This window comes from Thermoleptolyngbya sp. C42_A2020_037 (genome assembly GCF_015272455.1).
Taxonomy (GTDB): Bacteria; Cyanobacteriota; Cyanobacteriia; order Elainellales; family Elainellaceae; genus Thermoleptolyngbya.
Genome location: NZ_JACYLP010000013.1, coordinates 1 through 57671 on the forward strand (window position 1 = coordinate 1; position 57671 = coordinate 57671).

The 57671-nt window shown below is 56.3% G+C and carries 50 protein-coding genes, 1 pseudogene and 1 riboswitch (1 of these 52 running past the window's edge); of the genes and pseudogenes, 23 read left to right on the forward strand and 28 right to left on the reverse strand.

Features of this window, described 5'->3' with window-relative positions; genetic code table 11:
• Positions 1-168 precede the first annotated feature (168 nt).
• Together IGS16_RS03525 and IGS16_RS03530 are read left to right on the forward strand one after the other, a co-directional pair.
• Positions 169-1233 carry a M42 family peptidase gene (locus IGS16_RS03525; protein WP_297083373.1) on the forward strand — a complete coding sequence of 355 codons (1065 nt, stop codon included), beginning with the start codon at positions 169-171 and terminating at the stop codon, positions 1231-1233.
• Between the two features lie 159 nt (positions 1234-1392).
• Positions 1393-1902, forward strand: coding sequence for a hypothetical protein (locus IGS16_RS03530; RefSeq protein WP_297083374.1), 510 nt, complete (start codon positions 1393-1395; stop codon positions 1900-1902).
• Between the two features lie 8 nt (positions 1903-1910).
• Here the strand turns inward: IGS16_RS03530 and IGS16_RS03535 are convergent, their stop codons facing one another.
• On the reverse strand, positions 1911-2042 hold the full coding sequence (locus tag IGS16_RS03535; RefSeq protein ID WP_297083376.1) for a hypothetical protein: 132 nt from the start codon (positions 2040-2042) through the stop codon (positions 1911-1913).
• A 63-nt stretch (positions 2043-2105) separates the two neighbouring features.
• Between IGS16_RS03535 and IGS16_RS03540 the strand changes: the two genes are divergently transcribed.
• Positions 2106-2549, forward strand: a complete 444-nt coding sequence (locus IGS16_RS03540) for a pentapeptide repeat-containing protein (RefSeq protein WP_297083377.1) — start codon at positions 2106-2108, stop codon at positions 2547-2549.
• Between the two features lie 78 nt (positions 2550-2627).
• On the opposite strand, the gene IGS16_RS03545 is transcribed toward IGS16_RS03540, so the two are convergent.
• A complete protein-coding gene (locus IGS16_RS03545; RefSeq protein ID WP_297083378.1) occupies positions 2628-3056 on the reverse strand; it encodes a hypothetical protein in 429 nt (142 codons plus the stop codon).
• A 187-nt stretch (positions 3057-3243) separates the two neighbouring features.
• On the opposite strand from IGS16_RS03545, the gene dcd reads away from it, so the two are divergent.
• Together dcd and IGS16_RS03555 are read left to right on the forward strand one after the other, a co-directional pair.
• Complete coding sequence (gene dcd, locus IGS16_RS03550; protein WP_068508153.1) at positions 3244-3825, forward strand: dCTP deaminase; 582 nt, start codon at positions 3244-3246, stop codon at positions 3823-3825.
• A gap of 280 nt (positions 3826-4105) precedes the next feature.
• Positions 4106-4765, forward strand: coding sequence for a pre-peptidase C-terminal domain-containing protein (locus IGS16_RS03555; RefSeq protein ID WP_297083380.1), 660 nt, complete (start codon positions 4106-4108; stop codon positions 4763-4765).
• A 143-nt stretch (positions 4766-4908) separates the two neighbouring features.
• Here IGS16_RS03555 and IGS16_RS03560 read toward each other — a convergent pair whose 3' ends face one another.
• Together IGS16_RS03560 and IGS16_RS03565 are read right to left on the reverse strand one after the other, a co-directional pair.
• Positions 4909-5856 (reverse strand): NAD-dependent epimerase/dehydratase family protein, encoded by a 948-nt coding sequence (locus IGS16_RS03560; RefSeq protein WP_297083381.1) that lies wholly within the window; start codon positions 5854-5856, stop codon positions 4909-4911.
• A 192-nt stretch (positions 5857-6048) separates the two neighbouring features.
• Positions 6049-6393 carry a hypothetical protein gene (locus IGS16_RS03565; protein WP_068508157.1) on the reverse strand — a complete coding sequence of 115 codons (345 nt, stop codon included), beginning with the start codon at positions 6391-6393 and terminating at the stop codon, positions 6049-6051.
• A gap of 756 nt (positions 6394-7149) precedes the next feature.
• Here IGS16_RS03565 and typA point away from each other — a divergent pair.
• Complete coding sequence (typA, locus tag IGS16_RS03570) at positions 7150-8940, forward strand: translational GTPase TypA (protein ID WP_297083382.1); 1791 nt, start codon at positions 7150-7152, stop codon at positions 8938-8940.
• Between the two features lie 199 nt (positions 8941-9139).
• Here typA and IGS16_RS03575 read toward each other — a convergent pair whose 3' ends face one another.
• Positions 9140-9628: a DUF2721 domain-containing protein gene (locus IGS16_RS03575; protein ID WP_297083384.1), complete on the reverse strand. Its 489-nt coding sequence runs from the start codon at positions 9626-9628 to the stop codon at positions 9140-9142.
• 37 nt (positions 9629-9665) lie between these two features.
• On the reverse strand, positions 9666-10508 hold the full coding sequence (locus IGS16_RS03580; protein WP_297083385.1) for a cold shock domain-containing protein: 843 nt from the start codon (positions 10506-10508) through the stop codon (positions 9666-9668).
• A gap of 171 nt (positions 10509-10679) precedes the next feature.
• Between IGS16_RS03580 and IGS16_RS03585 the strand changes: the two genes are divergently transcribed.
• On the forward strand, positions 10680-11105 hold the full coding sequence (locus IGS16_RS03585) for a GNAT family N-acetyltransferase (RefSeq protein WP_297083386.1): 426 nt from the start codon (positions 10680-10682) through the stop codon (positions 11103-11105).
• Positions 11106-11162: 57 nt separating this feature from the next.
• Here the strand turns inward: IGS16_RS03585 and IGS16_RS03590 are convergent, their stop codons facing one another.
• Positions 11163-13130 (reverse strand): DNA polymerase III subunit gamma/tau, encoded by a 1968-nt coding sequence (locus IGS16_RS03590; RefSeq protein ID WP_297083387.1) that lies wholly within the window; start codon positions 13128-13130, stop codon positions 11163-11165.
• Between the two features lie 217 nt (positions 13131-13347).
• Here IGS16_RS03590 and tsaE point away from each other — a divergent pair, with 217 nt between their 5' ends.
• The 5 genes from tsaE to IGS16_RS03615 all read left to right on the forward strand — a co-directional run bounded on the left by tsaE (position 13348) and on the right by IGS16_RS03615 (position 20828).
• Positions 13348-13821 (forward strand): tRNA (adenosine(37)-N6)-threonylcarbamoyltransferase complex ATPase subunit type 1 TsaE, encoded by a 474-nt coding sequence (gene tsaE / locus IGS16_RS03595; protein ID WP_367185720.1) that lies wholly within the window; start codon positions 13348-13350, stop codon positions 13819-13821.
• A gap of 1549 nt (positions 13822-15370) precedes the next feature.
• Positions 15371-16777 carry a glycoside hydrolase 100 family protein gene (locus tag IGS16_RS03600; protein ID WP_068508170.1) on the forward strand — a complete coding sequence of 469 codons (1407 nt, stop codon included), beginning with the start codon at positions 15371-15373 and terminating at the stop codon, positions 16775-16777.
• 53 nt (positions 16778-16830) lie between these two features.
• A complete protein-coding gene (locus IGS16_RS03605; protein ID WP_297083389.1) occupies positions 16831-17304 on the forward strand; it encodes a nitrate reductase associated protein in 474 nt (157 codons plus the stop codon).
• A 564-nt stretch (positions 17305-17868) separates the two neighbouring features.
• Positions 17869-20478 carry a transglycosylase domain-containing protein gene (locus tag IGS16_RS03610; protein WP_297083391.1) on the forward strand — a complete coding sequence of 870 codons (2610 nt, stop codon included), beginning with the start codon at positions 17869-17871 and terminating at the stop codon, positions 20476-20478.
• A 161-nt stretch (positions 20479-20639) separates the two neighbouring features.
• Positions 20640-20828 carry a hypothetical protein gene (locus IGS16_RS03615; RefSeq protein WP_068508175.1) on the forward strand — a complete coding sequence of 63 codons (189 nt, stop codon included), beginning with the start codon at positions 20640-20642 and terminating at the stop codon, positions 20826-20828.
• Between the two features lie 124 nt (positions 20829-20952).
• Here the strand turns inward: IGS16_RS03615 and IGS16_RS03620 are convergent, their stop codons facing one another.
• A complete protein-coding gene (locus IGS16_RS03620; RefSeq protein ID WP_297083393.1) occupies positions 20953-21690 on the reverse strand; it encodes a phycobilisome rod-core linker polypeptide in 738 nt (245 codons plus the stop codon).
• Between the two features lie 31 nt (positions 21691-21721).
• Positions 21722-22195, reverse strand: coding sequence for a phycobilisome protein (locus tag IGS16_RS03625; RefSeq protein WP_068508180.1), 474 nt, complete (start codon positions 22193-22195; stop codon positions 21722-21724).
• 305 nt (positions 22196-22500) lie between these two features.
• Here IGS16_RS03625 and IGS16_RS03630 point away from each other — a divergent pair, with 305 nt between their 5' ends.
• Positions 22501-23406, forward strand: a complete 906-nt coding sequence (locus IGS16_RS03630) for a formylglycine-generating enzyme family protein (RefSeq protein ID WP_297083394.1) — start codon at positions 22501-22503, stop codon at positions 23404-23406.
• Between the two features lie 49 nt (positions 23407-23455).
• Here the strand turns inward: IGS16_RS03630 and IGS16_RS03635 are convergent, their stop codons facing one another.
• Complete coding sequence (locus tag IGS16_RS03635; RefSeq protein ID WP_297083395.1) at positions 23456-24367, reverse strand: alpha/beta hydrolase; 912 nt, start codon at positions 24365-24367, stop codon at positions 23456-23458.
• A gap of 115 nt (positions 24368-24482) precedes the next feature.
• Positions 24483-24734, reverse strand: a complete 252-nt coding sequence (locus IGS16_RS03640) for a hypothetical protein (protein WP_297083396.1) — start codon at positions 24732-24734, stop codon at positions 24483-24485.
• A gap of 12 nt (positions 24735-24746) precedes the next feature.
• Here IGS16_RS03640 and IGS16_RS03645 point away from each other — a divergent pair, with 12 nt between their 5' ends.
• The 4 genes from IGS16_RS03645 (at position 24747) to IGS16_RS03660 (ending at position 29538) form a co-directional block, all read left to right on the forward strand.
• Positions 24747-26045 carry a hypothetical protein gene (locus IGS16_RS03645; protein WP_297083397.1) on the forward strand — a complete coding sequence of 433 codons (1299 nt, stop codon included), beginning with the start codon at positions 24747-24749 and terminating at the stop codon, positions 26043-26045.
• 237 nt (positions 26046-26282) lie between these two features.
• Positions 26283-26867, forward strand: coding sequence for a TIGR04376 family protein (locus tag IGS16_RS03650; protein WP_297083398.1), 585 nt, complete (start codon positions 26283-26285; stop codon positions 26865-26867).
• 98 nt (positions 26868-26965) lie between these two features.
• Complete coding sequence (locus IGS16_RS03655) at positions 26966-28783, forward strand: cache domain-containing protein (protein WP_297083400.1); 1818 nt, start codon at positions 26966-26968, stop codon at positions 28781-28783.
• Between the two features lie 71 nt (positions 28784-28854).
• Entirely contained in the window at positions 28855-29538 is a 684-nt protein-coding gene (locus IGS16_RS03660; RefSeq protein WP_297083402.1) for a hypothetical protein, read from the forward strand.
• Here IGS16_RS03660 and IGS16_RS03665 read toward each other — a convergent pair.
• Together IGS16_RS03665 and IGS16_RS22285 are read right to left on the reverse strand one after the other, a co-directional pair.
• Complete coding sequence (locus tag IGS16_RS03665) at positions 29535-31331, reverse strand: ATP-binding protein (RefSeq protein WP_297083404.1); 1797 nt, start codon at positions 31329-31331, stop codon at positions 29535-29537. The two genes, IGS16_RS03660 and IGS16_RS03665, sit on opposite strands and share 4 nt — an antisense overlap.
• Positions 31309-32078: pseudogene (locus tag IGS16_RS22285) on the reverse strand (alpha/beta fold hydrolase). Before IGS16_RS22285 ends, IGS16_RS03665 begins: the two are co-directional and overlap by 23 nt.
• 440 nt (positions 32079-32518) lie before the next feature.
• On the opposite strand from IGS16_RS22285, the gene IGS16_RS03680 reads away from it, so the two are divergent.
• Entirely contained in the window at positions 32519-34141 is a 1623-nt protein-coding gene (locus IGS16_RS03680; RefSeq protein ID WP_297083409.1) for a TIGR04222 domain-containing membrane protein, read from the forward strand.
• 171 nt (positions 34142-34312) lie between these two features.
• Here IGS16_RS03680 and argS read toward each other — a convergent pair whose 3' ends face one another.
• Positions 34313-36073, reverse strand: a complete 1761-nt coding sequence (argS, locus tag IGS16_RS03685; RefSeq protein WP_297083411.1) for an arginine--tRNA ligase — start codon at positions 36071-36073, stop codon at positions 34313-34315.
• 146 nt (positions 36074-36219) lie between these two features.
• Between argS and IGS16_RS03690 the strand changes: the two genes are divergently transcribed.
• Entirely contained in the window at positions 36220-36963 is a 744-nt protein-coding gene (locus tag IGS16_RS03690) for a Uma2 family endonuclease (RefSeq protein ID WP_297083413.1), read from the forward strand.
• A 54-nt stretch (positions 36964-37017) separates the two neighbouring features.
• Here the strand turns inward: IGS16_RS03690 and IGS16_RS03695 are convergent, their stop codons facing one another.
• From IGS16_RS03695 to IGS16_RS03710, 4 genes are all read right to left on the reverse strand, one after another.
• On the reverse strand, positions 37018-37710 hold the full coding sequence (locus IGS16_RS03695) for a L,D-transpeptidase (protein WP_297083414.1): 693 nt from the start codon (positions 37708-37710) through the stop codon (positions 37018-37020).
• Between the two features lie 89 nt (positions 37711-37799).
• Positions 37800-39173, reverse strand: a complete 1374-nt coding sequence (gene thiC, locus IGS16_RS03700) for a phosphomethylpyrimidine synthase (RefSeq protein WP_297083416.1) — start codon at positions 39171-39173, stop codon at positions 37800-37802.
• A 7-nt stretch (positions 39174-39180) separates the two neighbouring features.
• Positions 39181-39278, reverse strand: a riboswitch (TPP riboswitch).
• A gap of 126 nt (positions 39279-39404) precedes the next feature.
• Positions 39405-40295: a hypothetical protein gene (locus tag IGS16_RS03705; protein WP_297083419.1), complete on the reverse strand. Its 891-nt coding sequence runs from the start codon at positions 40293-40295 to the stop codon at positions 39405-39407.
• A gap of 150 nt (positions 40296-40445) precedes the next feature.
• The gene (locus IGS16_RS03710) at positions 40446-41009 is read right to left on the reverse strand and encodes a DinB family protein (RefSeq protein WP_297083421.1); all 564 of its coding nucleotides are present in this window, start codon (positions 41007-41009) and stop codon (positions 40446-40448) included.
• Positions 41010-41181: 172 nt separating this feature from the next.
• Here IGS16_RS03710 and IGS16_RS03715 point away from each other — a divergent pair, with 172 nt between their 5' ends.
• Positions 41182-41388 (forward strand): chlorophyll a/b-binding protein, encoded by a 207-nt coding sequence (locus tag IGS16_RS03715; protein WP_297083424.1) that lies wholly within the window; start codon positions 41182-41184, stop codon positions 41386-41388.
• Positions 41389-41528: 140 nt separating this feature from the next.
• Here the strand turns inward: IGS16_RS03715 and IGS16_RS03720 are convergent, their stop codons facing one another.
• Complete coding sequence (locus IGS16_RS03720) at positions 41529-43289, reverse strand: ATP-binding protein (RefSeq protein ID WP_297083426.1); 1761 nt, start codon at positions 43287-43289, stop codon at positions 41529-41531.
• Positions 43290-43451: 162 nt separating this feature from the next.
• On the opposite strand from IGS16_RS03720, the gene cobN reads away from it, so the two are divergent.
• From cobN to IGS16_RS03735, 3 genes are all read left to right on the forward strand, one after another.
• Positions 43452-47246, forward strand: a complete 3795-nt coding sequence (cobN, locus tag IGS16_RS03725; protein ID WP_297083428.1) for a cobaltochelatase subunit CobN — start codon at positions 43452-43454, stop codon at positions 47244-47246.
• A gap of 186 nt (positions 47247-47432) precedes the next feature.
• Positions 47433-48497: a TrkA family potassium uptake protein gene (locus IGS16_RS03730; RefSeq protein WP_297083430.1), complete on the forward strand. Its 1065-nt coding sequence runs from the start codon at positions 47433-47435 to the stop codon at positions 48495-48497.
• A 581-nt stretch (positions 48498-49078) separates the two neighbouring features.
• Complete coding sequence (locus IGS16_RS03735; protein ID WP_297083431.1) at positions 49079-49906, forward strand: hypothetical protein; 828 nt, start codon at positions 49079-49081, stop codon at positions 49904-49906.
• A 125-nt stretch (positions 49907-50031) separates the two neighbouring features.
• On the opposite strand, the gene IGS16_RS03740 is transcribed toward IGS16_RS03735, so the two are convergent.
• The 9 genes from IGS16_RS03740 to IGS16_RS03780 all read right to left on the reverse strand — a co-directional run.
• Positions 50032-50982, reverse strand: a complete 951-nt coding sequence (locus IGS16_RS03740) for a F0F1 ATP synthase subunit gamma (protein WP_297083432.1) — start codon at positions 50980-50982, stop codon at positions 50032-50034.
• A gap of 114 nt (positions 50983-51096) precedes the next feature.
• A complete protein-coding gene (gene atpA, locus IGS16_RS03745; protein WP_297083433.1) occupies positions 51097-52617 on the reverse strand; it encodes a F0F1 ATP synthase subunit alpha in 1521 nt (506 codons plus the stop codon).
• Between the two features lie 146 nt (positions 52618-52763).
• Complete coding sequence (gene atpH / locus IGS16_RS03750; protein WP_297083435.1) at positions 52764-53321, reverse strand: ATP synthase F1 subunit delta; 558 nt, start codon at positions 53319-53321, stop codon at positions 52764-52766.
• A gap of 4 nt (positions 53322-53325) precedes the next feature.
• Positions 53326-53880, reverse strand: coding sequence for a F0F1 ATP synthase subunit B (locus IGS16_RS03755; protein WP_297083437.1), 555 nt, complete (start codon positions 53878-53880; stop codon positions 53326-53328).
• A gap of 134 nt (positions 53881-54014) precedes the next feature.
• Positions 54015-54491, reverse strand: coding sequence for a F0F1 ATP synthase subunit B' (locus IGS16_RS03760; protein WP_297083439.1), 477 nt, complete (start codon positions 54489-54491; stop codon positions 54015-54017).
• A gap of 191 nt (positions 54492-54682) precedes the next feature.
• Positions 54683-54928: an ATP synthase F0 subunit C gene (gene atpE, locus IGS16_RS03765; RefSeq protein ID WP_172354853.1), complete on the reverse strand. Its 246-nt coding sequence runs from the start codon at positions 54926-54928 to the stop codon at positions 54683-54685.
• A 181-nt stretch (positions 54929-55109) separates the two neighbouring features.
• On the reverse strand, positions 55110-55862 hold the full coding sequence (atpB, locus tag IGS16_RS03770; protein WP_068515974.1) for a F0F1 ATP synthase subunit A: 753 nt from the start codon (positions 55860-55862) through the stop codon (positions 55110-55112).
• Positions 55863-55919: 57 nt separating this feature from the next.
• A complete protein-coding gene (locus tag IGS16_RS03775) occupies positions 55920-56384 on the reverse strand; it encodes an ATP synthase subunit I (protein ID WP_297083464.1) in 465 nt (154 codons plus the stop codon).
• A 224-nt stretch (positions 56385-56608) separates the two neighbouring features.
• A protein-coding gene (locus IGS16_RS03780; protein ID WP_297083441.1) for a bifunctional 2-polyprenyl-6-hydroxyphenol methylase/3-demethylubiquinol 3-O-methyltransferase UbiG crosses the window boundary here: on the reverse strand, positions 56609-57671 show its 3' portion. The gene runs 131 nt beyond the window's last position; only the last 1063 of its 1194 coding nucleotides appear in the window; its start codon lies off the right edge, out of view; the stop codon is at positions 56609-56611.

Consider the following 57671-nt stretch of genomic DNA (forward strand, 5'->3'; position numbering starts at 1 on the left):
AACGAAAAACGAAGAACGAAAAACGAAGAACGAAAAACGAAGAACGAAAAACGAAAAACGAAAAACGAAAAACGAAAAACGAAAAACGAAACTTCTTCTCTCTTCGTTCTTCTGTTTTCGTTCTTCCCTCTTCCCTCTCCCCCTTCGCACACCGATTGCTCCCAAACCATGCCCTACGACGACCTGTTCCAACAAATTTCGGATCTCGTCATGTGCCACTCGCCGAGTGGGGTAGAGGGCGAGGTGGATGCGTATTTGCTGGAGCGGTTTCGGGCGCTGGGGCTGGAGGCGTGGCTGGACGAGGCGGGCAATGCGATCGCCAAGATTCCAGGACGCAACTCTGAAAAACGACCGAACGATGCAGCGCGTTCTGGGATTGCGATTACTAGCCACAAGGACGAAATTGGCGGCATCGTGAAATCAATCGGCGAGGCGGGGCGGGTGCAGGTGCGAAAGCTGGGCGGCGCGTTTCCCTGGGTCTATGGCGAGGGCGTGGTGGACTTGCTGGGCGATCGCACGACGCTGAGCGGTATCCTCAGCTTTGGGTCGCGCCACGTCTCGCACGAGTCGCCCCAAAAGGCTCAGCAAGAAGATCAGCCTGTGCGCTGGGAAGATGCCTGGGTCGAAACCAAGTGCAGTTTGCAGGATTTGGAGGCGGCGGGTATTCGTCCGGGTACGCGCATGGTGGTGGGCAAGCACCGCAAGCGCCCGTTTCGGCTGGGCGACTATATCGCCAGCTATACGCTGGATAACAAAGCCTCGGTCGCCATTTTGCTAGAGCTGGCCAGGGTGCTGAAGGAACCCGCCCTAGACACCTACTTGGTCGCCTCTGCCAAAGAAGAAGTGGGCGCGGTCGGGGCGCTCTATTTCAGCCGGAATCGCTCGCTCGCCGCGCTGATCGCCCTGGAGATTTGCCCCTTGTCTGCGGAATACCCAATCGTCGATAGTGAAGCGCCGGTGCTGTTGTCGCAAGACGGCTACGGCCTCTACGACGAAGGGTTGAACCAGGAATTGCGCCAGGCCGCAGAGCAAACGGGCATTCCGCTCCAGCTTGCTGCCATCAGCGGATTTGGCAGCGATGCCTCGATCGCCATGAAAATGGGTCATGCTGCCCGTGCCGCCTGCCTCAGCTTTCCTACCCAAAACACGCACGGCTACGAGATTGCTCACCTGGGGGCGATCGCCAATTGCGTTCCCGTTTTGCAAGCCTACTGCGAGACAGACTGGCCCTAGGGCGCTGCAAATGGAGCTTTGGATTAAAGGAACTCAAGCATATCGCTCATCAGTAATAGACCAATGTGATAGACCCAATCGGGCGCAATTTAACGTAACTTGGACATCACTTGACATCAGTCGGTTTTCCACAGTTCTTCCACTGCTTTCCCAAAGCCCATGACGCAACCTCCTGCCCCCCAAGCTGCAATAGCTTCTCCTTCCTCAGGCTCAGATATCCCCCCCTCACCATCGCCAGGATTTCCGCTTCGGCGCTGGCTCAAAAAGCTGCGCGGCGGGCTGGTGTTTGGGATTGGCTATATGCTGTCGCCGCTCTCCTGGTGGAACGATTTGGTGTTTAACCTGCCCGTGGCCTATGGGTTTGGGTATGTGGTCAGCCGCTTTGCGCCAGAGACGCTAATCCCCTGCACCATCGCTGGATACTGGCTCTCTAACGTGCTGGGCATTTTGATGATGCAGTGGGGCGTGGTGGATGTGGTGCAAAATCAGCCCCAGCCGCGACATCTCAAACGGGAACTGCTGACCAGCCTGGCAACTTCCACAGTCTATACCGTGGTGATTTTGGCGCTGGTGCAGTTCAACGTGCTGCAACTGCCGGAGCTAGTTGCCGAAGATGGCTCGATTAACCTGCGGCCGCTGCTGAGCTGGTTGGATTCGGTGTGGAGTTAGCAAACACTTCAGGATTGCGTGGGACTGCCTTGCTGCGATCGCCGTTTTTGTGCAGCCAGGTCGGTTCTACCCATCGAAAGAGCAAACCCCCTGATCGCATCATCCACCCGCATGAGGGCAGTTTCGGTTGCCAGTGACATCGTAGAAGTAGGGGTGTATGGACTCGACTTTTACGTATTGTCTATCGTCTTGGGAGGTCACTTATGACCCGCAACAAGCGCAATCGATGGCTGGCGATCGCCCTCGTCTCCACGCCATTCTTCCTCGCAACCCCTGCACAGGCCGAAAACCCGGATCACGTCTGGCAATTGCTGTCTACCGGAGCCTGTGCCCGCTGCGACCTACAGGGGGCTGATTTGCAAGGGGCCCACCTCATTGGAGCCGACCTGCGCGGAGCCAACTTGCAGGGCGCAAACCTGCAAAGTGCCAATTTGGAAGGGGCAGACCTGGAAGGCGCAAACCTGACCTCGGCAAACCTGACGGATGCCTATGCCACCAACGCCAGCTTTATCGAGGCCAACCTGACCAATGCCAACCTGACCAATGCGACGGTCTTTCACGCCCAAACGACGGGTGCAACGCTGCGAGGCATTAACCTGGCGGGTGCGGAAACTGCGGGCAGCAATCTGAGCGTCGGTGGTGACTAAACCCCTGTGCTCGCAACAAAGCGCAGCCCAGCACCAAACGCGCTGAATCAAACGCGCTGAATCGTAAATAACCAAACCCTATCGCCTCAGCACCGACGTGACAATCACCGTCAGCGTGGCTGAGGCGATCAGCGTAAAGGCAAGCTGCACGACCCACTGGGTCGCCCGCTGATAGTCATTAAAGCGATCGTTAAAGCGCTCTTGCTCGTTATCCAGTTTTGTAAAGCCCTTGGATAACTGTTCAACATCCGTCGAGAACGTATCGACTCGCGTTGAGAGGGTATCCACCCGCGTCGAGAGCGTATCCACTCGCGTTGAGAGGGTATCGACCTGTGTAGACAGCGTATCCACCTGCGTCGAGAGCGTATCCACCCGATCGGTCAGTGAGTTGAACTGGGTTGACATCCCAATTACCCCGGTCGAAAGCTGCTCTAGCCGGGTCAAGACCTGCTGCTCAAAATTGCTGCTGTTTTCGGATTTGTCTGGATGATCTGGATTAGTCGTCATGCCATTATCCTAACAAGCGCCTTGACTGGGTGAAGAAGATTCGAGTCGTCTCAATGGTTCCCAAAAACTCCCAAAATTATCCTGAAGCGAGGGCAGACACGACGCTAGATATGGGATGATCTTGATTTACTTACGCTACGGGTTGTTTTATCAGGAGTTATCCTCCAAAAGGACTGGGCAAGTGGCAATGATTAAGAATGACACCTGGATCAAAGAACAGGCAGCCGCCGGGATGATTAAACCCTTCGAGCCAAAACTCGTGCGATCGCTCGATGGATTTCCGGTCATCTCTTACGGACTCAGCAGCTTCGGCTACGACGTGCGGCTCTCGCCCGTCGAGTTTCGTATTTTCCGTCATGTACCGGGCACGGTGGTCGATCCCAAGCATTTCAACCCCGCCAATCTGGAAAGTACCGAGCTACACGAAGACGAGTCTGGCCAATATTTCGTGCTGCCGGCCCACAGCTATGGGCTGGGCGTGGCGCTAGAGCGGCTGGAAGTGCCCGACTACATCACTGTCATCTGCATGGGCAAAAGCACCTACGCCCGCTGCGGCATCATCGCCAACATCACGCCCGCCGAAGCCTCCTGGCGCGGACACTTGACCCTAGAATTTTCCAATTCCTCCAGCGCTGACTGCCGCATCTATGCCAATGAAGGCGTAGTGCAGCTTCTCTTTTTGGAAGGGGAACCCTGTGCTGTGAGTTATGAGACGCGACAAGGGAAATATCAAGATCAGTCTGAGGTGGTAACGCTGGCGCGAGTATAGGTTCCTGCTCTGCTCGTCCTGCGTGTTGCTTTTTTAACCCTTTCTGCCAAGATTTGTCAGGAAACTCCACCGCCAGGACTGAAGTCTATGAGAGTCCATGTGCAAAGCCTATTGGCAAATTTGCAAGATCATTAACAAGGTCAGTTAAGAGACACGGCGTTTCAGGAATCAGGGCCATGCCTTTGCCATCCGTGTCTTGTATGTGTCTTGTATATGCCTTGTACGTGGCTTGTAGATGATCGAGCAGTCAAGTAACCCAGTCGAGGATATTGTGAGAACCATGCTGAAACGATTTGAAAAGGCGAGTGTGGTATTGGCGACGGTGTTGGTTTTGGGCGGTGGGTCTTGGGTGGCGACGACTCGCCCGGCCGCTGCACAGGTGCTATTTGAGGAGCGGGGCAGCCTGGCCCCAATGCAGAATGAATACACCTTTGCGGGCAAGGCCGGCGATACGGTGACGATCTCTATGACCAGCACCGACTTTGACACGTTTTTGGTGTTGCAGTCGCCCTCAGGGCAAGAAATCGCCAGCAATGACGACTACGCCCGCAGCCTGAATTCAACCATTGTGATTACGCTGCCTTCTAACGGCACGTACAAGGTGCTGGCTCGTTCCTTTTCGGGACAGGGCGGCAACTACCTAGTGACGGTGCGCCCCGCAACGCCATACGACCAGGCGTATTCTCGCGCTACCGAGGTGTATCGGACAGGGGACATGAACGCAGCGCTGACCGCGTTTAACGAAGCGATTCGTCTGGATTCGAGTCGTCCTGAAGCTTACCTCGACCGTGGCGATGTGCATTATGTCCAGGGCAACCTGAACGGTACGCGGGCAGACTATCAGCGGGCGATCGCCCTTTACGAGCAGCAGGGCAACAGCGACATGGCTCAGATGCTCCGCGAACAGTTGACCTACCTGGACGAAGTTCCCCCGCAGTAGGGACTTGCCCAGTTCGATATGGTTTTCTGAGGTTTGGCGATGGCTTCTCGTGGGCGCAACTCGCGAGAAGTCATTCAACTGCACCAGCCCTGACCCAATAGTCCTGGCCCAGTAATCCAGATCCAATAATCCAGCTTCAGTAATCAATAAAGCGCCTGAATCCACTCCCACTCCTGCGCCAGCCCTTCTTTTAGAGAAACCTGGGGGGCGTAGCCAAGAAGTTGCCTCGCCTTAGACACGTCGGCGGCGGTGTGGCGGGCATCTCCGGCGGCGTTGCCAACGTGCTTGCGGCGCAGAGGTTTTCCGGTGATTTGGTCGATTGTGTCTAGCACGTCCGTCAGCACGACTCGGCTACCGCCGCCAATGTTAAAGGTTTCGCCGATGGCAGCCTCTACGCTGGCAGCAGCGAGATTGGCGGCGATCGCATCGCTGACAAAGGTAAAATCCCGCGTCTGCTGCCCGTCGCCATAGATTGAAATCTCGCGGTCTTCCAGCACCGCCTTAAAGAACTTGTGAAACGCCATGTCGCTTCGTTGGCGCGGCCCATAGACTGTGAAATAGCGCAGAATGCTGACGGGCACATTGAAATTTTGGTAATAAAGCTGACACAGATGTTCGCCTGCCAGTTTGGTAATGCCGTAGGGCGAAACAGGCTGTGGACAGAGCGTTTCAGCCGTCGGTAGGGTTTCTGCATTGCCGTAGATCGAAGACGACGAAGCAAACACCAGCCGCTTTAAACTGGGAGCTTGCTTGGCGGCCTCTAGCAAAATCTGCGTGGCGTTGACATTGCGCTCGGTATAGAGGCGAAAGCCCTCGCCCCAGCTTGCCCGCACGCCGGCCTGCGCCGCCTGGTGAAACACCACATCCACGCCTTCAAGCAGCATGGTCCAATTCAGCGTTTGGATGTCGGCTTCGATCAGGTGGAAGTTGGGGTTTTGCTCCGCCGTGGCAATGTTCTTGCGCTTGAGCGCCGGGTCATAGTAGTCGTTAAACTCGTCAATGCCAATGACGCGATCGCCCCGATTGAGCAGCGCCTCCGTCAAATGTGACCCAATGAATCCCGCCGCTCCCGTCACCACACACGTCGCCATACCTGTTGCCCACTCCTCTGGAACCACCTGCTGTGCCAACCCTGCGCTGCCGTTTCAAAATGCGATGCGCTTTTCGGCAAATCCAGATTCTACACCCCAGCCAGAGGTCTGGAAAGGGCACACTGTGACGGTTTTCCAGGGACGGTTTTCCAGAGCGATTCTGCCCAACTCGTGGTCAGACTGATTTCAGACTTATTGCGGCGGACGGTTTAGCAATGCCTCGAACTCTTGCTGCATCGCCTGCACATTGGCAACCCTAGCCACCAAGACGTTTTCTCTGCCCGCATCTTCGAGCCGCTGCCGCCAGTGGCGCACCTGTTCGCCGTTGTTCAGCCAAAAGTTCACCACGCTGTCTACCACAGCATCCAGGTTCCAACCCCGCTTTCGGGGCACCGTTTCCACGGATTCCAGAAATGCATCCAGCGTGCAGCGATAGGCTCCCAAATACTCTGCGCCTCGGTGGGCGGGGGTGCTGTGCTGGTGGTTAAAAAACGACAGAATGGGCGAAATGCCCACCAGTTCAAATGAGTAGTTCATAGCTACATCTCACCGCTTGTGTAATCTCAGTGCTGATCGGTTAGGCGTATTGATAGGCGCGTTTGTCGAAAAAGTGAGTGCAAACCGTAAATCACTAAACGTAAATCGCTAAAAAAGAAGAAAAAAGTATCAGAGACAACCCCACGAGCGGCTTCAGTAAAAAGCGCGATCGCCTAGTTGGTATGGGATGTAACTGTTTGCCTCCCCCGTAACAACATCTTAAGCATGGGATTTTAATGGCTCTATCCGAGATTCGGAAGGCCCTGGCTAAGCAAGTTCAAAAAACTTTGAAATCCGGCGCTTCGACCTGGAATGCCGTTGGGCTGCGGCCTACGAAAAAGGTGAATATCTGGTGTATTGGGGATATTTTGCGAGTCGCTTTTGGGGACTGGTTGTGCTCTGGGTGAGATTGGGCAATCTCAGCACAGCGGGGCAAGCAGATTGGGTAACGAATAAGCTAGAATCGTTACGGCTTCTTTACATGGAATCTGGCGCTTCGGCAAGAAAGAATTTCTTAAGAGGTAGGAGCCAAGAGGTTAGAGCTAAGAGGCTAGAGGTTAGAGGCGATCGCCCCTGGCACCGAGTCCAGAGCTTTTCCAGCGGCGTTCACTAAGCTTTTGTGCCGATAGTTCCCCATATAAAGATTCCTCAATCCCGCCCGCTGCTCTTTGCTAAACCACCCAGAGAGTGCTGGCACTGCCAGGTTTCAGCCCACCCCATTCACGCATTATTCACTTTCAACCGGGACTTCTCCTTATGACACTGCCGATTCGCAATGTTGCCATCATTGCCCACGTTGACCACGGCAAGACCACGCTGGTAGACGCGCTGCTGAAACAGTCCGGCACCTTTCGAGAAGGCGAAGAAGTCCCCGACTGCGTGATGGACTCCAACGCCCTGGAGCGTGAGCGCGGCATCACCATCCTGGCGAAAAACACTGCCGTTCGCTACAAAGACACACTGATCAACATCGTGGACACGCCTGGCCACGCCGACTTTGGGGGCGAAGTGGAGCGAGTGCTGGGCATGGTCGATGGCTGCGTGCTGATTGTGGACGCGAACGAAGGCCCGATGCCCCAGACCCGCTTTGTGCTGAAAAAAGCGCTGGAAAAGGGGCTACGTCCGGTGGTTGTGGTGAACAAAATCGACCGTCCCCAGGCTGATCCCTTCGGGGCGATTGACAAAGTGCTGGATCTCTTCCTGGAACTGGGCGCAGACGACGACCAGTGCGAGTTTCCCTATCTGTTTGCGTCGGGACTGAGCGGCTTTGCGAAGAAAGACCTGGACGACGATAGCACTGACATGCAGCCCTTGTTTGAGGCAATTTTGGAGCATGTGCCCGCGCCTGTTGGCGACCCGGCCAAGCCGCTCCAGCTTCAGGTAACGACGCTCGACTATTCGGAATATCTCGGTCGCATCGTTATCGGCCGCATCCACAACGGCACGATTCAGGCGGGGCAGCAGGCTGCGCTCGTGACGGAAACGGGGGCGGTGGTCAAGGCGAAAATCAGCAAGCTGCTGGGCTTTGAGGGTCTGAAGCGGGTAGAGCTAGAAAGCGCCACGGCAGGCAATATTGTTGCAGTGGCGGGCTTTGCCGATGCCAACATTGGCGAAACCATCACCGACCCCGAAAATCCCCAGGCGCTGCCGCTGATCAAAGTCGATGAACCGACGCTGCAAATGACCTTCTGGGTCAACGATTCTCCCTTTGCGGGCAAGGAAGGCAAGCTGGTCACGTCTCGCCAGGTGCGCGATCGCCTCATGCGCGAGCTAGAAACCAACGTCGCCCTGCGCGTCGAAGAAACCGACTCGCCCGACAAGTTTGCCGTGTCGGGTCGGGGTGAAATGCACTTGGGCATTTTGATCGAAACGATGCGCCGCGAAGGGTACGAGTTTCAGGTGTCGCAGCCGCAGGTCATCTATCGAGAAGTAAACGGGCAACCCTGCGAGCCGTTTGAACTACTGGTGCTGGATGTGCCGGAAGAGAGCGTCGGCGGCTGTATTGAGCGTCTGGGGCAGCGGCGCGGCGAGATGCAGGATATGCGCGTCGGCGGCAATGGTCGCACCCAACTGGAGTTTGTGATTCCTGCACGCGGGCTGATCGGCTTCCGGGGCGAATTCATGCGCCTGACTCGCGGCGAAGGCATCATGAGCCACAGCTTTTTGGACTATCGCCCACTGTCGGGTGAGGTGGAAACCCGTCGCAACGGCGTGCTGATTTCCTTTGAAGAGGGCGTGGCCACTTTCTATGCCATGAAAAACGCCGAAGACCGGGGCGTGTTCTTCATCACGCCAGGGACAAAGGTTTACAAAGGGATGATCATTGGCGAGCACAACCGCCCCCAAGACCTGGAGCTAAACGTTTGCAAGACCAAACAGTTGACCAACCACCGAGCATCGGGCGGCGACGAACTGGTACAGCTTCAGGCCCCGGTGGAAATGAGCCTGGAGCGGGCGCTGGAATACATCGGCCCGGACGAGCTGCTGGAGGTCACGCCAGAGTCTATCCGCCTGCGAAAGATGGTGAAAAAACTGGCGAAGCGCTAACGCCGCAATGGCCAATAGGCGCTGAGGATCAGAGGTTGGATCGGCAACCGTTTTAGAAACAGAAACCGGAATGAGGTAAGCCTTATTCCGGTTTTTTTACTTCGTGATCCAGGCAGTTGCATCGAGCCTGATGGTTCTGAAATGGCTCACTAGCAATCCAAAATCTAAAGCAATCCAAAATCTAAAATCGATATGGTTCTCAAGTTTGGGCTGTTTTTTCGAGTGAGGAAATGCGCCCGACTTCATAGCAGACGGCTCGATGAGATAGGCGGACTTCTCGAATAATTAAAAATACGCCTAAGACCAAGGTTCCGGTTCCCAAAAGGAATAGTCCCAGCGTCAACGTGGCGATCGCCGCTGCATTAGACGCAACCGCTAGGGCGATCGCCAACATGCTGATTAAAAATATTAAAACAGCACTGTAAATAACAATCACCGTTTTTTGTAAAAGACGATGGTGCTGCGTGAGCAGGGGAATTTGGCGATCGATTTCCTGGAGTCGCTCCGCATAGAAATAGTCCTCTTTGGAACGCAGCAAATTGAGGCGCTCTAAGGCGAGCGATCGCATCGATTGACCAATCGCGGAATAGCGCATCAACACCGCATTTTGAATCAGCGCACAGGCCGTGACTAAAACCACGGGGGCAATGATTAATTGAATGGTTTGGGCAACCTGCTGGGCGTTCATTTCAACCCCTCTAATCCACTACGTTGAGCGAGAGAAATTATGCAGAAGGACTCTCTTTTTGCACATTGCGAGCCGTATCGCCAAAGCGACCTTTGATTAGCTCAAACTGCACCGCTGTTCCTACTGCCAGGGTGCGATACCCTGCGCCAGGAATAGCTGTGAAGTTAAAAAATACGTCCTCTCCCCCGTCGTCTCTGGTGATCATGCCGTTGCCTGATCGCAGGTCAAACCAGCGCACCACGCCGCGTAACACGGGCAGCCCGCTTTCGCCCAGCGGCGGTGCTCCGGTTGCCCAGGTCTGCTGCGGAATGCGAATCTGCCTTACCTCCGGCGTATCATAGGCTTCGTAGCGATAGTCCACGCGGGTCTGTATGATGGCGCGGAGATCTTGCCGTAGTTCCTCTAGTGTGGGCCGTCCCACAAAAAACCAGCCATTGTAAAGGCTGTAAATCGTCAGGTCGGGACGCAGCACGAAGGTATAGGGCTGGGGGCGATAGGCATATTCGCCTTCGGTTTCGTCCAGAATATTGATTTGCCGCAAGAGCGATCGCCCTTCGTCGCAGAGAAACGGCCACTGTGCCCCCAGCCCCGCCCGAAACGCTGCCTGCACAATGGGTGGATCAACCGACACTGTGGCCAGCTTGCAATAGTTCACCGCCAGTTCGCTTTGAAACTGTACCAGTTGCGGAAGCTGCTGGCGATCGCGCGGGCAAAAGAACCCCCGATAGAACACCAAAATCAGCGGATAGCCGTCCGCAAAGCCCAGGTAGTGATCGACCAGCGCTGGCTGCGTCAGGCTAGAGAGGGTAATCGGTTCGCCGTCTTGGTTGGGCAGGGTTACGTCGGGAAAGCGATCGCCCACGGTTAGGGTGGTGGTCATGGCTGCGGCTTATGGCAGAGGGGACCTTCATGCTGACATGCCGCTCCAGCCCTAGAATGAGGAAATCCTGAGCATTTTCTCATAAGCCTGAAACCCTTGTGGAGCAAGGTTTACCAGGCTGATTCAGAGGCTCACACTCGTCTCGATACCATACCCAATAATGCCCGACCAATGCCCAATATTGCGATCGCCACCTCTGAGTCTGACCTATTGCGCTGCTTTCCCGTGCTGCTAGAACTGCGGCCGCATCTAGTGGAAGCTGAATTTGTAGCGCAGGTGCAGCGACAGGCCCGGCACGGCTTTCGGATCGGCTATCTGAGCGAAGAGGATGCTGTAAAAGCCGTTGCCGGATTCCGCCTGACGGAATCGCTGTCTGCCGGGCCGTTTCTCTATGTGGATGACCTGATCACCACCGAGTCGGCCCGCTCCAAAGGCTATGGTGAGGCGCTGTTTGGCTGGTTGGTAGACTATGCCCGCGCCCACGGCTGCCGATCGATGGAGCTAGATTCGGGGGTACAGCGGTTTGCAGCCCATCGGTTTTATCTGCGCCAACGAATGGCGATCGCCGCGCACCATTTTTCTCTGCCGCTGACCTAAGGCTACCAGAGTCGATCAGTTGCCAAAGAAACAGGCGATCGCCCGCCCCAAAACCCGCTAAAACGGCACATCATCCTCCTCGTCTGCGGCCTCTGCGTCTCCAGAATCGGTGTTCGCGTTGGGCAACTCTCCATCTAGATTGACCAATTGCCCATTAAACATCTGTGCCAGGCTCTTGGCCGCCCGCAGCACCTCGTCCTCGGCTTCCCAAGCTGGAATGGGTGGCGGCAGGGGTGAGACTTCGGGAAAGGGGTGGGATGGGGCGATCGCCGGCGTGGCACGATCGGGTTCGGCAGCAGCGGGCGACGGAGCAAGTGGAGCAGTTGGAGCAGTTGGAGCAGTCGGGGCAGTTGGCGATTGCGGTGGCGCGGCTGGCACGGGTGGCACACTAGCAGGCGCACTAGCAGACCCACTGGCGGGCACACCAGCAGAATTGGACGCTGCCATAGTCTCACCGCCTGTGGCCACCTCCAGCGTCACGCGGATAGCTTCGTTCTGGAGCTTGGCAAAGGCTGCTTCTATATTGGGCAATTTGCTCTTGGCCATGTTGAACAAAGGCTGGGAATTCACACCAATTCGCGCCGTCTGCCCGTCAAACCCCAGCAGACGACACTGCTGCCGCAGCAGGATCGCAGTCGAGGGGGGGTGCATCAGGCTGAGAACGTCTTGCCAGATTTGAGTCAGGTCGGCGGGCGGAGGAGCCGGAGGATTGGAGGATTGGGGGAGTGGAGCCGGGAGGTCTGCTGGTGAGGGTTGGGCGGGCGCGGGTGCAGGCGGCGGAGCAGCGGCCGCGGGCGAAACGGCTGCCGGGGCTGGGGTGGGTGCGATCGCCGGAGGCACAGGGGTGGGTGTGGGAGGAGTCGGCGCGGGGGCAGGCGCGGGGGCAGGCGCGGCAATGACCTTGGGCACTGCGCTTCCCGCCGACGGCAGCGACACCGCCGACGGCAGTAGTCCCATCAGCGCGACTTCAAGCCACAGGCGCGGCTGGCTGTTTTGGCGTAGGCGCGGCTCGTTTTCCTGCAAGCGCTGCTGCCCCTGTTGCAGCATCTCGATGGGCAGCGATGCGACAAACTCGCACATTTCTGCCCAAGTGTTGGGCGTGATGGCAACCAAGTCGCTGCGGCTAGGCGCGGTTTTGGCAATCAGCAGGTCGCGGTAGAAGCTGGTCAGGTTTTGCAGCACAACGAGCGGTTCCCGTCCGCGATCCATCAGGCGGCGGGCGCTGTCGAGGACGGGGGCGGGCTGGTCGGCGGCGATCGCCCTCACCAGATCCAGCAAGTCTCGCTCTGGCACAGCGCCCACCAAATCCCACACTTTTTCCGTGGAAATTTCGCCCTCCAGCAGGCTGAGCTGGTCGAGCAAACTCTCCGCATCGCGCAGCCCGCCCTGGGAAATTTGCGCTACCAGATGCAGCGCCTCCGGCGTGATGGGGATAGACTCGGCGCGGGCGATCGCCCCCAGATGCGTCACCATTGCCTCCAGCGGAATGCGGCGAAAGTCAAACCGCTGGCAGCGCGAAATAATCGTCGGCAGCACCCGCTGTGGGTCGGTTGTCGCCAACACAAACACCACATGGGGCGGCGGCTCCTCCAGCGTCTTCAGCAGAGCATTAAACGCCGCATTGCTGAGCATATGACATTCATCGACAACGTACACCTTGTAGCGACACTGGACTGGGGCAAACTGGGCCCGCTCAATCAGTTCACGAATGTTGTCTACGCCCGTGTTGCTGGCGGCATCGATTTCGATCACGTCGAGCGCAGTACCCTGGGCCACCATGCGGCAGACCTCACACTGACCGCAGGGCTTTTCGGTGGGCTGCTCGGCTTGCAGGCAGTTCAGCGATTTTGCCAAAATCCGGGCGCTGGAGGTTTTGCCCGTGCCGCGTGCCCCAGTGAACAGGTACGCCGGGGCGATCTTTTGCTGACGCAGGGCGTTGGTCAGCGTGGCGGCGATCGCCTCCTGACCCACCAGTTCCGAAAAGGTCTGGGGACGATATTTGTGGTGCAGCGGTTCGTAGGTCACGATGGCAAGGGGTGAACGCTCTTACTATTCTAAAGAGTCTGATCTAAACAGTCTGAGTTCTAGAGCCACCGCAAGGCGGAGAACCCATGTTGACCTGTACCTCGCATAATGGGTTGCAGGCGCTCGCGAATCCTGAAGTTCCTAATATTTCTTGCCGTAATATTTCTTGCTGTATTTATAACCGCTGCGGTTCACCATGTCTGCTCAACTGTTGCCCTTGACCCTCGACCTGCCCGATGCTGCCGCCACCCAGCGCTTGGGAGAATTTTTGGGGCGATCGCTCCCAGCAGGCAGCATTCTGCTTTTGGAGGGCGACCTTGGTGCAGGCAAAACCACCCTTGTTCAGGGCATTGGGCTGGGCTTGGGCATTTCAGACCCCATCGTCAGCCCCACGTTTACCCTCGTGAACGAATATGCCGAGGGGCGCATCCCGCTCTATCACATGGATCTGTATCGACTGGAGCCAGCGGAAACAGAAGCGCTGTATCTAGACCAATATTGGGAGGGGCAAGATTTGCCGTTGGGCATTGTTGCCATCGAATGGGCCGATCGCCTGATGGTTGCGCCTAGTCCACACCTCCATCTATCGCTCCAGCCTCATTCCTCCGCCAAACGACGGGCCCATCTCACTTCTGCTGGAGAATTTAACTGGGCGGACTACCTAGGAAATCTACCAGCGCAGTTTGCCTGAGCTGCAAGTCTAGACTCCATGACAGATGGATAAAGCTTTTATAGAAGATTCCAATTTTGTATTGGTTTTGTGACCTTAGCAGTTCATTTAGTCAAAAGGGCTACTAAAATATTACTTTAGATATATCGGGATTTTGCGTAGGGCCTTTCTCAGGGAAAACCCTATGATGCGCTTCACCGAATGGTTCCTGGCGTGCCTTTTTGGGAATGACAGGTTCGATATATCCGCCGTTTGGCCGATGTCTATCGGATTCTCAAAGGGGAGAAATGGGGGATGGGTGGAGTGGTTCACTAGGTCTGTGGGCCAACGGAGTCTGCGTGAGCATCTGAATGGCGGTCTGAACTGGGGCTATGCCTGAGGTTCAGCCTGTTGGTCTTGGCGCTGGCGTACTTCTAAACCACGATTTCGGGTGCATCTCTCGGCTCCTAAGAAAACTTACTTATGCTATCTCTGTAAAGTTGACGCTAAGATCGCCATAAAAGAGCGATTGCAGTGTTCGAGTTTGCTAAGTCAGTAGCGTTGGTTTAGGGGTGGATAGGGCCTTTAGCGGCAAGCCGCCAGGGTTACCCGCCTACTGAGAATGGGTTCGGTTGGCTGTAGGAGGTACACTGCGCGATCGCCCAGTTTCTGGCAGCAAGCTTTAGAGAGTTCTCTCAAGGCTTGTTCTTGTGCATGGCTCTCTCTGCACGTCAAGGGCTGGGTGTTCATGAAGCCGTGTAATGCTCTCAGACCAAAAGTCTAAAGCTCTTTACTGAGTGTTAGGGCTACGTTAAACGCTGTAGAGTTGCTGACCGAAGCAGCCGCCCTTAAGCTAAACCAAATGGACGTTTTTGTAGACCCATTACGCGGCTACAACTTCATCCTTTGTTACGAGCTTCTCGGCATTGCTGAAATCGGAATCTAGCTTGTTGGTTGGCGAAACATATCCTTAGAAGAGCACATTCTGACAACGATGTGTTTCTTTGGGTTTGTGTTTCGGAAGCCATGCATTTGCAAGCATGTTTTCGTGAACATGTTCTCTGAAACGTGTTTCTGCAAGCATTAGTTCACCTGTCGCTCCTCGAAATCTGACTGTTTTCATTAGCGCTCCAAGATCACGGGGTTGTTTTTTTACAAGCGCCCTGGCGATCTACTGTTGCTGAGCTTGTTGCTGAGCTTTTGGATTTCTTAGCCTGTTCGCTTAAGGCAGGTATAAGCAAAACTCAAGTTCAGCCGGCTAGGTGGGGTTGCTATTGCTGAATGCTTTGGGGGCGATCGCCCTAGACATTTGACTCTGCCTCACCGCATTTGGCTAGGCAGGTCGGGGGATGCTTTTTGTTATCAAGTTCCTATGCAATAGAAAAAGCGTCTCAATCTGCTCAAATATGTTGACGTTGGGCCCATAAAGCCCCAGATCTGGGCTTCAGGGCGCTTTCCCCTTTGCACTCAGCAGAAGTCGTCTTAGTTGTGCATCTTGTGCATCTTTTCGTTAATTGGCTGTTGATTAGCCGCATCGTTTTAGTGAGTTCACCGTTCTAAATCCTTGTTTAAGCCACTTGCAGGTTAGGCAATGAAGACTACGACAAATCTTGTAACAGAAGCCTGGCAACTCCTGGAGCGGTCGATTGTGTATTACGGCGATCGCCCTGTCGGCACCGTAGCAGCTTGTGACCCCAGCGTCGAAGCCCTGAACTACGATCAGTGCTTCGTGCGGGATTTTGTGTCCTCAGCACTGGTGTTTCTCACCCACGGCCGCCCCGAAATCGTCCGCAACTTTTTGGTGGAAACTCTGGCGCTTCAAAGCGGCGAGAAGCAGATGGACTACTTCTACGCCGGCCGAGGGTTGATGCCCGCCAGCTTTAAGGTAGTCACCGCCGAAGGCAAACAATACCTCGTGGCAGATTTCGGTGAACACGCTATTGGTCGCGTCACGCCCGTCGATTCCTGCCTCTGGTGGATTATTCTGCTGCGGGCCTATGTCAAGGCAACAGGCGACCTGGATCTGGCCCACCAGCCGGAGTTTCAGCAGGGCATCCTGTGGATTCTCAAGCTCTGCATGGCCGATCGCTTTGACATGTACCCCACCATGCTCGTCCCCGACGGGGCGTTTATGATTGACCGCCGCATGGGTGTAGACGGGCATCCGCTGGAAATTCAAACCCTGTTCTACGCGGCGCTAATGTCGGCCCGGGAACTGCTGGCTCCCGGCCCGCGTAACGATATCCACATCCAGATCATCAACCAGCGCCTCAGCATTTTGAACTACCACATGCGCCAGTATTACTGGCTGGATGCGCGGCGGTTGAACACAATCTATCGCTATCACGGCGAAGAATTTGGCGAGGGCGCAGTCAACAAGTTCAATATCTATCCCGATTCAATTCCCGAATGGACATTCGACTGGATGCCCGATGAAGGCGGCTACCTAGCAGGCAACTTGGGCCCGGCCCGGCTAGACTTCCGCTTTTTTGCCCTGGGCAACCTGATGGCCGTCATCTCCTCGCTAACCAACACCGAAGAATCGCAGCAGGTGATGAACCTGATTGAGCAGCGCTGGGATGACCTGGTAGGGCAAATGCCGATGAAGATTTGCTATCCTGCCGTGGTGGATCAGGAGTGGAAGATTCTGACGGGCTGCGATCCGAAAAACGTGCCCTGGTCGTATCACAATGGCGGCAGTTGGCCGATGCTGCTGTGGCTGATGGCGGCAGCCTGCCAAAAGACGGGACGGACGGATCTGTGTCGCCGAGCGATGGCCATTGCCGAACGCCGCCTCAGCGAAGACGAGTGGCCAGAGTATTATGACGGTAAGGCCGGACGCTACGTGGGCAAGGCCTCGCGGAAGTATCAAACCTGGACGATTGCAGGCTATTTGCTGGCGCAAGATTTTCTGGACAACCCTAGCCATCTTGATCTAATCTGCTTTGACGAAGATCCGCAGTTTTTTGACTGGATGTATCGTCTACAAGAGTTTTAGCCGGCCCCAAGGCGGCTTGATGCAGCTACAGACCTGACAAGGGGGCTATACGGTTGACTCAGGTTTTCCAATTTGAGCAGGATTTTGCCGATTCGCTGCGGTGCGTGCCCATGCGTGTTCGCTATAACCTCGACACCTGTGGGATAAAGCTGAAGCTGACTCACTGGCACGCACTGTCGCGGGGCGATCGCCAACTGCTGCTCGACTTGCCCTGCCAAAGCGAGGCAGACATCGCCGCCTATCGCCAGCGGGTGTATGACTTGGTAGCGGCCCTAGGGGGCGATCGCCCAGCCGATTTGCCCCTTGATCCGCAGCCCGCCTGGCTCGATGCACACCAAATTCCCGACTCGGTGCAGCAGCAGGGGCAGCGCGTGGGTGTGTGCCTCACAACTGAACAGTGGAGCCGCCTCGATCCGCTCCAGCGATTTGCGCTGATCAAGCTCAGCCAGTCTGGCCATGAACATCAAAATTTTCTGCCTGCGCTGCGAGAATTTGGCGTGCTAGAGAGCGCTGGGTTAGAGGCATAGCGGCTGATTGAGGGCGATCGCTGGGCAACGACTGGGGCGATCGCTGCGAAAGCACATGGGAAAGCGCATGGGAAAGCACTGGGGCGAGTTTCTTGTAAATCCACCGTTGCATAACTGTCACAAAGGTTCATAGAACCCGATTTTTAGGTTAAGCTTTTGTTTGATTCATTTCTTTGGTTCGATAGATTGAAGTTGTTCTATTGCTGATGGCAAAGCAATAGTCAGCTTTCTAGGCTCAACTGTGTTCTGTGGGCTGGTTTTTATCGTTAATCGATAGATCTGGACTTATGGGTTATCTCAGGCGCGATCGCAGACGATTGGCGCTTATGTAGGTAACAATGTCATAGCAGTGTCATAGCAGTTCGCAACGTTATAGCAGTTCATAGCAGCAGGTTACGGCGTTAGGGTATAGCGGTGGCGGGGGCAACAATCTCAGGATTTGTGGTTTTGCAAATCTTCTAGGTTTGGCCCAGCGCCACGATTGCAACCAGGGCAGTTCGATAAGTCCAAATCGGTCTTTTCCAACTTCGCTCTGTCTGTGCGGTTTCAGTGGGGAGAGTTAGCGTGACAGGTTTCTTTGATCGAGTTCAGGGCTGGGTCAAGCCAGAGGGCGATGCGCTACACAGCGGCAAGGACGACCGTCTGGCTCAAGCCTCAAGCGGCTTGGGTGTCCCGTTTGCAGACGACACTTCGACGCAGGACACGCTAGCCGATCTGCCTGTAGAAGCCTCCACTCAGGCTCCTGCGGATGCGGCGGTGCCCGTTTCTCCACCCCAGCCCGACCCGGCACTCGTGGAATGGTCAAAACCCAACCCTGATCCGGAGCCGCCTCAGCGATCGCCCCGTCGGTTCTATCAGGTCTGGTATGCCTGGGTGGTGATGGCGGCTCTGGCGGGTGCAGGCGGTTTTGGCATGGCGGCCATCGATACGGTGCGCCAGATCCAGAGCGAGCTACCCGACCCAGAAGACGCACTGACCTATACCCGCGATGGCTCAATGACCATCAAAGCGGCAGATGGCACGGTGCTGCAACAGCTTGGGCCCGCGACGCGAGAGGCGCTCTCGCTCGACCAGATCCCAGAGACGATGATTAACGCCTTCATCGCCGCTGAGGACAAAAAGTTTTATGAACACAATGGCGTGGACTATCGGGCGATCGCCCGTGCGACCCTGGCAAACCTGTCAGCCGGTGAGGTGGTCGAAGGGGCCAGCACCATCACCCAGCAGGTGACGCGGATCGTCTTCCTGGGGCAGGAGCGCACCCTCGACCGCAAGCTGCGGGAAGCGCTGATGGCGCACAAAATGGAAAATGAGCTAACCAAGGATCAAATCCTGGAGCGCTACCTGAACTTGGTCTATCTGGGGTCGGGCGCGTATGGCGTGGGCGATGCCGCCTGGATTTATTTCAGCAAGCCGATTGGCGAGCTTTCGCTGTCTGAAATGGCCATGATTGCTGGACTGGCCCCTGCCCCCAGCGAATACTCGCCGCTGGTGAATCCCGATCTGGCCCGCAGCCGCCGTGATATTGTGCTGGAGCGAATGTATGAGTCTGGATTCATTACCGCCGCAGAACTGGCGGAGGCAAAGGCAGCAGAAATTGAGCTAACGCCCAGCCAGCCCCGTAATCTCATTAGCCAAACGCCCCACTTTACCTCCTACATCCTCCAGCAAGAACTGCCTCAGCGCGTTAGCCCGGAGGTGTTGGAAGTGGGCGGATTGACTATCGAGACGACGCTGAATCCCAAGTGGCAAGCTATTGCTCAGGAAACGGTTGCCAAAGCCGTCGAGCGCTATGGACGATGGGAGCGGTTTTCTGAGGCGGCTTTGGTATCTATCGACCCCCGCACAGGCGAAATCAAAGCGCTGGTGGGCGGAAAAGACCTGGTTGCGGGTCAGTTTAACCGAGCAACCCAGGCGCAGCGACAGCCCGGATCGACCTTTAAGGCGTTTGTCTATACAGCGGCGATCGCTGCCGGACTCTCCCCCTACAAGAGCTATCTGGACTCCAAGTTCATCGTTGATGGCTACGAGGTCAAAAACTACAGCGAGCGGCACTCTGGCAACATGTCCATGCGGGATGCGCTGGCCCGTTCAATCAACGTCATCGCAGTCAAGGTGCTGCTGGATGCGGGGTTTGATCCGGTGATGGAAATTTCTAAGCGCATGGGCATTCAGTCCAAGCTGATTCCTGCCTACTCGCTGGCGCTGGGCACACTGGAGGTCAACCTGCTGGAACTCACCAGCGCCTACGGCACTCTCGCTGCTCAAGGAAAGCACATCGAGCCACACGGCATCACGCGAATTATCGACCGCTTTGGCAACGTGATTTACGAGGCAAACTTCACGCCAGAGCAGGCCGTAGATACCGACAGCGCCAATATCATGACCTGGATGCTGCGGGGCGTGGTGAATGGCGGTACAGGCGGCAACGCAGCGCTGCGGGGCCGACCCGTCGCTGGCAAAACGGGAACCACCGATGCCAAGCGCGACCTCTGGTTCATCGGCTATATTCCTCAACTGGTGACGGGGGTATGGCTGGGCAATGACAATAATCGCCCGACGGCAGGAGCCAGCAGCACGGCCGCCCTGGTATGGCGCAACTATATGGCGCAGGCAACCGAGGGAATGCCGGTCGAGTCGTTCCCCCAGCCCAACCTGCGCGGCGATCGCAAAGGTTCCATCAAGGCGGAGCGAATTCGCCCCCGGAGAATGTTCGTTGGCCCGGCAACCGGAGGTGACTCGGAGGGAGAATCTTCTGGTTCAAGCAGCCGCTTTCGCAGTCGATCCGAGGAGGCAGCACCTGCGCGATCGCCCAGTTCTCCTGCGGCTCGCGAAGCCTCCCCAGACACCCGTTCCGAGCCTCGCAAGATTCGCAACAGTGACCCTGTGCAGTCGGCCCCATCGTCTCCCGCGGAGCCGCTGCCCGCTCGTCCGCAGTCTCCATCTGCCCCTGCCGAACCAGAGCCGCGTCCCGCAGAGCCGCGTCCTGAACCCGTGCGGGTCGAGCGTCCCCAACCGGAACCTGTGGAAGCCCGTCCAGCGCCGCCGCCACCGCCACCGCCACCGCCACCGCCTGAGCGCCCCGCCCCGCCCCCTCGCCTAGAGCGGCCCCGCTCCGAGCCTGCGGCCCCGGCTCCGGCCCCGGCAGAAGCGCCCCCTCCTGCAACAGAGTAATTCCTGAAGGAACCCATACCTCGCAGCAAGTTGCAGCAAAACACCCGATGCGGCTGTTCATAGGGCTGTTCCCGATCAGCCCTTGTCCAGAAACAGTGGTGTGAGGGGCCGATTCTACGGAATGATAATTTTAGGAATCTAAAATACTTGGAGCGTCGGTTATGGTGCTGTTGATGGATGTAGCCGCAGGTGGCGGTTTTCCAGTGTGGTTTACGGTGGTCTACGTGGTGGGGTTTATTGCGGCCGTCACCATCGGCTCGATCGCCTGGTATAACTCGAAGCGGCCGCCGGGTTGGGAAGCCAAGGAGCGCCCAGACATCGTTCCGAAGATCGACGAAGACCCCAAGTAGACGCGGAAAAGACAAAGGATTGCTTAGTCTGATCAGAAATTCAATAAAAAATGGGATATAGCGGCATCACCGTTACACCCCACTGCGTAGTAGCTGCTCCAATGAGCGGCGGAAGGGCCAGATCTCAACTCAGGATTGCCCGCTGGAGGGCTTTTCTCTGCTGCGGCGAGAGAGAAGCGACCAGTTCCCGAACCGTAGCCGTGTCTAGTTCCTGATTGTCTCCTCTAAGCAGCGCCAGGAAGGAGTCTGGCAAATGGTCGGCAATTCCTGGTAGCGGCGGCTCCAGGGCTTCGTCAGCTTCTGGGTGGCGGCATACGCCTGTGTCGCAGTTTAGCCCTAGCTCGTGCCAGATGAGGGTTGGCACAGCGTTGCCCCGTCGGCCGACGTATTCCCGGTTCAGCACATGGGTTTCCAGGTAGGCTTTGGGCGATTCGTAGCACGACTGGGCGCGGGCATGGGGAACCGTGAACCCACCAAACGCCTTGCGATATTCTTCTGAGTCGAGCAGCGTGGAAATTAGCCCTGCTGCGCCCTGTCGCGCCAGAACATTGCCATAGTGCTGCATTTCCTCATGGTTGAGCAGCGCCCGCCCCAAGAAATGCTTCAGACAGCGCTCTATAAATTTGTAGTTAGACGTGTTGAAGTAAAAGGCGTTGAGATATACCTCGGACTGTCCCAGTTCGCGCAGAAACCGCCGTACCCCGATCCGGTTGGCCAGAAAGTCCTTTTCCAACCGTCCCAAGATTCGCCGTTCATAGCTGTAGGGCTGGCGTTCGAGGACTTGCCGATAGATTTGCTGGAGGGCGGCTTCGCGCTCGGTCTGAGAGGAATTGGGATGAATCGAAATGGGTGTGTGTTGCATAGCGACCTCTGGAATGACCTCTAGACGTAGGCTAGGCGTGGGATTGCAGCGCCAGAACAACGCTATCCAGGTACGGAGAAATGAGCGTGTTGGCGGCGGGCGAGAGGTTGGCGGCGATCGCCTCCTGGAGATAGCGATAGGCCGTGGCGCAGTGGCTATGGCGCTTGTGGGCCATCAAGATGGTGTCGAGCCAAGACATCATCTGCTCTTTGAAAAATGTTTCGTCATCGCGCAGCACTGAGAGGGCAATGTAGCGAACGACTTCGGTCATGTCGTATAAACAGCGCTGTCCATGCTGCTGGATTAGCTCTGGGTGCACCTGCGCCAGCTTCTTGAGCGCCTGGTGAATCATTGGCGTGCTGCGATCGCGCAATTGCTGATAGGCATCTAGCCGGGTCTGATAGGTTTGCACGTAGGCACTCAGGGTTTGCAGTCCTTGCTGATCCAGATAAGTGCCATCAGCGTTTCGCAAACTTCGATCTAGGGTGTGGCTAAGGGTGAGCATAGGACAAAGACCATGCGATGGAGACGAGTGGGAAAAGGCGGATGGCGATCGCCCTGCACCCTCTCAACCGCTGCGGCGCTGAGCAACTTGCCATCCTTAGGATCAGACTGCCCACTCCGCAAAACAGCCCCCCACAAAGATGTATTTCTTAATACATCCTGGTGCGGGTTCAACGGTTTGGGGGCTGGAATTGTCTGGGAAATCCGGAGTGAGTGTCCAGTTTGCAAAAGCGCGGCTGGGAGAGCCGGAGAGCGGTTCGATGCACCGTATGATGAGGGGTGTAAAGCAATCAACCCCAGTCATCGATGTTCAATCAGAGTACACCGGAACTAATGCCGGTGGAGTTTGAAGTGCTGACCCTATTGCCGACTGGCGAAGTGGGCGATCGCCGCACGGGTCGAGCCAAGCTCTGGAAAGAATCTCTGGCTGCGGGCGTAGCGCTGGAGATGGTGATTTTGCCGGGAGGCCCGTTTACGATGGGCGCACCCAGAGAAGAGGAGGGCTGGCATCCTTCGCAGTTTCCCCAGCATTTGGTTACGCTGCGGCCTTTTTCCTTGAGCAAATATCCCGTGACGCAGGCCCAGTGGCGAGCCGTAGCGGCGCTGCCTGTGGTAGGGCGATCGCTCGACCCAGATCCCGCCCATTTCAAAGGCGATCACCATCCGGTGGAGCAGGTGTCGTGGCTGGAGGCGGTGGAATTTTGCGATCGCCTCACCGCGCACACGGGCCGTCCCTACCGCCTGCCCAGCGAGGCCGAGTGGGAATACGCCTGTCGCGGCGGCACAGAGACTCCTTTTCACGTCGGCGAAACCCTCACCACCGACCTGGCAAATTACTCCGGGGTGGACTGGGAGTATCAGGGGCGACTGTGCAACCGGGGCAGCTACGGGCAGGGGCCCCAGGGCGAAGACCGCCGCGAGACGGTGCCCGTAGGCTATTTTGCCCATGCCAATGCCTTTGGACTCTGCGACCTGCATGGCAATGTGCGCGAGTGGTGTCAGGATAACTGGCATGACACCTACGCCGATGCGCCGACAGACGGAACCGCGTGGGAAACGGGCGGCGACCCCAAACGGCGCATACTGCGGGGCGGCTCCTGGAACGTGGGGCCCCGCAGTTGTCGCTCTGCTTTTCGGTCGCGGGCCGAGGGCGATCGCGGCCTGTATGACATTGGTTTTCGGGTCGCCTGCGGCTGGGACGGGTTCGCTTGAGGTTTTCCTGAGGTTTTCCTGAGCTTCTACATCCCGGCAAGTAGCAGGCCTATGCGGGATATGGCTGCCGCAAAAAGTTGAGCAGTTCGCGGTTGACCGTCTGGGGCACTTCCTGCTGAATCCAGTGGCCACAGTCGGCGATGCGAGTCAGGCGCAGCGGCGCTTTGACCAGCGCGTCCAGGTTTTCCAAAAGGGACTGGTTCAGGAAATGGTCGTCTTCACCCCACAAAACGAGGGTGGGCACGGTAACGGGCAGGGGCGATCGCCCCCATTCGCGCATCAGCCGTCGGGGCGACAGCAGTTGTCGATAGTAATTGATCGCTGCCGTCAGCACGCCGGGTTTCTCTAGCGCGGCCTGATAAATGTCCATATCTCGACGGCTAAAGGCTCCCTTGCGGACGCAGAATTCCTGCATCGCTGTGGTCACAAAGTTTCGCAGGTTTTGGCGAATTAGCCATTCCGGCAGCCCCGGCACCTGAAACGCCAGCATGTACCAACTCCGCCGCAGTTGATCGAAATTGCTCGACATCTCCTGCATCAGACGGTGCGGATGGGGCGCGTTCAGAATTGCCAGCCGATGCAGCCGCTGGGGAACGGTCTGCGCCAAGTGCCAGGCGATCGCCCCGCCCCAGTCGTGCCCAACGATATGCGCCTTTAGATAGCCCAGGTTCTCAATAATGCCCTGGATGTCGGCGCTGAGGGTATCCAGGTCGTAGCCCGCGCTGGGCTTGTCGGAATCGTTGTAGCCGCGCAGATCCGGCACGACGACTTTGAAATGTTTTGCCAGTGCTGGAATCTGGTGCCGCCAGGAATACCAGAACTCCGGAAACCCGTGCAGCAAGACCACTAGTTCGCCCTCTCCCTGCGTCACGCAGTGCAGACGAATGCGGTTGGTTTCAATAAAGCAGTGCTGCCAGCCATTGGTTTCGGGCGATCGCGGAGCGGAAAAATCGAGGGTCATGGAACGCTGCGTAGCGGAGATTACAAAAAGTACCTATTTTTTTAATTTTATGTCTGGAGGCGGAGGATGGGCCGACCGTGAATTTTCCCAGCCCTTCTTTAAGATTGGCAAACTTCTAAAAAGCGTTCCGTTTTGATGGGTTATTGCTACATTGAATAGTCATTGAAGGGTCATTGAAGGGGCATGGTGCAGCCGTTAATGAATAGCCATCACAGCGGGGCTTGCTGTGCTGTTGCTTGAGTGATTGCTCAAGCTTGAGCAACCAGGTTTCATCAATCGAATTGCTCCAATCGTCTTTACGCCAGCCATCTTTACGCCAGCCGTCTTTACACCAGTTATCTTCACGCCAGTCGTCATCCGTCGTCATTTTGATTTCGCCATGTCTCAACCCACGTCTACCCAGCCCCCTGCGCTCGAACCCCTGAGTCCTCAAGAGCTTGCCGATCGAGAATCGAGGGCGATCGCCACGACTCGTGTTTCTGGCACGTCGAGCGTCGCAACGGAGGCCGACCGCTTTTCCATCGAGCAATATGCCGACCAACTGATGGACGACCTGTTTAGCGACTTGAACGAAGCGCTAGAGCAGGGCAGACCCGTTTCGACGGAACTACCGGAAGAACTAGCCGCCAGCCGCACCCCCACCCCGGTCAGCGTCACGGATGTCACGATTCCGCCTGTGCTGGCCACTGTCTCCCAGGCACAGCGGCAAGACGGCTCAACCAACGCGCCCGATGCTGGTGTGACCCGCGATCCAACCTTTGTGCCAGAGCTAAACCCAGAACCCGCGCTGATTCCTCAGTTTGATCAGAGTTCTGGGCAGAGTTCTGGGCAGGTGGCCGTGGATAGCAGCCCAGAAGATGAGTTGGTCGCCGCAGCGCTCATGCCAAGACCCACTGGCGTAAAGCACAAATCGCTGGATGGGCTGCTGGCGCTGTTGGTCTGCGGATCTCTGGCGGCGGCCGTGGCGCTGTGGTACGGAATGCAGGGGCGCTGGCAGCAGGCGAATGCTCCCGACACGGCTGGCTCATCTGAGGTTGCCACCCAGCCAGCCTCGCCCGAAAACCGCGAATTTTTGGACTACATTCAGCGATCGCTCAAGGTATTGGAACAACGGTCTGCCCGTCGTCAAGCGGAAACCGCTGGCGCAGAGGGCAACTTGCCGAGCGTGGCGGTGGCGGGCAATCCAGCCGCGACCAACTCAGCCCCCACCGACCCGTTGATTGTCCCGGTTTACCGTCCGCCCGCAGACATGGCGCTTCCCGGTCGCAGCGGTGGCAACAATAGTGGCAGCAGCGGTGGCAACAGTGGCGGCAATGGATTTCCCAGTCTGCCAGGGTTCAACCTGCCGGGGCGATCGCCCGCCGTTTCTACCGTCCCGCTGCCCACAACTGCGCCAGCCGCCCCATCTGCTGCTTCATCGACCGACAGCACCACGGATACACCCGCCGCCGCCCCCAACATCGCTGCCGTCTCGACCCATACCCTCGTCGGCATCCTGGAACTCAACGATCCGGCCCGTTCCGCCGCCCTGTTTGAAATCAACGGCACGACCCATCGTGTGCAGGTGGGTGAACCGATTGGGGCTAGCGGCTGGACGCTCGTTTCCGTGAAGGGCAATGAGGTGATGGTGCGACGCAACGGCGATGTGCGATCCATCTACACTGGACAGCAGTTCTGATCCCTTGATAGGGTTTGGGTGCGGTGTTTTGATGCCGAATGCCTGCTGTTTGCAAAATCGCTGCACGAGATCCCGGTGCGAAATCCCGGTGCAAAATCCCGGTGCAAAGTCGCTGCACGAGATCCCGGTGCGAAATCCCGGTGCGAGATTACAGTGCGAAATCCCGGTGCGAAATCCCGGTGCGAAATCACAGTGCGATCGCCCAACCCTGCCCTATCCGCTCCATAGGAGTGTTCCATGAGCCTTTTTGACGACCTCAGCACGTTTCTAGAAGCCCGGCTGGACGAGTTTCTGCGCGATAACCCGCACCTAGAACTCCAAGCCATCGAGGACAACCTGCGGGATCAGGAAGAAGAAGCGATTCGCCTACTGGGTGACCTGCGGCTCAAGGAAAGTCGGCTCCAGCAGGAAATCTTGAACACGGCACAGGAAGTGCAACTCTGGCACGCCCGCGTCGAAAAAGCGAAAGAAAAGGGGCGTATGGATCTGGCCCAGCCTGCCGAAGAACACGAAGCCACGCTGCTGCGCCAGGGAAATCAGCTTTGGGGACAAATGGAAGCCCTGCGCCAGCGGATTCAGGAAACCATCGACCTCCAGCGACAGATTCAGCAAAAGCGCAAGGAAGTGTCGGCCCAGGCAGCCCAGGCGCGAGCCACCCGCACCGCAACCTCGGTTGACCAACAGTGGCAAACCGCTGGCTGGCAAAATTACAACGCCGCGACCCCCGGCGCATCCTCTCCCCAAGACCTGGAAAAAGCCTTTCGCCAATGGGAGATGGATGAAGAAATCGAAGAGTTGAAACGAAATATGGGCAAGGGCTAAACTGCTGAAATCAGAATCTTAACTCGTAAAAAAGTGAATATTTGGGCTGAGTCGTTCGATTTGCAGCCTAGACTGGAATCTACGGAGCGCTAGATGCCATGCCAGTGAATCTTCCTGCTATTCCTGCCAAGTTCCGCCTCCGCACAGCGCTCGTGGTTCCCTTTGTGTTGGAAATTGCAGCAGCGGTTGGGCTAATTGGCTACCTGTCGTTTTTGGCGGCACGGCGGGCCGTGAATGACCTGGCCTCCCAGCTTCGCACGGGCCTCTCTAGCCAGATTGAGCGCGAGCTAGAGAGCTACTTTACAGCGCCGCACGACATCAATCAGCTCAATGCGGCCGCGTTTACCCAGGGCAGCCTGGATTTCCAAAATCCCCAAAACATTGCCCAAATGCACCAGCAGGTGAGAATTTCGCCCTATATTTTTGGCACCTATTGCGGCACAGAGCAGGGGGAATTTCTGGGGGCAGGGCGCTCGGAAGTCGGCAGTAAGGAGGTTCGCCTCTGGCTGACCAACACGGCTACGCGGGGTCGTTTTCTTTCCTATGAGCTAGATAGTCGGGGAAATCGTCTGGCTTTCCTCACGGAGGATGGGGAATACGATCCGCGATCGCGCCCCTGGTATCAAGATGCCTTAAATAACAGGGGGGCTGTTTGGAGTGAGATTTACTTGGACTTTGCAACCTTCTTGCCTGTATTGACGGCTAGCCTGCCCGTGTACAGCGAAGAGGGGACTGTTCTGGGGGTCTGTGCAACCGATGTGCAGCTTCCGGTGGAGTTTCGCCAGTTTCTCTCTAGCCTGAAAATTGGCAAAACGGGTAAGGCATTTGTGCTAGATCGGAAAGGGCAAATTCTCTCTAGCTCGACCGAGGAACCGCTGACGGTTGGTAAAGGCGACGAGACGCTGCTGCTGCAAGCCGTAGACAGCAGTGAGCCGCTGATTCGAGAAACGGCGCGTTTTTTGCGGCAAGAGTTTGGCGACCTTAAAGAAATCCAGCAGCCGCAGCAGCTTGATTTTTCTGTGCATGGACAGCGGCAGTTTGTGCAGGTGTTGCCGTTTCAAGACGGACGGGGGCTGGACTGGCTAATTGTAATCGCGGTTCCCGAAGCAGACTTTATGGGCGACATCTATACCACTACCCGAAACGCGATTTGGCTGGCGCTGGGGTCGCTGGGACTGGCGATCGCCCTGGGCATCCTCACCGCCCGCTGGGTCACAAAACCCATCCAGCGAATCTCGCAGGCCTCCAATGAAGTTGCAAAAGGCGCACTCTCCCAGCACATTTCGCCCAGCGCTCTGCTAGAGCTAGATCAGCTCGCCACATCGTTTAACAGCATGGCGGATCAACTCAAGGCTTCATTCACCACTTTGGAACAAAAGAATGAGGAATTGCGGATTACTGAAGAAAACTATCGCAGCATTTTTGAAAACGCCCTGGAGGGGATTTTTCAATCTTCACCCACAGGACAGTTTCTAAAAGTGAACCCAGCGATGGCGGCAATTTATGGCTACGACTCTCCATCCGAGATGGTGAACTCTGTCACCAATATTCCAGAACAAACCTATGTCGATATTCGCGATAGTCAGCGCTTTTATCAGTTAATGAAATCTAACGGTCAGGTAAAAGGATTGGAGTATCAGGTCTATCGCAAAGACGGCAGCATGATCTGGATCGAAGAAGATGCGCGAGCCGTCTACGATAGCCAGGGCAAGCTGCTCTATTATGAAGGAATTATTCAAGACATTACGGAACGCCGCCTGCGGGAAGAAGCATTGAAGAAGCAACTGGAAGAATTGCAAATCGAAATCGACCAGAGCAAACGAGTGCAGGAAGTGAACTCAATTACCCAGAGCAGCTATTTTCAAGAGATTCAGGAAGAGTTAGCCCAGGTCGATATTGAAGAATTTTGGAAGTGATGGGAATGCGATCTAAAAGGCAGCTATGCAAGCCGTTGAGTAAATGCAAGCTGTTGAGTAAATAGAGTGGCATGAATACTCCAGCCCATGTCGTGCTGAATTTATTGTGTTTAGGTCGGCGAGATGAGGGGCCATTCATTGCGCCGGTCATCCTTGGAGCAATCTTGCCGGACGCGCCCATGTTTGTCTTTTATTTTGTAGAGAAGGTGCTGCGAAATACGCCGGAATCGATCATCTGGTCAAAATCTTATTTTGACCCCCACTGGCAAAATTTTATTGATTTGTTTAACTCGGTGCCGCTGATTTTAATAGGATTGATGGTTTCATTGTGGGGGCGATCGCCCTTTGGCACACTCCTCTTTGCGAGCATGTTGCTGCATATCGCGGGTGATTTACCGCTGCACAACGACGATGCCCATCGCCATTTTTTCCCGTTTTCCGACTGGCGGTTTCACAGCCCGGTCTCTTACTGGGACCCGCGCTACTATGGCAATGTGGTCAGCGTGATCGAAATTTCAGCCGTGATTATCAGCAGTTTCCTCTTGTTCAACGGCTATGAAACCTGGCTGGGCAGAGGGGCGATCGCCACTACAGGCTTACTTTATCTTGCCTATTTTGGATATATCTTCGCAGTGTGGATATTGAGTTTCGGCGGAGATGGAGCCGAGCGATCGCCCGTCTTTTTCTTCAGTTTGGCTCAGTTTGGCAAATTTGGACTGAAGCCCCGGCTTAATCCTGATGGGCCCAACGCCTAGTAGCCAAATTCCACGATGAAACTGGTTGCACCGTCTCGACTGTCAACGCGAATCGTCGCGCCCAACCGCTCCACCAGTTTCTTAACCAGTGCCAACCCCAGCCCTGTGCCGCCTTGATGCCAAATGTCGTGATCAGGAATGCGGTGAAATTTTTCAAAAATGCGATCGCACTCTGCGGCAGGAATTTCTACCCCTGTGTTGCGAACGCAAATCCGCAGCCCATCAGACATCGACCGGACGGAAAGGATAATGTGTTCTCCGGCAGGGGTGTACTTGCAGGCATTGTTTAGCAATTCGCCAAGAATGCGTTCTAGATACGATAAGTCGCTAGAAAAAGAAGGGAGCGGATCGTCCATCTGAATTTCTAAGTGTTGCTGCTGATTTCTAGCCCGCTCGATATAGGGTTCTGCAATATAAGGGATAAAAAACTGAAGCGGAATCGTGCTGATATTCAGCAAGTCAGTGCCTGCTTCCAGGCGGGCCATCTCTAGCAGATTGTTAATGAGCCGAATTTCGCGCTGGCTCTCGTCTTGCAGCACTCGAAAGTAGCGCTTCACGATTCCTGCTTCGTCTGCGAAGACTCCTAGGGGTTCTAGATGCACCTCCAGCAATTGAATCGCCATGAGGATATTGGACATGGGCGATCGCATTTCGTGAGATACCGTATTCAGCAGATCGTCCTTGAACTGGTTTAGCTCCTCCATTTCGTGAAGTTGAGTCTGGGCAGCTTGGTAGAGGCGAGATTGGCGGAGGGCGATCGCACAGTGATTGGCCACCTGCTGCACCAGCCGATCTTCCGCCTCGCTGAAGGTTTGCTCTGCTGAGCGAAACAGCCACAAATCGCCAAGAACGCCCTGATCGTCATAAATCGGACGCGCCAAAATCGCCCAATGCCCCGCCCCATAGCGAGGACATGCAGGCAAATAACAGCAAAACGGGCCAGAGTTCCCCTGCAAGATTGCCACATACATCGCCGCGGATTCGATGGTTAAATCCTCGACCCTGGAACACGGTGCAGATCCATCCTGGTGATACTCATAGTCAATCGTTACCTGCGTTTGCGCCGCATTGTAAATCCCGGCATTGCAACCCACCAGCGCCAGCCCTGCTCCTAATTCCTGCACTGCCGTCTGCAAAATCTGCGCCTCATCCAGGCTATCGCGCACCCGATCCGTAATGCGCTTTAGCAGTGCTTCAAACTCTAGTGCCTGTTCTAGCTGGGCCGTGCGCTGCTGCACCAGATCTTCCAGCCGAGCATTCAGAGCCTCTAGCTCCGTCTGCTTCTGCTCTAGCGCGGCTCGGGTTTGCTCCAGCGCAGCGTTGGCCTGGATTTGAGCTTGCATGGCAGTTTCGGCATCGCGGCGGGCTTGCAGCAGTGCCTCCTCATACTCGCTCCGCTGCTGGATCGGAATCAGAACACACTCATTTAGCACTTCCCCCTCGCGCTGGTGGCGGGTCGCATTGACCAGCATCGGCAGGCTTTCCCCCGTTCTAGAGCGAACTGGAAGATAGATTTCTTCAACCTTGCCTTGCAGCTTGAGCAGCGGAAAAAAATGAGTCTGGTAGAAAATGCGACTGGCGGCTGGCAGCAAGGCTTCTAAGCGCTGCCCTTTCACCTCGTCCAGACCGCATTGCAGCAGTTCCAGCAGAGTAGCATTCGTCAGGGTAATGGTGCCGTCGTCGGTAAATGCTAAGAAACCACATGGCGCGGTATCCAGCAATTCGTCTAGATGGCAGGCACACCGTTTGGTATGCAGCTCATTAGGCGGTTCATTGTGCGGCTCTGATGACATGAGCGGCAGAGAGATAGTCTTGGATTAGCTGGATGGTTTCATCGGGATGGCTCATGTGGGGACAGTGACCCGTTGCCTGCATGAGCTTGAGGGTGCTGTGGGGCAGATGGCGATGGAGATAGTGGCCGACTTCTATAGGGGCGATCGCATCTTCGGCACACTGCAAGATCAGCGAGGGTACGCTGATTTCAGCCAGAATATCCCGATAATCTGACAAAAACGTTGCCTCGGCAAAGCGCCGCGCAATCACTGGGTCTGTTGAGAGCAAAAGCTCTCTTCCAGTTCCTTTGAGAGCGAGGGACGCTGTTCGTTTTTCATGATAACGGGAGCCAAGAAGCTGGCCCAACCGAGATAATTCTTATCCATCAGATCTAGCAATCCCAGAATATCCTCTCGCTCAAAACCGCCGTAGTAGTCTGGCGGGTCGTTGAGATAGCAGGGCGACGGCCCCACCAGGATGAGCCGCTCAAACCGCTGGGGGGCTTGAATCGCCGCCAGCATTCCAATCACGCTGCTGACCGAATGCCCCACAAATATGACGTTCTGTAGATCCAGCGCTTCACAAATCTCCAGTACATCCTGAGCGTAGCCCTCCAAGCGGCTGTAGCGCTCTGGGTCGTAGGCTCGCAAGTCCGACTTGCCCGACCCCACATAGTCAAACAGCACAATTTGGTAGTCAGCAGCGAAGGCTGGCGCAACGAGTCGCCACATATTTTGGTCGCAGCCAAAGCCGTGGGCAAACAGCATCGGCTGAGTGCCCTGTCCTGAAACGGTGACATTGTTGCGAGTAAGGACGGATTGGGAACGCTGGTGGGAAAGTTGGGGGTCGGCGGGAAAATTGTTTGGTATCAGTTGGTTTGTCATTTTTGAAGTTAATAGCTGAAATGGGTAGCTGAAATTGATAGCTGGTGATACAGCATTTTCTTGCGGGGTGAGACACACGCTGCCCTCACGAGGCAAGGGTTTATTGACCATCCGTGTGCCTCACTAGCTTCAAAAACGCTGTAGACCGATTCTTCAAGGTCGATTTTCGTAAGCCTAGCAGTGCAGCCTGTATTTATATCAAGTCTTGAGTGATAGAGATTCTAAATCTCTTCGGGCAAATCGCGTCTGAAAAATTTGATAGAGCGCAAGCAATCGGGAACCCTTTCTACACTCCTCTTCTACACTCCCTAGATTAGGTGCCTATGAGCCATACTCCGGATCTTCCCTATGCCTCAAATCTCTCTAGCGCTGCCCTCTGGTCTGGTCGGGGGGCGATCGCCCTCCACTTGGCAACGCCCCAACAGCAAGCCCTCTACGACCGTCTGCAAGCCTTTTCGCTCGACCAGCCCGGTGCAGCGCTCAGCTTTAGCCAGCGCCTTGCCCGCGACAATGGCTGGTCTCTGAGCTATGCCCAGCGAGTGATTGAGGAATACAAAAAGTTTGCGTTTCTGGCAGTCTGTGCAGGGCATCCCGTCACGCCGTCGGATCAGGTGGATCAGGCGTGGCATCAGCATCTCACCTACAGCCGCTCCTACTGGGAGGTGTTTTGTCCGCAGGTGCTGCAAATGCCGCTGCACCACGAGCCGACCCAGGGCGGCCAGACCGAACACCACAAATTTAACGACTGGTATCGCAAAACCTTGCAGAGCTACGAAGCCTGGTTTGGGGAAACGCCGCCCCCAGACATCTGGCCCGATCCGAGCCTGCGGTTTGGGCGAGATTTGCAATTCCGCCGGGTGAATGTGCAGCAGCATTGGGTGCTGCCTCGACCAGACTGGGCAGGCCGGTGGGCGGCGATCTGGCAGTCTGGCTGGTGGTCTGGCTGGCAGTTTGTGCAGCGGTCTCCAGTGGTGCTGGGCGGCCTGCTGGTGCTGGCATTGAGTCTAACAAGCTGCGCGGCGATCGCCCCGATTCCCAACCCGCTAGATCTTCGCGGGCGAGAGTTTTTGCAGTTCTATCTCTTTACGCTGAGCAGCACGCTGCTGGCGGCATGGGCGCTGCGCCGATGGCTCCGACAACCCGGTAACGTGGAGGGACAGTCGCTGCCGACGCTCGATCCCTACGAAGTTGCCTATCTGGTCGGCGGGGCAGATCGGGCGATTGATACGGCGATTGTGAGCATGGCGCGATCGCAGCCTCCTAGCATCGATGCCCAAGAGAAATTCTTAGTTCCGCTGGTTTCAACAGAGCCGTCGCAGCACCCGCTAGAGCGGGCAATTCTGGAAAGCATGAATGGCTCAAAAGCCACGATACAAAGCCTCCGTCGGAATACTGCGCGAGCGACCGAAACCCTGCGATCGCGCCTACAGGAGCTTGGACTGGCCCTGTCGCCTGCCCAGGCTGCCAAAGCGCGACTTTATCCTACGCTGCTGCTGTTGTTGCCGCTGTTGCTGGGCATTGCCAAAGTGCTAGTCGGCCTTTCGCGGGGGCGGCCCGTTGGGTTTCTGCTGCTGATGATTGTTGCGTGGCTGTTTGTTATCGCAATCTTCCAACTGCCGCCCCTATCGAGTCGGTATGGCGATCGCGCTCTACAACAGATTCGAGCGACTTACCAATCCGCCGTGAACGCCCGCACCCGCAACCTCAGCGCCATGCAGCAAACTCAATTGCTGTTCCTCATTGCCCTAGCCGGAACCACCGCACTGCGCGGTAAAGAGTTTGCTAGCTTACGGGCCGCACTCTCTCCTGTTTCCAGCACCGGAAGTAGCAATGGATATTCTTCTTCCTGGGTTAGTGACGGCTGGAGTGGTGATATCGGCGGAGGGGGCGGCGACGGCGGCGGTGGCTGTGGCGGCTGTGGCGGCTGTGGCGGCTGTGGCGGCTAGAAACGAAGAGGAAAGAGAGAAGAGAGAAAAGGGAAGAATCTTTCTTCGTTTTTCGTTCTTCGTTCTTCGTTTTTCGTTCTTCGTTCTTCGTTCTTCTCTCTTCGTTCTTCTCTCTTCGTTCTTCTCTCTTCGTTCTTCTCTCTTCGTTCTTCGTTCTTCTCTCTTCGTTCTTTACATCCGCTCCAAAACTTGAATCCCCAACAGCGACAGCCCCAGCTTGATCGTGCGAGCGGTCAGGTCTGCCAGGATCAGCCGCGAGGTGCGCTGCGGGTCTTCGGCCTGCAAAATCGGGCAGCGGTCGTAGAACTGGTTAAAGATCTTGCTGAGGTCAAAGAGATATTCGCACAGGCGATTGGGCAACAGGTCGGCCTCCACCGCACTCAGCACTTCGTCAAATTGCAGCAGCGACTTGGCCAGGGCAAACTCCGCCTCGTCTTGCAGCACGACCCGGCTATTATCCCCCAGCGCCTCGAAGTCAATTCCACCCTTGCGGCTGATGCCCTGCACCCGTACGTAGGCATAAAGCATGTAGGGCGCGGTGTTGCCTTGCAGCGCTAGCATTTTGTCGTAGCTGAAGATGTAGCTGCTGGTGCGGTTCTGGCTGAGGTCGGCGTATTTGATTGCGCCAATGCCGACGACGTTGGCCACATGGGCAATGAAGTCCTCAGATTCGGTGCGGTTCTCTTCTTTCAAGCGAGCTTCCAAGTCTGCGCGGGCCCGGGCGATCGCCTCCTCCAGCAAGTCCACCAGCCGCGCCGCCTCGCCGGATCGACTTTTCAGCTTCTTGCCGTCTTCGCCCAAAATGTTGCCCAGCGGCGTATGCACAAACTCCGTTTCGTCGGTGATCCAGCCCGCCCGTTTGCCCACCTGAAAAATCTGGGCAAAGTGATTGATTTGTTCTGCACCGACGGGATAGATCACCCGCTGTGCCCGGTCTTCTGTGACGCGATAGCGAATTGCCGCCAAGTCCGTCGTGGCGTAGTTATAACCCCCGTCCGACTTTTGCACAATCAGCGGCAGCGGCTTCCCTTCCTTGTTGGTAAAGCCTTCTAAAAACACGCACTGCGCGCCTTGGTCTTCCACCAGCAGCCCCAGTCGATCCAGTTCTGCAATCACGTCGGGCAAAAACGGATTGTAGAACGACTCGCCCCGCTCCTGAATCTTGGGCGACAGGCCCATCAGGTCAAAAATCTTGCGATTCGTGCGATTCGACAAATCGCAGACAATTTTCCAGGCCTGAATCGTTTCTGGATCGCCCGCCTGAAGCTTTACCACTGCCAGCCGCGCGGCTTCCTGAAAGTCCGTGTCTTCGTCAAACCGCTTTTTGGCTGCCCGGTAAAACGTTGCTAGGTCGCCCAGATCTAGTTCGCCGCCCGCTAGCGCATCGGGATAGGCTTCGCGCAAATAGGCAATCAGCATCCCAAACGGCGTGCCCCAGTCCCCGATGTGACTCAGCCGCAGCACGTCGTGGCCAAGAAACTCCAGAATTCGCGCCAGGGCATCGCCAATGACGCAGGGGCGCAGGTGGCCCACATGCATCTCCTTGGCAATGTTAGGACTGGGGTAATCGACGATGACGCGCTTGGGGTTGGCTATGGGCGTAACACCGAGGCGCGGGTCTGCCTGGATTGCCTTGAGCTGCGCTTCTAGATACTCGGTCCTGAGCCGCAGGTTGATGAAGCCGGGCCCGGCTACTTCTGGCGGATCGCACAGGTCGGATACGTCCAGATGGTCGAGAAGCTGAGAGGCGATCGCCCTCGGAGCCATGCCCAGTCGTTTTGCCAGGCCCATTGCGCCATTGGCCTGATAGTCCCCAAATTTGGGATTGCTGGCAGGCACCAGTACCGGGTCAGCATCAGCCAAATCCGGCCCAAACGCCGCAACTAGCGCGGCTTCTAATCGGCTTCTCAACAGTGCAAGGGTAGAATTCATGGCGTTTTAGGCAGGCAGAGGAACCGAGCAGCAACCGTACAATAGGAAGAATTCTGGTGAAGCGGCTGATCCCACGTCTCAGAACGCGCTTCATCAGGACGCGCTTCATCCGTAGTGATTATATACAAACGTTAACTCTCCCGATCATGACGCAAACTCAGCGCGATTCGCGAAGCGATCCCTACGGGAATCGCCCCACCTTGCCCCCCTCCGCCAAGCTGCCGCCCCTGGAAAACGGCGACCATCTCTCGCGGGCCGAGTTTGAGCGGCGCTACGAGGCGATGCCCCATCTCAAAAAAGCCGAACTAATCGAAGGAGTCGTCTATGTGCCTGCCGCCCTCCGCTTTAAGAGTCACGCAAAACCTCACGGCTGGTTGATCACCTGGTTAGGCACTTACGAAATGGCAACGCCAGGAGTTGAAATGGGCGACAACCCAACTGTGCGGCTCGATCTGGACAATGAACCCCAGCCCGACATCGTGCTGCTGATTGACCGCGAAGCGGGCGGACAGTCTCGGATCAGCGAAGACGATTATGTTGAGGGCGCACCAGAACTGATTGTCGAAATTGCCGCCAGCAGCGCCTCCATCGACCTCCATACTAAAAAGCAAGTCTATCGCCGCAGCGGGGTTCAAGAATACATCGTGTGGCGGAGCTTAGAAAACGGGCTGGACTGGTTCTCTTTGAATGAGGGTGAATATCTTGCGCTGCCGCCTGATGCCGATGGCATGATTCACAGCCGCATCTTTCCAGGGTTGTGGCTGGATGTAGCGGCGCTCTGTGGGGGAAACATGATGCAGGTGATGCAGGGGTTGCAGACTGGCATTCAGTCTCCTGCCCATGCCGAGTTTATGCAGCAGTTGGCAGCACGGCGCAGCAAACAGATTTAGGAGATGCTGCTTCAGGAAACTCTGCTTTAGGAGACTCTGCGCCAGGGAACCCGATTAGGGAACCACATGGACTGGCGTACCCACCTGCACCATTTCAAATAGGGCAATCACATCATCGTTATACATGCGGATGCAGCCGTGGGAGGCAGCACGTCCAATCGTCTCCTCGTTGGGCGTGCCGTGAAAGCCGATGGTATTTTTCCCATCTGTCCAGAAGCCGATCCAGCGGACTCCCAGCGGGTTGCCATTTCCGGGCGGCACGATTTCGCCCGTAAACGGATGCTGCCAGGTGGGGTGTTCCACCATGCTGATGACCTCGTAGCGACCCGTTGGTGTTTCCCAGCCTGCCCGCCCAACGGCAATGCGAAAGCTGGTTTTCACCCGCTCCTCTTCGTACACATACACACGGCGATCGCTCAGATCGACCACCAGCGACACGGGCGATCGCCCTTCTGGCTCTGGCACAAACGGCTCAGCAGCGCCCAAGTCGGGGACATCGGGCCAGGTCACGGCGGGCGCGATGGGGACGGCACTGGGCGGCGGCGAAACAGGCGCTACGACGGGTTCAGTTCGCAGCGACCCCCACTCGACCAAGCTCCCCGGATTGGCGATCGCCGGACGTAGCCCCACCAGACCTACTATTGCCGGAGAAACCAGCCCCGCTGCAAACTGTATTGCTAACCGCCTCGCTGACCGCCTTGCTAATTGCCGAACGCCACGCACCAGCACCACCGCCTCCCCACGCAAAAGCTGAGCCTAGTATAGCCCAGGGGTTGAACGTGGAAAGTCGTAGAGGATTGGCGCACGAGAGACACAACGCCAACCCTCCATCCCCTTCATCGCCCTATCGCAGGCTCCTTTGCCAGGAATTTTTCCAACTCCGTCAGCGCTTCCGCATCCACCTTGGTCTGCATGGGGCAGAACTTTGGCCCGCACATCGAGCAAAACTCAGCAGTTTTGTAGATATCGGCGGGCAGGGTTTCGTCGTGATACTCGCGGGCGCGTTCTGGATCGAGCGACAGTTCAAATTGGCGGTTCCAGTCGAAGTGATAGCGGGCACGAGAAAGCTCATCGTCGCGATCGCGGGCATGGGGGCGATGGCGGGCGATATCAGCAGCGTGGGCAGCGATTTTGTAGGCAATCAGCCCGTTTCTCACGTCTTCTGCATTGGGCAGCCCCAGGTGTTCCTTGGGTGTGACGTAGCAAAGCATCGCTGTACCGTGCCATCCCGCCAGCGCTGCGCCAATCGCCGAGGTGATGTGGTCGTATCCGGGTGCAATGTCGGTGACGAGCGGCCCCAATACGTAAAACGGTGCTTCGGAGCATTCCTCCATCTGCTTTTTCACGTTAAATTCGATTTGATCCATCGGGACATGGCCCGGGCCTTCCACCATCACTTGCACGTCCGATTCCCATGCTTTGCGCGTGAGCTGACCGAGCGTTTTCAGTTCCGCAAGCTGGGCTGCATCCGATGCATCATGCAGGCATCCGGGACGCAGCGAGTCGCCCAAGCTGAAGGATACGTCGTACTTTTTGAAAATTTCGATGATGTCCTGAAAGTGAGTATAGAGCGGGTTTTGCTGATGGTGGGCCAGCATCCAGCGGGCGATGATGCCGCCGCCACGAGAGACGATTCCCGTGAGGCGATCGCGCACCAGCGGCAAATGCTCAATCAAAATTCCCGCATGAATCGTCATGTAGTCCACACCTTGCTGCGCGTGCGTCTCGATGACGTGCAAAAAGTCGTCGGGGGTCAGCTTTTCGATATTGCCGTGGACGCTCTCTAGCGCCTGATAAATCGGCACCGTGCCAATGGGCACAGGCGACGCAGCGATGATGGCCGAGCGAATTGCGTCCAGATCGCCGCCGCCTGTAGACAAGTCCATCACCGTGTCTGCACCGTATTTCACCGCCAGCTTCAGCTTGTCCACTTCTTCCTGCAAGCTGGAAGAATTCGGCGACGCGCCAATATTGGCATTCACCTTGCATCGCGTGGCAATGCCAATCCCCATCGGCTCCAGGTTCACATGATTGATATTGGCAGGGATGATCAACCGTCCCCGCGCCACTTCCGAGCAAATCAGTTCTACAGGCAACTGCTCGCGCTCCGCCACAAACTGCATTTCTTCCGTCACAACGCCTTGTCGAGCAAAGTGCATTTGAGACACGTTGCTCTGTCCGCGTCGCTTGGCGACCCAGGATGCTCTCATATTTAGTTCCTCAGATAAACAGCTTCCCTCCGCTGGTGCTAACCAGTCTCAGGTTCTCAGGGTGTAATCTCAGCCTGAACCGCTCAGGCACCCCTAGCTGCGTCTGTTATACCATCCCTGGCAGGAGAATCCAAGAAACCGATTGCAAAACAGAGGAATTCTTTGCAAAACGTTCGATGCAAAACGTTCGATCGCTGGTGTTCAGTCCTGGTCGCGTCTGGTTCTGGTCGCCTAGTTCTGTTCACCCAACTGGGCTTGCTCCATGCTGTCCAGCAGCGGGCTATTCCGCAACATGGAAGATTGGGCCAGCCGCTGACCGTCTGCCACAAGGACTGCGCCTTCGCCAGCCTCAGCTCCGCCACAGGCAACGGCCCGCAGTTTGGCATAAAACGCCGACGCTTCAATGCGGGGAATAATTGGCACGTACTGATGGATTGGGTTTTGGGAAACGCTTCCCCGCCCCCACCAGCCGAACGTGTCTTCGTTCCCGGTTGGGTCTGGCGGATTTTCGTTTGTCGCAGCTACACCGTTCGGTTCCGAAGCCTCTTGAAAATCTAGTTGAGGGTCTGATTGAGGGTCTGGTTGAGGGTCTGAACCTGGGTAGTCTGCAATCGACTCAGAATGATCCGCAGGCAGTTCAGCAGGCAGTTCGGAGTCCGCCAGTTCAGATTCGCTGGATGGGGCGATCGCCCTCTCCGCAGAGCCAGGTTCATCCAATGCAGACTCCGAAGAAACTACGGGAGTGGCTTGGTTTTGGCGAGCGGGCGTTTGAGAAACGGATGTTTGAGAAACGGATGATTGAGAAACCGATGATTGAGAAACTGAGGGAGCCACCGAAAACCCGCCGAATCGACCGCTCACCACTCGTTCAAAATCTGGCGTGTAGTGGGGAATGGGCTGTCCCCGCCGCCGCCACACGGCCAAGATTTGCCCCACTGATACGGCTCGGTAGCGTCCCTGATACAGCGCCTCCACAATAGCTGCCCGAATCCAGTGTGCCGGATGGTTCACAGCCCAATAGCTCACCAAATAGTCCGCCGCGAAGCCGTCCATGTCAAACCCGTAGCCGTTGAGCAGTGCCACGGCATCCAGAATGGCGGGGTCGCGGGCTGGATGAGTCATAACGCTTAGTATCGTCGGGAAATCCGTCAGTATCAGGATTTTGGCTTGCTTACACCATATCCCAAGAAATGAAATGCTGCATCTATCTTGCAATAGTCGGCAATGATATCGACGGAGACCGTTGCCTTTGCGACTGTTTTTGCGACTGTTCTAGAGGGACGGGTCTACTGACGGATCTCCGATATCTGCACCTACGATACCTGCACCTACGGCAGTTGCCAGATCTGGCAGCCAGGGCAAATCCGTGACACCCGGATCAAGGCCCAACTGTGACAGCAGCGTGGTGATCTGTCCCCGGTGATGCGTTTGATGGTTAAACAGATGCACCACGAGTGTCCAAGTTGGCAGCGTATGCGTTTTGCCATCAGCCTTACTGTGAAATGTGAAGGGTTGTGCCAGCCAGTCGGCTGTAATCCTCTGAACCCAGATCAGAATTTCCTTGTCGCACTGTTCCCGTGCCTGTCGCAGTTCGTCAAAATTCTCATAAAGGTCTTGCCCAATTGCCAAACCCGTCAGAGGTTGATGGGTAAACCGTCCTAGCCAAGCGCGATCGCCATACAGCAGATGATTCAGCGTGCCGTGAATAGACTTGAAAAATGCGCCCCGATCTTGACGGCGATCGCCATCAGACAGATTAGCGCACAGGGCATACAGCCTGAAGTTCATCCACTGGTTGTATTTCGCCATCGTCTGGCAATAATCCACATCAATCATAAAGCTCCCTCCCACAAGCCTGAACGCCTTTATGCTAGCGGAACTCAGCGGCTGCCAAGAGCTTGGAGCGATCGCCTTTCTTGCAGAAGTCAAGAAAACCGAACCTGAGAGTAGTTTACATTTGTTAACTTTAACGTTACATTTATTTACATAAGGTTTAAGGAGATTTGACATGAGAGGCGTTGTTACCGAAGAGCAGGGCAGACAAAATATCTACGCTGTTGAGCCGCAGATGTATGTAGATAGCGAAGCGCGGACTGGTTTTACGGAATATGCAGAAAAGCTCAACGGTCGGTTGGCGATGATTGGCTTTGTGTCGATGCTGCTGCTAGAAGTTCTCACGCACCAGGGATTGGTGAGCCTCCTGCAAAACCTCTAAGGTTCTGGTTGGCAGGTGCTTTGAACTGAGAGATGAATTGAAGTGGGTCAGACGAGGCATTTCCGTCTGGCTCATTTTTGCTGATTCTCTTGATTACTACTGGGTCTGCTGATCCTTGAACGTTAAGGTGGACGTTCGGGTCAAGAGGTTTCGGCGATCGCCACCAGAGACAGCACTCTCGGCAGCACGTCTTCCGGCTGAATCGGTTTGGTGATGCAGGAATCGGCAGCGGCGATCGCGGGTGCTGCGTAGGGCGAAGCTTCATCACTTGCCAGGGCAATCACCTTCAAATGCTGGGTGATTGGGCTATGGCGCAAGTTGTGAATTAGCTCCGCGCCCGCATTTTCGGGCGACTGCACATCAACGATGACGGCATCTGGCTGGAGTAGCTCGATCTGGCTAAAGGCGGTGGAGCCTTCTAGCACCCACACCACCTGATATCCCGCCGCCGTCAGCATGTCGCAGATGATGTTGGCCGTTAGCTCATCATTTTCTACCAGCACCACCCGCCCCAAAATGGTGCGCCCCAGCCCATCCAAGGCCGGAATGGGCGCAGTCGCCTCCGCTGCATCGTCTTTTGAGCGGGCCGGAAGCTGAACCGTAAACACCGACCCCACGCCCACCGTAGAATCGACCATAATCCGCCCGCCGTGCAGATCCACAAGTTGCTTGGTTAGCGCTAGCCCCAAGCCTGTGCCCTGATAGAGCCGCTGGTAGGAGCTATCAAGCTGCTGAAATTTTTGGAATAGCAAGGGGCGCTGCTGTTCGGGAATGCCGATGCCCGTGTCGATCACCTGGAATATGGCGTGTTGAGGATCGGTCATCACTCGCAGCGTCACCTTGCCGCCTGCTGCGGTGAACTTCACGGCGTTGCTGAGCAGATTCAGCAAAATCTGCTTGACCCGGTGCGGATCGGCGACGAAGCGATCGCGGCTGGGGTCGATTCGCAAATCCAGCACCAGCTCTACGCCCTGCTTCAGGGCTGTTTCTTCGATCGCCTTCATGCTCTGCTGAGCCATCATCGTCAGCGAAAACGGACTTAGCTCTAGCACGGCCCGCCCCGACTCCACCTGCGACAGGTCGAGAATGTCGTTGATGAGTTCCAGCAAGTGCTGCCCGCTGTCGTGAATCGTCTGCAAAAAGCTGCGCTGACGCGGACTGAGTTCCCCCAGAGACCAGCGCAACAGTGTGGCAGACATACCAATAATGGTGGTTAGCGGGGTTCGCAATTCATGGCTAACTGCGGCCAGAAACTCACTCTTGGCCCGATTCGCGGTCTGGGCTGCCAGCACCGCCTCCTGCAAGTCGTGGGTGCGGGCGACGACCTGCTGCTCTAGTGACGAGCGCTCTGGTTTTATCGACAGTTCAGGATTCGTGAGCAGAGCTACCAGCCGCCGGGTAAATTCCGTCTGGGCGAGGGGATCGTTGGGCTGGAGGCGATCGCCCGCTGCCTGTAGCGCCGCTGTCAGGTCTGCCTCAGCCTGACACAGTTCCATCAGGGATTGCAAAAAGGTGGCGATCGCCCCTGGCTCAAAGGTCAAGTCTACCCGCTGCAACCGCTCCGCAGCATCCAGATCGCCAGATCCGCCAGCCCCCTGCGCTCGCCAGCCGCTCAGCAGCACGCTAAAGGGGCGAGACACCAGCACCATAAACTGCTCGCTATCCGGCAGTTGCGTCTGTACTGCCAGCGGCAGCGTCGTTGCCCCCAACAGCAGCACCCCATCGCCAGAGGACTGAACCCACAGCGCCATCTGTTGAAGTAAATCCTGAAGCTGATGCAGTACTGCCAGCGGCAAAATCAGAGAATCAACCGACGGTTCGGGCGTGGGCATATGGGATGGGTGCAGCAGGGACGGAAAACAATCTCTCTCCGCTGCCTGGAGATGAGATGCAGGGGACACGGCAGGACTCTAGGTAGGACTCTAGATTCAGAAGTTTTAACAACCGTTCATTATGGTATCCTGCGAGTCTGCGTGACACTAAAAGGCATAAGGATTTTGAAAGATGTTCACCCTGTAGCATAGATTTTCAACAATACTATGCATCACTAACTATGCATCACTATGCATAAACTAGCTGCAAGCCCCGGAGGCTGGAATCCCGACACCGAAGGCGTGATTTTTCTAGAGCAAACGCCCGCGCCCATCGTCTTTCTCACTGCCGCCGACACAGATATCCAGAGCCTCGCCCATGCCCTGCCCCACCTGCCCACAGGCGTTCCGGCCCTGCGCGTTGCCAGCTTGCTTCAGCTTCAGCAGCAGATCAGCATCGACACCTACGCCGAAGAAGTCCTCAGCCAGGCCCAGGTGATTATTCTGCGCCTGCTGGGTGGCCGCGCCTACTGGCCCTACGGGCTAGAAGTGCTAAAGCAAACCGCTGCCCAAACGGGCGCAACCTTGTTTGTGCTGCCCGGAGACGATCGCCCCGATCCTGATCTGCTCAGCCACTCCACCGCCCCCCTTGCTGCCGTCTACCGTCTCTGGCGATACCTCACTGAAGGCGGCCGCGAGAACTGGGTCAATGCTCTGCTATTTCTGGCGGACGAGTGCTTTGGCCAGTCCTTTAGTCCATCGTTTCCCCAGCCTGTTCCTAAGATTGGCGTGTACGCTGCTTCAGGCATTTGCAAACCGCCCAGGCAATCGTCCAACCCCCAGCCTGCCCCAAACGTCGCCCTCCTGTTCTACCGCGCCCACTACCTGGCGGGAAACACGCAGCCCATCGAGGCACTGTGCGAACTGCTGGCGGCGCGAGGAATGCGCCCGCTTCCGGTGTTTGTCTCCTCGCTGCGCGATCCAGACGTGCAGGCGGAACTGCTGGCGCTGCTCCAGCCGAAGGGCGAAGAACCCGTGCAGGTGGTGCTGAACACGACCAGCTTTTCGCTGGCGCGACTGGAGGACGATGCACCGGATGTAGACCTGTGGACACGGCTAGATGTGCCCGTACTCCAGGTGATTCTTAGCGGTGGCACGCGGGAACAGTGGGAGGGGCAAAGCCGGGGGCTGTCGCCGCGGGATGTGGCAATGAATGTGGCGCTGCCGGAGGTGGACGGGCGGATTATCAGCCGAGCCGTGTCGTTCAAAACGGTGCAAACGCGGCATGACGGGCTAGAAACCGATGTGGTGGGCTATGAAGCGGTGGGCGATCGCCTCCAGTTTGTCGCCGATCTGGCCGCCGCCTGGGTGCGCCTGCGCCAAACGCCCCTCGCAGAGCGCCGCATTGCGCTGATCCTGGCTAACTATCCTACTCGCAACGGCCGCCTCGCCAATGGCGTTGGCCTCGACACCCCCGCCAGCACCGTCGAAATCCTGAAGGCCCTGAAGCAAGCGGGCTACACTCTGGGCGATATTCCCGCCACAGGCGACGACCTGATCCACCGCCTCACCGCCGGCCCCACCAACGACCCCGAAGCCCAGCACCGCCCCATTGCCCAATCCCTTGCGCTGGGCGATTACCAAGCCTATTTCCAAACCCTGCCGCCGACGGTGCAGCAACAACTGGGCGATCGCTGGGGGAATAAATGGTGTCAGGAGTTTCAGGACGGCTTTCCCATTCCCGGTATCCAGCTTGGCAATCTCTTTATCGGCATCCAGCCCAGTCGCGGCTATGACCTTGATCCCAGCCTGAACTACCACGCGCCAGACCTGGAGCCAACCCATGCGTACCTGGCGTTTTATCATTGGGTGCGATCGCACTTTGGGGCCCATGCAATCGTTCATGTGGGCAAGCACGGCAACCTGGAGTGGCTACCTGGCAAGGGCGTGGCGCTCTCGGCCACCTGCTATCCCGAAATTGCCCTGGGCCCGCTGCCCCATCTCTATCCCTTTATCGTCAACGATCCGGGCGAAGGCTCCCAGGCAAAGCGCCGCGCCCAAGCGGTGATTATCGACCACCTCACGCCGCCCCTCACCCGCGCCGAACTCTACGGCCCGCTCCAGCAGCTTGAGGCGCTGGTGGATGAATACTACGAGGCGCAAAGCCTTGACCCATCGCGGCTACCTGTTATCCGCGATTGCCTCCTGACCCTGTTCCAGCAAACCCAGGTTTTGCAGGATTTGGGGCTAACGGCTGACTCTGCCGATTCTAGGGAAATTGAGGCGCTCCTGCCCAACCTCGACACCTATCTGTGCGAACTCAAAGAAGCCCAGATCCGCGATGGGCTGCATATTTTAGGACAATGCCCCAGCGGACGGCAGTTGCGAGATCTGGTGGTGGCGATCGCCCGCCATCCCACCCCCCGCTATCCGGGCCTCACACGGGCGATCGCCCAGCGCTGGCATCTCGACCTCGACCCGCTCACTGCCGACCCCGCCCAGCCCCTCACACCCGACCAAATTCACCAGGCGCTCACTGTTCCCAAACTCGCCCCCAACCCCGCCATCCTCCGCAACGCCGCCGACCTGATCGACCTGATCGAGCAAGAAGCCGCCCTTCAGGTCGATCAAGCAATTGGAGAGCCAGTCGGGGAACTGTATCATGTCACAGAGCGCTCGGATCACGAAGCCAATCCTCCCCTCCCCTTTGCCCTCCTGCCTGCCCTCCGCGCTACCCCCCAGGAACTTAGTCACCTGTTGCGGGGGCTAGAGGGGCGCTACGTGCCCAGCGGGGCTTCTGGTGCGCCGACGCGGGGGCGACCCGAAGTGCTGCCGACAGGGCGCAATTTCTACTCGGTGGATATCCGGGCGATTCCCACAGAAAGCGCTTGGGACGTGGGACGCAGGGCAGCAGAGGCGCTGATCGAGCGCTATACCCAGGAAAACGGCGAATATCCGCAAACGCTGGGGCTGTCGATGTGGGGCACGGCGACCATGCGAACGGGTGGCGACGACTTGGCAGAAGCGCTGGCGCTGCTGGGCGTGCGGCCCGTGTGGGATGGCGCGTCGCGGCGCGTGGTGGATTTTGAAATTCTGCCCGTGTCTCTACTGGGTCGGCCGCGGGTGGATGTAACGCTGCGGATTTCGGGCTTTTTCCGCGATGCTTTTCCAAATCTGATCGACCTGTTTCACCAGGCGGTGACGGCCGTTTCTCAGCTTGATGAGCCGCCCGCAGACAATCCCCTGGCGGCGCGGGTGCGGCAGGAGGCGACCCAGTGGCAGGCAGCGGGGCTGACCCCAGAACAGGCAGAAGGGCGATCGCGCTACCGAATTTTTGGCTCGAAGCCAGGAGCCTACGGCGCGGGGCTACAGGGCCTAATCGACGCGCAAAACTGGACGACCGACGCCGACCTGGCCCGCGCCTATATCAATTGGAGCAGCTATGCCTACACGGGGCAGGACGAGGGACGCGCCGCGCCGGAAGCCTTTGAGTCGCGCCTGAAATCCCTGCAAATCGTGCTGCACAACCAGGACAACCGCGAACACGACCTGCTCGATTCAGACGACTATTATCAGTTTCAGGGCGGCATGACGGTGGCTACCCGCACCCTCACGGGGCAAACCCCGCAGGTGTATTTCGGTGACCACGCCTTACCCGAAAAGCCTAAAATTCGCACCCTCCGGGAAGAGATCGCCCGTGTCTATCGCTCTCGCGTGGTCAATCCCAAGTGGATCGAGGGCGTGATGCGGCATGGCTATAAGGGTGCCTTCGAGATGGCAGCGACGGTGGATTATCTGTTTGCCTATGATGCAACGACGCGCTGCGTGGCGGACTATATGTACGAAGGTGTAGCGCAAGCCTACGTGCTGGATGAAACAGTGCAGGCGTTTGTGCAGGACAAGAATCCTTGGGCCCTGCGCGACATGGCCGAGCGGCTGCTGGAGGCGCACCAGCGGGGGCTATGGGCGCAGGCTCCGGGGGATATGCTAAATCGACTGAGGGCGATCGCCCTCCAAGCTGAAGCCCACATCGAATCTCGCCTGTAAGTCTCCCGATAAGTCTCCCGAAATGTACGCATCCCGAAATGGAAGTCTCTTAAAAACACAGATCTCGCAAAGGAAAATCAGTACACGGTTCTTTAGCGTTGCCATGTGCATTACGCTTTGAGCCGATTTGAAAGCGCTACTATACAGGCAAGCTCTCTAAATTTTTTGCCAGCCTTCTCTAAACGCATGACTCCCTTCCGCCGGGTTCTCACGGGCGCGGTCTTGTTCCTGATCACCATCATCGTGGCCACGGCCGGATACATGGTTGCGGGCTGGACGTTTCTAGATGCGATTTATCAGGTTGTCATCACGGTCTTTGGCGTTGGCTTTGGCGAAGTGAATCCGATTACAACGCCAGTCCTGCGCCTATTTACCATGCTAGTCATTATTGGCGGCACGTCCTCAGCAGTCTATGCCGTGGGAGGAATTGTGCAGATGATTACTGAGGGAGAAATTAATCGGGCGCTGGGAGTCAGACGGATGCTAAAAGCCATTGAAACCCTGGAACATCACACGATTATTTGCGGCTTTGGGCGCATGGGGCAAATCCTGGCGCGGGAGTTGACAGATAAGCAAAAGCCCTTCGTCATTATTGACAATGATGCCGGCCGCGTGGTTGAGGCCCAGGAAATGAGCTACCTGGTCATCAGCGGCAACGCAACCGATGAAGAAGTGCTAGAGCTAGCAGGGATTCGACGAGCCAGATACTTGGCGACCGTGCTGCCGGACGATGCGGCAAATGTGTTTATCACGCTGACCTCGCGGGGCATGAACCCGGCCCTGTCCATTTTAGCGCGGGGGGAATATCCCAGCACCGAGCGCAAACTCCGGCTTGCGGGCGCAAACCATGTCGTGCTGCCCGCCACCATCTGCGCGATGCGAATGTCCCAAATGATCACGCACCCGGCCTCCCTTGACTTGCTGAACCACAACGACGGCAGCAGTACGCTGAATGAATTGCTGGGAAATCTGGACATGCAGCTCGACGAGTTGCGGGTGTCTCGTGGTTCGGCTCTAATTGGCAGCTTTGTAAAAGACCTGGAAGTGAGGGGGCGCGGGCAGGTCGGCCGCACCTATCTGATTGTGGCCCTGCGACGAGCAGATGGAACCTTGATTATGAATCCTGGTTCCACTGTTGTGCTGCATGAGGATGACACGGTGATTGTGATGGGGCACAGGGGCGACATGCCCAAGCTGGCCGAAGAACTGTCGCTCAAGCGCCAGATTCGCTATCGCGGTGCAAAGCTTTAGTAGGCGAATGTATTTAATGGGTATTTTAATGCAATGGTTTAATGCAATGGTTTAATGCAACATTGCGGGCGATCGCCCCAGATCTTCCCGTCCAATTTGGGCTGCATTTCTTAAGAGAATCTAACGTTCTTCTTGACCCATCCGCCTCTAAACTGGCACTCAGATATACCTCAGAGATCAGTGCGATGGTTGTTGTGTTGTTTCATAGGAAACACAACACTATGAGGATTAGTAAGAAATGGGCAGTTCTAGCGGGGTTTCTGCTAGCGCTGATTGTGTCCGTCTCCATGAGTTTCGCAACCACACCATCGGGATTGTCTGAGGCAGAGGCTTTGCTGGCTGCTGCCGCGCGAGAATCGGGTCGTCCAAGCTATTCTGAAAGCACGGCGGTCAGATTTAAACCGAGCGACAATGTGTATTTAAAAAGTGCCTTAGCAGTTGATTTTACGCCTGGAAAAGCAACTGTAACTTTACCGCTTTATCGAGGACTTTCCCCGCAGGGTGAGTCGGTTTATTACATCTTGACCGAGGCTTCTGATTTTGAGGTGGCTAAAAAGTTGGGCATCAATTTTGCACCCAAAATGAAGAAGGTTATTGGCACCTCAGGCGCTCAACCGGTAACGGTTGAAAACGGCATTATCCGGTTTCGAGGCAATGTCGATTTCTCGCCCCGCTATGAGGTAGAACCGGGCAGTCCATACCCCTTTCCACCCAAAGTGGCGAAGCCTGGGGCGATCGCCGATGCCCAGTGGTCATCTATGGCGGTGTTGCCGAGCAACGTAGTGCTAAATGCCCAAATGGTGCATAACGCTTCTGGCAGCCATGATCGCCTGGTTGATATTGATCTCGAAAGGCGAACCGCTACGATGTCCATTCTGGACGGGTTTCAGGGTGGGCGGCAGTATTTTTATCACCTGGTCACGGATGTCTCCGCAGACGTTCCTTCGGTTCTCGAAAAGGGGGTCTTCGCGCCTGCCCTGGCTAATATTCCTGCTTTTGGTAAGTCTCTGCCCTCTGACCAATCTGCACTGTTGGGATTTTCGCCCGTTCTCAACGGTATTACCGACACGGGTACGGGTGAGCATCAGGGCTTTGCGGCTTCCCTCGCGAATAATGGCATCGACCCGATCAACGTGTTTCCCTATGCTCCGTCCAACGATGATCCCTCAGCCTCCAACAACTACAGCCCGCTGTGGGATGCCCATGTGAGCATGTGGACTGAGCGGGCGATCGCCGAAAACAAAGTCAGACGCATCACCTCGTTTGAGGATCTGGAGGGGTTGATCAAATCTGGTATGGTCACCAGTGCCTACATCAACCCTGAAGGCCCGGGCAATAGCTGGCTCTACGGACTGCGACCCACACGGGCAACCATCAACTGTCCTGTAATTGCTCACCCAATTTTGTAAACTGGGCAAGCGCTAAATAAAAAAGTTTTCCGTGAGCGTGTAAAGGGTGTGCGCTCACGGAAAACTGTTGTTATTTCGTTCCTGATTTACTGTTTGCAGCTACCGCTAGCAGCTAACACTTATCACTACTGCAAGGCGTTTGCGCCCGCCACCACCTCAAGAATTTCCTGGGTGATCGCGGCCTGACGCGCTTTGTTATAAGTCAACGTCAGCGTCTTCATCAGTTCGCTGGCGTTGTCGCTGGCGTTGTTCATCGCAGTCATCCGGGCTGCCAGCTCGCTAGCAGCAGACTCTTGCAGTGCCCGCAAAAGCTGATTGTTGAGATACAGCGGCAGCAGTGCATTCAAAATCTGCACTGGATCTTGCTCAAAGATCATGTCCTGAGGGAAAGAACGGATATCAGGTGCGGTCACCTTTTCCCGCTCCACTGCAAACTCGCCGCCTCGGGTCGTCAGCCGGAAGATTTCGTCATCTGGTGTCTCCAGCCCCTGCGGGTCAAGCGGCAGCAGCGTTTGAATCACTGGACGAGAACTGACCAACGACACAAACTTGGTGTAAATTAGCTCGACCCGATCCACAGTTTCCGACAGGAACAGCGACAGTACCTCATCGGAAATCTTTGCCGCTTCCGCAGCCGTCGGGATTTGCTCCAGCCCGGAAAAGCTGGCATCGATGGGCTGATTGCGGCGCTGGAAGTATTGCAGCGCTTTCCGTCCAACCAGTACAAAGCGATAGTTTAGCCCCTCGGCCTGTAGCTCGCGGGCGCGAGCTTCTGCCCGCTTGATAATGTTGCTGTTGTAGCCGCCACACAAACCGCGATCGCCCGAAATCACCAGCAGCCCAACGGTCTGCACCTCCCGCGACTTCAGCAGCGGCAGATCGACATCTTCAAACTGCATCCGCGCCTGCAAGCCGTATAGCACCTGCGCCAGGCGATCGGCAAAGGGGCGAGTCGCAATCACCTGTTCCTGGGCGCGGCGGACTTTTGCAGAGGCCACCAAGCGCATTGCCTCTGTAATTTTCTTGGTATTCTTGACCGACTGGATGCGATCGCGAATTGCCTTCAGGTTTGCCATAGTTTAGGAGTTAGGAATTAAGGGTTAGGGGTCGAAGCGGTTGAAGGGAAGAGGCAGGCATTAAAAACACAAACCCATGCTGATTCATAATGCCTGGCCCCTAACACCTTATCCCTACTTCAGACCTGCCAGGAAGGTTTGCTTGTATTCGGCGATCGCCTCTTTCAGCAGTCCTTCTGCCTCATCCGTCAGCACCTTTTGCCCCTGGACGATTTCGATGTACTTGGCCTTGCTGGTCTTCAAATAGTCGCGCAGTCCCTTGGTGAACGCAGTCACCTTTTCCACCGGAATATCATCCAGATAGCCATTAATGCCGGAGTAAATCACAGCCACCTGCTCCGCTACCGACAGCGGCGAATACTGCGGCTGCTTCAGCAGTTCCCGCAGGCGCTGACCCCGCGCGAGCTGATCCTGGGTTGCCTTGTCCAGGTCAGATGCAAACTGAGTAAAGGCTTCCAGTTCAGCAAACTGAGCCAGTTCCAGCTTCACCTTACCTGCAACTTTCTTCATCGCCTTGGTCTGCGCCGCAGATCCCACGCGAGACACCGAAATCCCCGCGTTTACCGCCGGCCGCAGACCTGAGTTAAACAGGTCAGACGACAGGAAGATCTGACCATCCGTAATCGAAATCACATTCGTCGGAATGTAGGCAGACACGTCGCCCGCCTGGGTTTCCACAATCGGTAGCGCCGTCATGCTGCCTTCGCCCAGTTCGGGGCTGAGCTTTGCAGCCCGCTCCAGCAGGCGCGAGTGGAGATAAAACACATCGCCAGGGTAGGCTTCCCGTCCGGGCGGACGACGCAACAGCAGCGACATCTGACGATACGCCTGGGCTTGCTTGGAAAGGTCGTCATACACCACCAGCGTATGCTTGCCTTTGTACATGAAGTACTCTGCCAGGGTAGCACCCGTATAAGGAGCCAGATATTGCAGCGGGGCAGGGTCGCTGGCGTTTGCCGCCACAACGATGGTGTATTCCAGTGCGCCACGAGACTGGAGTGCATCCACCACCTGAGCCACCGTCGAGGCTTTCTGCCCCACTGCAACGTAAACACAGATCACATCCCCGCCTTTCTGGTTCAGGATGGTATCTAGCGCAACGGCAGTTTTGCCCGTTTGACGGTCACCAATAATCAGCTCACGCTGACCCCGACCAATCGGAATCATGGCATCGATCGCCGTAATCCCCGTCTGCATCGGCTCGTAAACCGATTTCCGTTCCACAATACCAGGCGCAGGAGATTCCAGGAGGCGAGAATCGGTCGCAGCAATGTCCCCTTTACCGTCGATTGGACGCGCCAGCGCATCGACCACACGACCCAGATAGGCTTCCCCCACAGGAATCGAGGCGACTCGACCCGTCGAGCGTACAGTGCTGCCCTCTTGAATATTCAGACCTTCGCCCATCAGCACAGCACCCACGCTGTCTTCTTCCAGGTTCAGCGCCAGACCAATCGTGCCGTCTTCAAACTCCAGCAGTTCGCTGGCCATGACATTCTCTAATCCATAGACGCGGGCAATGCCGTCGCCGACCTGCAACACGGTTCCCACGTTAGAAACCTTAACTTGCTGGTCGTATTGCTCGATTTGCTGGCGAATAATGCTGCTAATTTCGTCTGGTCTAATTGCTACCATTGCGTTTTTCTCCAGTTGAACGGTGGGGGATCAGGTCGTAATACCCGTCGGGATGAAAGTAATAGATTCCAGTAAGAGATTCCCTACTGATTAAGGGGAGCATTAAGGGGGAGCCAATAAAGTCCACCAGTTGTCCGGGGCGCTTCCTAGCTGGAACCCGTCAGCTTTAGCCCAATGCGTCGCAGTTGACCCCGCAGGCTTGTGTCATACACTTGAGAACCCACCTTGATCACAACCCCGCCAATCAAGTCAGGATTGATGCGAGTTTCCAGATCAACCTGCTGGGCTCCTGTTAACTCCTTGACCTTGTTGCGGACAGCCTCTTGCTGAGCTTCGGTCAACTCGACTGGCGCACTGACCTCCGCCAGAACGGCTTGCTTCAGTTCGCGCAGGAGCGCCTGATACTGCTTGCAAATGTTATCTAAGAACAGAATTCGACCCCGATCTACCAGCAGAAACAGAAAGTTGAGCGTATAGGGATGAACCTGCTCTGATGCAAGCTGGCGCAAAATGCCTTTCTTGGCATCAGGCTTGATCAGCGGGTTTGCCAGGACTTGCTGAAGCTCTTCTGATTCGGCCAGGAGCGATCGCAAGAATGCAACATCTTCACCAAAGCGGTCAATCAGATCATTGGATTTGGCAAGCGACATCAAAGCCTGGGCATAAGGCTCCGAGACTTCGGATGCTGTAATTGAATCTCTCATTTCGCTAACCTCCCAATGCCGCAATGCCACGATCGATTAACTGTTGCTGGGCATCTTCGCTCAGCCCACCTTTCAGCCGTGCCTCGACCCGCTGGAGCGCAAGCGCTGCCACTCGCTGACGCAGTTCGTTCACCACTCGCTGCTCTTCTGCAGCGACATCCTGATCCGCCGCCGCCTGCATTCGAGCCACATCCTGCATCGCCTGCTCTAAGATTGCGGCGCTCGCTGCGGCTGCCTGAGCCTCTGCTTCTGAGCGAATCCGGGCTGCTTCTTCCTGAGCCTGTGCCAGCTTTTGCTGCTGCTCTGCCAGGAGAGCGGCGGCTTCCTGCTTGCGCTGCTCTGCTTCCTTGATCGAAGCTTCGATTTTCGCCCGCCGATCGCTCAGTGTTTTCCCTAAAAAGCCGCGACCAAAATACACCAAGACACCAATGATGATGGCGAGGTTAATCAGGTTTGTGTCTAGCAGGTCAAAATTCAGCCCAAAGCCGCCCTCTTCGGACGCTTCAGCCGCTTCTCCCGCTGTTGCGGCGATCGCCAACAAACTCCCTAGTATCTCCATCTGTGAATGCCCGAATCTGCGTCTTTGATTGATTCACGAGTTCAAAACAGGTCTCTGGAAAGCCCGACCGAGGAGCAACGTCAACTAGCACAACACCAGAAAACGCTGCAATACAGCGGCTTGCCCCGTCAGCGCTAGCCAAGCGCAACACCACCCGTCACCTTTTCCAAAATCTGACGGCTCAATTCATCCACCTGCTGCTCTAAGGACTGCAATGCCGCAGCCTTTTGAGCATCTAAATCCTTTTGCGCCTGCTCTCGCTGAGCCTGAGCAACCTGCTGGGCTTCTGCAATCTTTTGGGCTGCGATCTTTTGAGCATCTGCCTCGGCCGCCGAGACAATTGCGATCGACTGACGACGAACCTCGGCTGCCTCAGTCTCATACTGCTTAGCTAGTGCCTCTGCTTTTGCCAGACGCTCCTTCGCCTCCGACTGATTGGCGCGGATGTAGCCCTCGCGGTCATCCAGCGCCTTGCCCAACGGCTTGTAAAAAGTGACGTTGAGCACTGCAACCAGCAGCATAAACTGGAGCGCCATCAGCGGCAGCGTGGCATCCAGGTCAAACAGACCACCCCCGCCCTCTTCAGCCAGTAAGAATGTCCAATAAACCATATTTATTCGCCCCGATTAACTCTTTGGGGTTCTACTAACCAAACCATTTGCAACGATCTCGAAAGCGTCGTCGAGGGGCGTTGCCCAAAGTTGGATACCTGACTCGAGCGCGATCGCCCAACAACAATACACTCAAGCCTAAGCAAGCCTGTGGCTGAAATGCCCTGCACCCCAGCCACACGGCCCACCTCTTAGGCAAAGGGGTTGGCAAACAGCAGCACCAGCGCTACCACCAGACCGTAGATCGTCAGCGCTTCCATGAACGCCAAGCTCAGCAGCAGCGTACCGCGAATCTTGCCCTCCGCTTCGGGCTGACGAGCAATCCCTTCAACTGCCTGACCAGCGGCATTCCCTTGACCAATGCCAGGGCCGATCGCCGCCAGACCTACAGCCAGCGCAGCAGCCACAACCGAAGCAGCAGAAATAATCGGATCCATGATGTTTTCCTTCCCTAAAAAATTACAGAACGAGAAACACGTCAGCAAATGCGTGATCTGGCTTGCAGAATCAGCCCATGCAAAGGCGATCGCACACCTCACACAACGACTGTCGATTGCACTGACGACTGCTGCAATCGAGTCGCATGAACGGGGAATTCACACACCCCAACTGAGGATGCTAGTGCTCCTCATGCCCTTCACCGTGGTGATCCTCCATTGCCTCGCCGATGTAGGCGGCCGCCAGCGTCGCGAAGATGAGCGCCTGAATGGCACTCGTAAAGAGGCCAAGCGCCATCACGGGCAGCGGCACAAACAGCGGCACTAGGAGAACCAGCACACCCACCACCAGCTCATCCGCCAAGATGTTTCCGAAAAGTCGGAAGCTGAGGGAGAGTGGCTTGGTGAAATCTTCAATAATCTTGAACGGCAGCATAAACGGCACAGGCTGCACGTAGTTGCCGAAATAGCCCAATCCCTTGCGGCTAAACCCTGCGTAGAAATAGGCCAGCGAGGTCAGCAGCGCCAGCGCAACTGTGGTGTTGATATCGGCAGTCGGCGCACCCAGTTCACCCTCTGGTAGCTTAAAGAGCTTCCAGGGAACCAGCGCACCCGACCAGTTGCTCACGAAGATGAACAGAAACAGCGTGCCCACAAACGGAACCCAGGGGCGATATTCCTTTTCACCAATCTGGTTTTTCGCCAGATCGCGAATGAACTCTAGCCCGTATTCCATTAGGTTTTGCAGCCCAGAGGGAACGCGCTGGATATTACGGCTTGCCAGGAACGTGACCAGCACCAAAAGGCCGATTACAAACCACGAGGTGAGGAACACCTGCCCATGCAGCTTTAGATTTCCTAACTGCCAATAGAAGTGTTTGCCGACTTCTAGCTCAGCAAGCGGAAAGGCATTGAAGACGTTAAGAGAAAGCAACGTTTCCATGAAAATGGCTTGCCCGAATTAACTGGAGGGATGCTAGGATATCTAAACCTATCCCTGTGAGGGGAGGATAGATGTCCGCAACATATAGAAAATGACCGCAGCTTTATAGGTCAGAAAGCCTAAGAAAATAGGCATGATTTGAAGCTGATTCCAGCGAGAAGCAATCAGAATCAAACCCACAAGGAGAATGAGACGAGTGTTTCCAATTCGTCCCTTTTCTCGACCTAGCTGCTCAACGTTTCTAGCCAACATTCTCAAGTAAACCACACCTGTGCACGCTCCAATCAGGTAATTGAGAGCAATATTCAGGGAGTAGACTGCCCACACAGAACCAAAGATGACCGCAGCCATGACAAGCGTTGTTAGCAGCAGATGACTCTGAAGCTTGTAATATTCCTGCATGGATGCATCGGGTTGGGCTGGCAGTGCGGCAGAGGAGTCGTTGCTCTCTGGAGCAGCAGGATCAGCCGGAGCGTTCGTATTGGTTTCGGGTGGGAGATCTGGCGTGGTCACGATCAAGAACCGAGTCCAGATAGGTCTTTTGGAGTCATCAGTGCATCATTGCCAACGCAGTGATGAACCGTCTCTAATCATATCATCGCAGGGTAACAATACTTAATGACGGTGATTCAAAATCATTCAATTCCCAGAAATTTCTGAGCAAGATTTTTTGAAAAGAATTTATTCAAAGAGTTTAGAAGGCTTTTGCAACTGAAATCCTGGGGGTCAGCTTGGGTTCAAGTTGCTGGGGTTAGCAGCAGCAATTGTTGGCGCTGGAGGGTGCGAACGCTGTCTAGGGGCAACGGCTGGTCTTGCAGGATTTGGGCGATCGCCCTCCCAGCCTCTTCCTCACAAGCCTTGAGAAAGCCCCACTCGGCCTCGCTGAGGTTGATGATCTGGTAGTCGTAGTTAAACACGCAGCGACTATCCCAGCCGTCGATGCAAGGGCTGAGGGCGGGAATAGCGCTGAGCAGGTCGGCATCGGATGACCAGTCGCAGATTTCTAGCGGCGGCCGTCCTAGAAAGAATTCGTAGTGCGTAATCGTGTCGGGATCGAGCAGTTCGATCAGGCGGTAACGCTGGCGATCGCCCAGACCTTCGGCCCGCTGCATCAACTCCGGTGACTTGCCCAACAGCCGCTCCAGATCCCACACGCGAGGGTTTGAGAAGCCCAAGAATTCCAGCCCCGACGCATCAATGAGTTCAAACAGGGTGTCGATGTTGTAGTCGACTTCCTGGGGATGTACGTACATGTCGGCGAAGCACTCGTCCTTCTGGTTTTCTAGCGACCAGCGTTCTTGCTCGCGTCGCACCAGGCGGTTGTTTTCGGGCAGGCTGGCGAAAATGGCTCGCCCTAGCTGCACGCCGTCGGTATAGTCGCCCCGGCGGTCTTGCTGGAGGAGGGCGATCGCCTGCTGCATCAGTTTAATTTCCCAGCGTCCCAATTCCCCATAGACAAAAATATGCATTATGCCACCCGGAGCCAGCTTTTTTGCCAACGCCTGAATCCCGCGAATCGGGTCAGGCAGGTGGTGCAGCACGCCGACGCAGTTAATCAGGTCAAACTCGCCTGGTAGCTGATCCGCATCGTACAAACTCAGGTGGTGAAAGGTCGCGCGATTGGCCCCAGACCGCCGACACCGCTCCTGCGCCACCGACAGCGCCCCCGCGCTCAGGTCAATCCCCGTCACCTGCGCCTGCGGATTCAGATGCACCAGATATTCCGTCCCCACGCCCGTCCCACAGCCCGCATCCAAAATCCGAATATCCTGCCGTGCGGGTCTGCGCCCGGTGCAAAAG

Bases quoted from the DNA above. Each gene is read 5' to 3' on its own strand.
- typA (WP_297083382.1), top strand. From the start codon at position 7,150: ATGACACTGCCGATTCGCAATGTTGCCATCATTGCCCACGTTGACCAC.
- IGS16_RS03640 (WP_297083396.1), bottom strand. From the start codon at position 24,734: ATGACGACGGATGACGACTGGCGTGAAGATAACTGGTGTAAAGACGGC.
- IGS16_RS03705 (WP_297083419.1), bottom strand. From the start codon at position 40,295: ATGACTCATCCAGCCCGCGACCCCGCCATTCTGGATGCCGTGGCACTG.
- IGS16_RS03540 (WP_297083377.1), top strand. From the start codon at position 2,106: ATGACCCGCAACAAGCGCAATCGATGGCTGGCGATCGCCCTCGTCTCC.
- cobN (WP_297083428.1), top strand. From the start codon at position 43,452: ATGCATAAACTAGCTGCAAGCCCCGGAGGCTGGAATCCCGACACCGAA.
- atpA (WP_297083433.1), bottom strand. From the start codon at position 52,617: ATGGTAGCAATTAGACCAGACGAAATTAGCAGCATTATTCGCCAGCAA.
- IGS16_RS03655 (WP_297083400.1), top strand. From the start codon at position 26,966: ATGCCAGTGAATCTTCCTGCTATTCCTGCCAAGTTCCGCCTCCGCACA.
- IGS16_RS03620 (WP_297083393.1), bottom strand. From the start codon at position 21,690: ATGCAACACACACCCATTTCGATTCATCCCAATTCCTCTCAGACCGAG.
- IGS16_RS03660 (WP_297083402.1), top strand. From the start codon at position 28,855: ATGAATACTCCAGCCCATGTCGTGCTGAATTTATTGTGTTTAGGTCGG.
- IGS16_RS03710 (WP_297083421.1), bottom strand. From the start codon at position 41,009: ATGATTGATGTGGATTATTGCCAGACGATGGCGAAATACAACCAGTGG.
- IGS16_RS03740 (WP_297083432.1), bottom strand. From the start codon at position 50,982: ATGGCAAACCTGAAGGCAATTCGCGATCGCATCCAGTCGGTCAAGAAT.
- IGS16_RS03665 (WP_297083404.1), bottom strand. From the start codon at position 31,331: ATGTCATCAGAGCCGCACAATGAACCGCCTAATGAGCTGCATACCAAA.
- IGS16_RS03625 (WP_068508180.1), bottom strand. From the start codon at position 22,195: ATGCTCACCCTTAGCCACACCCTAGATCGAAGTTTGCGAAACGCTGAT.
- IGS16_RS03530 (WP_297083374.1), top strand. From the start codon at position 1,393: ATGACGCAACCTCCTGCCCCCCAAGCTGCAATAGCTTCTCCTTCCTCA.
- IGS16_RS03680 (WP_297083409.1), top strand. From the start codon at position 32,519: ATGAGCCATACTCCGGATCTTCCCTATGCCTCAAATCTCTCTAGCGCT.
- IGS16_RS03600 (WP_068508170.1), top strand. From the start codon at position 15,371: ATGAAGACTACGACAAATCTTGTAACAGAAGCCTGGCAACTCCTGGAG.
- atpH (WP_297083435.1), bottom strand. From the start codon at position 53,321: ATGAGAGATTCAATTACAGCATCCGAAGTCTCGGAGCCTTATGCCCAG.
- IGS16_RS03690 (WP_297083413.1), top strand. From the start codon at position 36,220: ATGACGCAAACTCAGCGCGATTCGCGAAGCGATCCCTACGGGAATCGC.
- IGS16_RS03525 (WP_297083373.1), top strand. From the start codon at position 169: ATGCCCTACGACGACCTGTTCCAACAAATTTCGGATCTCGTCATGTGC.
- IGS16_RS03650 (WP_297083398.1), top strand. From the start codon at position 26,283: ATGAGCCTTTTTGACGACCTCAGCACGTTTCTAGAAGCCCGGCTGGAC.
- IGS16_RS03645 (WP_297083397.1), top strand. From the start codon at position 24,747: ATGTCTCAACCCACGTCTACCCAGCCCCCTGCGCTCGAACCCCTGAGT.
- IGS16_RS03615 (WP_068508175.1), top strand. From the start codon at position 20,640: ATGGTGCTGTTGATGGATGTAGCCGCAGGTGGCGGTTTTCCAGTGTGG.
- IGS16_RS03715 (WP_297083424.1), top strand. From the start codon at position 41,182: ATGAGAGGCGTTGTTACCGAAGAGCAGGGCAGACAAAATATCTACGCT.
- IGS16_RS03630 (WP_297083394.1), top strand. From the start codon at position 22,501: ATGTTCAATCAGAGTACACCGGAACTAATGCCGGTGGAGTTTGAAGTG.
- IGS16_RS03580 (WP_297083385.1), bottom strand. From the start codon at position 10,508: ATGACCACCACCCTAACCGTGGGCGATCGCTTTCCCGACGTAACCCTG.
- IGS16_RS03730 (WP_297083430.1), top strand. From the start codon at position 47,433: ATGACTCCCTTCCGCCGGGTTCTCACGGGCGCGGTCTTGTTCCTGATC.
- IGS16_RS03735 (WP_297083431.1), top strand. From the start codon at position 49,079: ATGAAGAAGGTTATTGGCACCTCAGGCGCTCAACCGGTAACGGTTGAA.
- IGS16_RS03545 (WP_297083378.1), bottom strand. From the start codon at position 3,056: ATGACGACTAATCCAGATCATCCAGACAAATCCGAAAACAGCAGCAAT.
- argS (WP_297083411.1), bottom strand. From the start codon at position 36,073: ATGAATTCTACCCTTGCACTGTTGAGAAGCCGATTAGAAGCCGCGCTA.
- IGS16_RS03535 (WP_297083376.1), bottom strand. From the start codon at position 2,042: ATGTCACTGGCAACCGAAACTGCCCTCATGCGGGTGGATGATGCGATC.
- atpE (WP_172354853.1), bottom strand. From the start codon at position 54,928: ATGGATCCGATTATTTCTGCTGCTTCGGTTGTGGCTGCTGCGCTGGCT.
- IGS16_RS03585 (WP_297083386.1), top strand. From the start codon at position 10,680: ATGCCCAATATTGCGATCGCCACCTCTGAGTCTGACCTATTGCGCTGC.
- IGS16_RS03575 (WP_297083384.1), bottom strand. From the start codon at position 9,628: ATGAACGCCCAGCAGGTTGCCCAAACCATTCAATTAATCATTGCCCCC.
- IGS16_RS03760 (WP_297083439.1), bottom strand. From the start codon at position 54,491: ATGGTTTATTGGACATTCTTACTGGCTGAAGAGGGCGGGGGTGGTCTG.
- IGS16_RS03635 (WP_297083395.1), bottom strand. From the start codon at position 24,367: ATGACCCTCGATTTTTCCGCTCCGCGATCGCCCGAAACCAATGGCTGG.
- IGS16_RS03565 (WP_068508157.1), bottom strand. From the start codon at position 6,393: ATGAACTACTCATTTGAACTGGTGGGCATTTCGCCCATTCTGTCGTTT.
- IGS16_RS03555 (WP_297083380.1), top strand. From the start codon at position 4,106: ATGCTGAAACGATTTGAAAAGGCGAGTGTGGTATTGGCGACGGTGTTG.
- IGS16_RS03755 (WP_297083437.1), bottom strand. From the start codon at position 53,880: ATGGAGATACTAGGGAGTTTGTTGGCGATCGCCGCAACAGCGGGAGAA.
- thiC (WP_297083416.1), bottom strand. From the start codon at position 39,173: ATGAGAGCATCCTGGGTCGCCAAGCGACGCGGACAGAGCAACGTGTCT.
- IGS16_RS03560 (WP_297083381.1), bottom strand. From the start codon at position 5,856: ATGGCGACGTGTGTGGTGACGGGAGCGGCGGGATTCATTGGGTCACAT.
- dcd (WP_068508153.1), top strand. From the start codon at position 3,244: ATGATTAAGAATGACACCTGGATCAAAGAACAGGCAGCCGCCGGGATG.